This is a genomic window from Achromobacter pulmonis (assembly GCF_002885955.2).
Taxonomy (GTDB): Bacteria; Pseudomonadota; Gammaproteobacteria; order Burkholderiales; family Burkholderiaceae_B; genus Achromobacter; species Achromobacter pulmonis_A.
In genome coordinates, this window is the sequence record NZ_POQS01000007.1 from 82,189 (window position 1) to 134,493 (window position 52,305).

General features: G+C 66.5%; 61 protein-coding genes and 3 pseudogenes. 46 read left to right on the forward strand and 18 right to left on the reverse strand.

Features of this window, described 5'->3' with window-relative positions:
• On the reverse strand, window positions 1-211 hold a 211-nt coding region (locus C1I89_RS34920; protein WP_219929607.1), incomplete at its 3' end, for a hypothetical protein.
• A 142-nt stretch (window positions 212-353) separates the two neighbouring features.
• Between C1I89_RS34920 and rplC the strand changes: the two genes are divergently transcribed.
• The 10 genes from rplC to rpsQ are packed head-to-tail and all read left to right on the forward strand — an operon-like array spanning window position 354 to window position 5,117.
• The gene (rplC, locus tag C1I89_RS24470) at window positions 354-1,043 is read left to right on the forward strand and encodes a 50S ribosomal protein L3 (RefSeq protein ID WP_168202287.1); all 690 of its coding nucleotides are present in this window, start codon (window positions 354-356) and stop codon (window positions 1,041-1,043) included.
• Window positions 1,044-1,047: 4 nt separating this feature from the next.
• Window positions 1,048-1,668 carry a 50S ribosomal protein L4 gene (rplD, locus tag C1I89_RS24475; RefSeq protein WP_043541548.1) on the forward strand — a complete coding sequence of 207 codons (621 nt, stop codon included), beginning with the start codon at window positions 1,048-1,050 and terminating at the stop codon, window positions 1,666-1,668.
• A complete protein-coding gene (rplW, locus tag C1I89_RS24480; RefSeq protein ID WP_006216557.1) occupies window positions 1,665-1,961 on the forward strand; it encodes a 50S ribosomal protein L23 in 297 nt (98 codons plus the stop codon). Before rplD ends, rplW begins: the two co-directional genes overlap by 4 nt.
• Window positions 1,962-2,789: a 50S ribosomal protein L2 gene (gene rplB, locus C1I89_RS24485; protein ID WP_102775024.1), complete on the forward strand. Its 828-nt coding sequence runs from the start codon at window positions 1,962-1,964 to the stop codon at window positions 2,787-2,789.
• 12 nt (window positions 2,790-2,801) lie between these two features.
• Window positions 2,802-3,077 (forward strand): 30S ribosomal protein S19, encoded by a 276-nt coding sequence (gene rpsS / locus C1I89_RS24490; protein WP_006216555.1) that lies wholly within the window; start codon window positions 2,802-2,804, stop codon window positions 3,075-3,077.
• Between the two features lie 3 nt (window positions 3,078-3,080).
• Entirely contained in the window at window positions 3,081-3,410 is a 330-nt protein-coding gene (rplV, locus tag C1I89_RS24495; protein WP_102775025.1) for a 50S ribosomal protein L22, read from the forward strand.
• A gap of 9 nt (window positions 3,411-3,419) precedes the next feature.
• Window positions 3,420-4,211, forward strand: a complete 792-nt coding sequence (gene rpsC, locus C1I89_RS24500) for a 30S ribosomal protein S3 (protein ID WP_006389609.1) — start codon at window positions 3,420-3,422, stop codon at window positions 4,209-4,211.
• Window positions 4,212-4,213: 2 nt separating this feature from the next.
• A complete protein-coding gene (gene rplP / locus C1I89_RS24505) occupies window positions 4,214-4,630 on the forward strand; it encodes a 50S ribosomal protein L16 (RefSeq protein ID WP_029579982.1) in 417 nt (138 codons plus the stop codon).
• 11 nt (window positions 4,631-4,641) lie between these two features.
• A complete protein-coding gene (gene rpmC, locus C1I89_RS24510; protein WP_003806912.1) occupies window positions 4,642-4,833 on the forward strand; it encodes a 50S ribosomal protein L29 in 192 nt (63 codons plus the stop codon).
• Window positions 4,834-4,835: 2 nt separating this feature from the next.
• A complete protein-coding gene (gene rpsQ, locus C1I89_RS24515; protein ID WP_006216549.1) occupies window positions 4,836-5,117 on the forward strand; it encodes a 30S ribosomal protein S17 in 282 nt (93 codons plus the stop codon).
• A gap of 107 nt (window positions 5,118-5,224) precedes the next feature.
• Here the strand turns inward: rpsQ and C1I89_RS24520 are convergent, their stop codons facing one another.
• The 6 genes from C1I89_RS24520 to C1I89_RS24545 are packed head-to-tail and all read right to left on the reverse strand — an operon-like array spanning window position 5,225 to window position 10,879.
• Window positions 5,225-6,289, reverse strand: coding sequence for a branched-chain amino acid ABC transporter permease (locus tag C1I89_RS24520; protein ID WP_102775026.1), 1,065 nt, complete (start codon window positions 6,287-6,289; stop codon window positions 5,225-5,227).
• Window positions 6,290-6,297: 8 nt separating this feature from the next.
• Entirely contained in the window at window positions 6,298-7,308 is a 1,011-nt protein-coding gene (locus C1I89_RS24525; protein ID WP_102775027.1) for a branched-chain amino acid ABC transporter permease, read from the reverse strand.
• Window positions 7,305-8,054: an ABC transporter ATP-binding protein gene (locus C1I89_RS24530; protein WP_102775028.1), complete on the reverse strand. Its 750-nt coding sequence runs from the start codon at window positions 8,052-8,054 to the stop codon at window positions 7,305-7,307. The genes C1I89_RS24525 and C1I89_RS24530 overlap by 4 nt, the downstream gene beginning before the upstream one ends.
• A complete protein-coding gene (locus C1I89_RS24535; RefSeq protein WP_102775029.1) occupies window positions 8,051-8,821 on the reverse strand; it encodes an ABC transporter ATP-binding protein in 771 nt (256 codons plus the stop codon). The genes C1I89_RS24530 and C1I89_RS24535 overlap by 4 nt, the downstream gene beginning before the upstream one ends.
• Before the next feature lie 14 nt (window positions 8,822-8,835).
• Complete coding sequence (locus C1I89_RS24540; RefSeq protein WP_102775030.1) at window positions 8,836-10,008, reverse strand: substrate-binding domain-containing protein; 1,173 nt, start codon at window positions 10,006-10,008, stop codon at window positions 8,836-8,838.
• 16 nt (window positions 10,009-10,024) lie between these two features.
• The gene (locus C1I89_RS24545; RefSeq protein ID WP_102775031.1) at window positions 10,025-10,879 is read right to left on the reverse strand and encodes an alpha/beta fold hydrolase; all 855 of its coding nucleotides are present in this window, start codon (window positions 10,877-10,879) and stop codon (window positions 10,025-10,027) included.
• A gap of 173 nt (window positions 10,880-11,052) precedes the next feature.
• Here C1I89_RS24545 and C1I89_RS24550 point away from each other — a divergent pair, with 173 nt between their 5' ends.
• Window positions 11,053-12,012: a helix-turn-helix domain-containing protein gene (locus C1I89_RS24550; RefSeq protein ID WP_102775032.1), complete on the forward strand. Its 960-nt coding sequence runs from the start codon at window positions 11,053-11,055 to the stop codon at window positions 12,010-12,012.
• Here the strand turns inward: C1I89_RS24550 and C1I89_RS24555 are convergent.
• Window positions 12,009-13,193, reverse strand: coding sequence for a trans-sulfuration enzyme family protein (locus tag C1I89_RS24555; protein WP_102775033.1), 1,185 nt, complete (start codon window positions 13,191-13,193; stop codon window positions 12,009-12,011). The two genes, C1I89_RS24550 and C1I89_RS24555, sit on opposite strands and share 4 nt — an antisense overlap.
• A 62-nt stretch (window positions 13,194-13,255) precedes the next feature.
• Here C1I89_RS24555 and C1I89_RS24560 point away from each other — a divergent pair, with 62 nt between their 5' ends.
• The gene (locus C1I89_RS24560; RefSeq protein WP_102775364.1) at window positions 13,256-14,098 is read left to right on the forward strand and encodes a helix-turn-helix domain-containing protein; all 843 of its coding nucleotides are present in this window, start codon (window positions 13,256-13,258) and stop codon (window positions 14,096-14,098) included.
• A gap of 70 nt (window positions 14,099-14,168) precedes the next feature.
• Here C1I89_RS24560 and C1I89_RS24565 read toward each other — a convergent pair whose 3' ends face one another.
• Window positions 14,169-15,596, reverse strand: a complete 1,428-nt coding sequence (locus tag C1I89_RS24565) for an NAD-dependent succinate-semialdehyde dehydrogenase (RefSeq protein ID WP_102775034.1) — start codon at window positions 15,594-15,596, stop codon at window positions 14,169-14,171.
• Window positions 15,597-15,786: 190 nt separating this feature from the next.
• Here C1I89_RS24565 and C1I89_RS24570 point away from each other — a divergent pair, with 190 nt between their 5' ends.
• The 19 genes from C1I89_RS24570 to rplQ all read left to right on the forward strand — a co-directional run bounded on the left by C1I89_RS24570 (window position 15,787) and on the right by rplQ (window position 25,971).
• Window positions 15,787-16,566: an aspartyl/asparaginyl beta-hydroxylase domain-containing protein gene (locus C1I89_RS24570; RefSeq protein ID WP_246842539.1), complete on the forward strand. Its 780-nt coding sequence runs from the start codon at window positions 15,787-15,789 to the stop codon at window positions 16,564-16,566.
• Between the two features lie 365 nt (window positions 16,567-16,931).
• Window positions 16,932-17,300, forward strand: a complete 369-nt coding sequence (rplN, locus tag C1I89_RS24575; protein ID WP_006216531.1) for a 50S ribosomal protein L14 — start codon at window positions 16,932-16,934, stop codon at window positions 17,298-17,300.
• A gap of 11 nt (window positions 17,301-17,311) precedes the next feature.
• Window positions 17,312-17,632: a 50S ribosomal protein L24 gene (rplX, locus tag C1I89_RS24580; RefSeq protein ID WP_102775036.1), complete on the forward strand. Its 321-nt coding sequence runs from the start codon at window positions 17,312-17,314 to the stop codon at window positions 17,630-17,632.
• 12 nt (window positions 17,633-17,644) lie between these two features.
• Complete coding sequence (gene rplE, locus C1I89_RS24585; RefSeq protein WP_102775037.1) at window positions 17,645-18,184, forward strand: 50S ribosomal protein L5; 540 nt, start codon at window positions 17,645-17,647, stop codon at window positions 18,182-18,184.
• A 12-nt stretch (window positions 18,185-18,196) separates the two neighbouring features.
• A complete protein-coding gene (gene rpsN / locus C1I89_RS24590; RefSeq protein ID WP_006216527.1) occupies window positions 18,197-18,502 on the forward strand; it encodes a 30S ribosomal protein S14 in 306 nt (101 codons plus the stop codon).
• 10 nt (window positions 18,503-18,512) lie between these two features.
• Complete coding sequence (rpsH, locus tag C1I89_RS24595) at window positions 18,513-18,908, forward strand: 30S ribosomal protein S8 (RefSeq protein WP_102775038.1); 396 nt, start codon at window positions 18,513-18,515, stop codon at window positions 18,906-18,908.
• A gap of 10 nt (window positions 18,909-18,918) precedes the next feature.
• Complete coding sequence (rplF, locus tag C1I89_RS24600) at window positions 18,919-19,452, forward strand: 50S ribosomal protein L6 (protein WP_102775039.1); 534 nt, start codon at window positions 18,919-18,921, stop codon at window positions 19,450-19,452.
• A 21-nt stretch (window positions 19,453-19,473) separates the two neighbouring features.
• Window positions 19,474-19,839, forward strand: coding sequence for a 50S ribosomal protein L18 (rplR, locus tag C1I89_RS24605; protein WP_102775040.1), 366 nt, complete (start codon window positions 19,474-19,476; stop codon window positions 19,837-19,839).
• Window positions 19,840-19,854: 15 nt separating this feature from the next.
• On the forward strand, window positions 19,855-20,376 hold the full coding sequence (rpsE, locus tag C1I89_RS24610) for a 30S ribosomal protein S5 (protein WP_102775041.1): 522 nt from the start codon (window positions 19,855-19,857) through the stop codon (window positions 20,374-20,376).
• Between the two features lie 3 nt (window positions 20,377-20,379).
• On the forward strand, window positions 20,380-20,565 hold the full coding sequence (rpmD, locus tag C1I89_RS24615) for a 50S ribosomal protein L30 (RefSeq protein WP_006216520.1): 186 nt from the start codon (window positions 20,380-20,382) through the stop codon (window positions 20,563-20,565).
• A 9-nt stretch (window positions 20,566-20,574) separates the two neighbouring features.
• The gene (gene rplO, locus C1I89_RS24620; protein ID WP_069730502.1) at window positions 20,575-21,015 is read left to right on the forward strand and encodes a 50S ribosomal protein L15; all 441 of its coding nucleotides are present in this window, start codon (window positions 20,575-20,577) and stop codon (window positions 21,013-21,015) included.
• Between the two features lie 14 nt (window positions 21,016-21,029).
• The gene (secY, locus tag C1I89_RS24625; protein WP_102775042.1) at window positions 21,030-22,355 is read left to right on the forward strand and encodes a preprotein translocase subunit SecY; all 1,326 of its coding nucleotides are present in this window, start codon (window positions 21,030-21,032) and stop codon (window positions 22,353-22,355) included.
• Between the two features lie 8 nt (window positions 22,356-22,363).
• Window positions 22,364-22,582, forward strand: coding sequence for a translation initiation factor IF-1 (gene infA / locus C1I89_RS24630; RefSeq protein WP_003806927.1), 219 nt, complete (start codon window positions 22,364-22,366; stop codon window positions 22,580-22,582).
• A 34-nt stretch (window positions 22,583-22,616) separates the two neighbouring features.
• Complete coding sequence (gene rpmJ, locus C1I89_RS24635; protein ID WP_003806928.1) at window positions 22,617-22,730, forward strand: 50S ribosomal protein L36; 114 nt, start codon at window positions 22,617-22,619, stop codon at window positions 22,728-22,730.
• A 43-nt stretch (window positions 22,731-22,773) separates the two neighbouring features.
• Window positions 22,774-23,139 carry a 30S ribosomal protein S13 gene (rpsM, locus tag C1I89_RS24640; RefSeq protein ID WP_006389632.1) on the forward strand — a complete coding sequence of 122 codons (366 nt, stop codon included), beginning with the start codon at window positions 22,774-22,776 and terminating at the stop codon, window positions 23,137-23,139.
• Between the two features lie 15 nt (window positions 23,140-23,154).
• Window positions 23,155-23,556, forward strand: a complete 402-nt coding sequence (rpsK, locus tag C1I89_RS24645) for a 30S ribosomal protein S11 (protein WP_006216516.1) — start codon at window positions 23,155-23,157, stop codon at window positions 23,554-23,556.
• An 11-nt stretch (window positions 23,557-23,567) separates the two neighbouring features.
• On the forward strand, window positions 23,568-24,191 hold the full coding sequence (gene rpsD, locus C1I89_RS24650) for a 30S ribosomal protein S4 (RefSeq protein WP_102775043.1): 624 nt from the start codon (window positions 23,568-23,570) through the stop codon (window positions 24,189-24,191).
• 213 nt (window positions 24,192-24,404) lie between these two features.
• The gene (locus C1I89_RS24655) at window positions 24,405-25,391 is read left to right on the forward strand and encodes a DNA-directed RNA polymerase subunit alpha (RefSeq protein ID WP_006216514.1); all 987 of its coding nucleotides are present in this window, start codon (window positions 24,405-24,407) and stop codon (window positions 25,389-25,391) included.
• Window positions 25,392-25,578: 187 nt separating this feature from the next.
• On the forward strand, window positions 25,579-25,971 hold the full coding sequence (gene rplQ / locus C1I89_RS24660) for a 50S ribosomal protein L17 (RefSeq protein WP_006389635.1): 393 nt from the start codon (window positions 25,579-25,581) through the stop codon (window positions 25,969-25,971).
• Between the two features lie 65 nt (window positions 25,972-26,036).
• Here rplQ and C1I89_RS24665 read toward each other — a convergent pair whose 3' ends face one another.
• Window positions 26,037-26,474 carry an HIT family protein gene (locus C1I89_RS24665; RefSeq protein ID WP_102775044.1) on the reverse strand — a complete coding sequence of 146 codons (438 nt, stop codon included), beginning with the start codon at window positions 26,472-26,474 and terminating at the stop codon, window positions 26,037-26,039.
• A gap of 120 nt (window positions 26,475-26,594) precedes the next feature.
• Between C1I89_RS24665 and cutA the strand changes: the two genes are divergently transcribed.
• Both cutA and dsbD read left to right on the forward strand, forming a co-directional pair.
• Complete coding sequence (gene cutA / locus C1I89_RS24670) at window positions 26,595-26,942, forward strand: divalent-cation tolerance protein CutA (RefSeq protein ID WP_102775045.1); 348 nt, start codon at window positions 26,595-26,597, stop codon at window positions 26,940-26,942.
• Window positions 26,942-28,837: a protein-disulfide reductase DsbD gene (gene dsbD / locus C1I89_RS24675; RefSeq protein WP_102775046.1), complete on the forward strand. Its 1,896-nt coding sequence runs from the start codon at window positions 26,942-26,944 to the stop codon at window positions 28,835-28,837. The genes cutA and dsbD overlap by 1 nt, the downstream gene beginning before the upstream one ends.
• A 4-nt stretch (window positions 28,838-28,841) precedes the next feature.
• Here dsbD and C1I89_RS24680 read toward each other — a convergent pair whose 3' ends face one another.
• Entirely contained in the window at window positions 28,842-29,690 is an 849-nt protein-coding gene (locus C1I89_RS24680; protein WP_102775047.1) for an IclR family transcriptional regulator, read from the reverse strand.
• Window positions 29,691-29,843: 153 nt separating this feature from the next.
• On the opposite strand from C1I89_RS24680, the gene C1I89_RS24685 reads away from it, so the two are divergent.
• The 7 genes and pseudogenes from C1I89_RS24685 to C1I89_RS24715 all read left to right on the forward strand — a co-directional run bounded on the left by C1I89_RS24685 (window position 29,844) and on the right by C1I89_RS24715 (window position 38,042).
• Window positions 29,844-31,580: an FAD-dependent oxidoreductase gene (locus tag C1I89_RS24685; protein ID WP_102775048.1), complete on the forward strand. Its 1,737-nt coding sequence runs from the start codon at window positions 29,844-29,846 to the stop codon at window positions 31,578-31,580.
• Window positions 31,577-32,371, forward strand: coding sequence for an SDR family NAD(P)-dependent oxidoreductase (locus C1I89_RS24690; RefSeq protein ID WP_102775049.1), 795 nt, complete (start codon window positions 31,577-31,579; stop codon window positions 32,369-32,371). Before C1I89_RS24685 ends, C1I89_RS24690 begins: the two co-directional genes overlap by 4 nt.
• 61 nt (window positions 32,372-32,432) lie before the next feature.
• Window positions 32,433-33,620, forward strand: coding sequence for an ABC transporter substrate-binding protein (locus C1I89_RS24695; RefSeq protein ID WP_102775050.1), 1,188 nt, complete (start codon window positions 32,433-32,435; stop codon window positions 33,618-33,620).
• Window positions 33,621-33,633: 13 nt separating this feature from the next.
• Window positions 33,634-34,557: a branched-chain amino acid ABC transporter permease gene (locus C1I89_RS24700; protein WP_102775051.1), complete on the forward strand. Its 924-nt coding sequence runs from the start codon at window positions 33,634-33,636 to the stop codon at window positions 34,555-34,557.
• Window positions 34,554-36,301 (forward strand): annotated as a pseudogene (locus C1I89_RS24705) (branched-chain amino acid ABC transporter ATP-binding protein/permease). Before C1I89_RS24700 ends, C1I89_RS24705 begins: the two are co-directional and overlap by 4 nt.
• Before the next feature lie 35 nt (window positions 36,302-36,336).
• Window positions 36,337-37,047, forward strand: a complete 711-nt coding sequence (locus C1I89_RS24710) for an ABC transporter ATP-binding protein (RefSeq protein ID WP_102775365.1) — start codon at window positions 36,337-36,339, stop codon at window positions 37,045-37,047.
• A 134-nt stretch (window positions 37,048-37,181) separates the two neighbouring features.
• A complete protein-coding gene (locus C1I89_RS24715; RefSeq protein WP_102775366.1) occupies window positions 37,182-38,042 on the forward strand; it encodes a DMT family transporter in 861 nt (286 codons plus the stop codon).
• On the opposite strand, the gene hemB is transcribed toward C1I89_RS24715, so the two are convergent.
• Window positions 38,026-39,042 (reverse strand): porphobilinogen synthase, encoded by a 1,017-nt coding sequence (gene hemB / locus C1I89_RS24720; RefSeq protein ID WP_102775052.1) that lies wholly within the window; start codon window positions 39,040-39,042, stop codon window positions 38,026-38,028. The two genes, C1I89_RS24715 and hemB, sit on opposite strands and share 17 nt — an antisense overlap.
• Window positions 39,039-39,662: a ribosome biogenesis GTP-binding protein YihA/YsxC gene (yihA, locus tag C1I89_RS24725; RefSeq protein WP_102775053.1), complete on the reverse strand. Its 624-nt coding sequence runs from the start codon at window positions 39,660-39,662 to the stop codon at window positions 39,039-39,041. Before yihA ends, hemB begins: the two co-directional genes overlap by 4 nt.
• A gap of 170 nt (window positions 39,663-39,832) precedes the next feature.
• Here yihA and C1I89_RS24730 point away from each other — a divergent pair, with 170 nt between their 5' ends.
• The 3 genes from C1I89_RS24730 to ccsB all read left to right on the forward strand — a co-directional run bounded on the left by C1I89_RS24730 (window position 39,833) and on the right by ccsB (window position 44,085).
• Window positions 39,833-40,534 carry a c-type cytochrome gene (locus C1I89_RS24730; protein ID WP_102775367.1) on the forward strand — a complete coding sequence of 234 codons (702 nt, stop codon included), beginning with the start codon at window positions 39,833-39,835 and terminating at the stop codon, window positions 40,532-40,534.
• A 117-nt stretch (window positions 40,535-40,651) separates the two neighbouring features.
• On the forward strand, window positions 40,652-42,730 hold the full coding sequence (locus C1I89_RS24735; RefSeq protein ID WP_181391043.1) for a cytochrome c biogenesis protein ResB: 2,079 nt from the start codon (window positions 40,652-40,654) through the stop codon (window positions 42,728-42,730).
• Window positions 42,731-42,738: 8 nt separating this feature from the next.
• Window positions 42,739-44,085, forward strand: a complete 1,347-nt coding sequence (ccsB, locus tag C1I89_RS24740; RefSeq protein WP_168202286.1) for a c-type cytochrome biogenesis protein CcsB — start codon at window positions 42,739-42,741, stop codon at window positions 44,083-44,085.
• A gap of 111 nt (window positions 44,086-44,196) precedes the next feature.
• Here ccsB and lysA (C1I89_RS24745) read toward each other — a convergent pair whose 3' ends face one another.
• Both lysA (C1I89_RS24745) and lptM read right to left on the reverse strand, forming a co-directional pair.
• Complete coding sequence (gene lysA / locus C1I89_RS24745; RefSeq protein WP_102775054.1) at window positions 44,197-45,486, reverse strand: diaminopimelate decarboxylase; 1,290 nt, start codon at window positions 45,484-45,486, stop codon at window positions 44,197-44,199.
• A complete protein-coding gene (gene lptM, locus C1I89_RS35635) occupies window positions 45,483-45,746 on the reverse strand; it encodes an LPS translocon maturation chaperone LptM (RefSeq protein WP_308810286.1) in 264 nt (87 codons plus the stop codon). Before lptM ends, lysA (C1I89_RS24745) begins: the two co-directional genes overlap by 4 nt.
• On the opposite strand from lptM, the gene cyaY (C1I89_RS24755) reads away from it, so the two are divergent.
• The gene (gene cyaY, locus C1I89_RS24755) at window positions 45,697-46,026 is read left to right on the forward strand and encodes an iron donor protein CyaY (protein WP_043541608.1); all 330 of its coding nucleotides are present in this window, start codon (window positions 45,697-45,699) and stop codon (window positions 46,024-46,026) included. The two genes, lptM and cyaY (C1I89_RS24755), sit on opposite strands and share 50 nt — an antisense overlap.
• A 175-nt stretch (window positions 46,027-46,201) precedes the next feature.
• Here the strand turns inward: cyaY (C1I89_RS24755) and C1I89_RS24760 are convergent.
• Window positions 46,202-47,515, reverse strand: a pseudogene (locus C1I89_RS24760) (penicillin-binding transpeptidase domain-containing protein); the annotation flags it as partial.
• Between the two features lie 4 nt (window positions 47,516-47,519).
• Window positions 47,520-48,689 (reverse strand): annotated as a pseudogene (lysA, locus tag C1I89_RS24765) (diaminopimelate decarboxylase); the annotation flags it as partial.
• A 210-nt stretch (window positions 48,690-48,899) separates the two neighbouring features.
• On the opposite strand from lysA (C1I89_RS24765), the gene cyaY (C1I89_RS24775) reads away from it, so the two are divergent.
• On the forward strand, window positions 48,900-49,229 hold the full coding sequence (gene cyaY / locus C1I89_RS24775) for an iron donor protein CyaY (RefSeq protein ID WP_043541608.1): 330 nt from the start codon (window positions 48,900-48,902) through the stop codon (window positions 49,227-49,229).
• Between the two features lie 175 nt (window positions 49,230-49,404).
• On the opposite strand, the gene C1I89_RS24780 is transcribed toward cyaY (C1I89_RS24775), so the two are convergent.
• Window positions 49,405-51,852, reverse strand: coding sequence for a penicillin-binding protein 1A (locus tag C1I89_RS24780; protein WP_102775056.1), 2,448 nt, complete (start codon window positions 51,850-51,852; stop codon window positions 49,405-49,407).
• A gap of 114 nt (window positions 51,853-51,966) precedes the next feature.
• Between C1I89_RS24780 and C1I89_RS35425 the strand changes: the two genes are divergently transcribed.
• On the forward strand, window positions 51,967-52,305 hold a 339-nt coding region (locus C1I89_RS35425; protein WP_308810287.1), incomplete at its 3' end, for a shikimate kinase.

Below are 52,305 nucleotides of genomic sequence, written 5' to 3' on the forward strand. Positions count from 1 at the left end.
CCTGCCGGCCGGCGTCGACGTCGAAATCGCGCTGCAGTAAGACCGCAAGACCTTCGAGCCTGCTACCTTCGCCGGCAGGCCCGGAAAAAGAAAAGCCGCATTCCCCGGAATGCGGCTTTTTTGTTTGTGGCGCGCAACGGTCAATCGCGCTAAGTGCTTGTGCTGCCTGAAAAAAACGTGCTAATATGCGAAGCTTGCCATTTTGTGGCAAGAGCAGCTATGGAAAAAAGGCAGGCGGGTTCGATTTTCAGAGCCATCGTGCCTTTGACCAGGTTGAACATAGTCGTAGGGCAGAGGCCGTTACCCTTTGCCTGATTAGCCCCGACCAATCGCAGTCGGGAATGGAGAAAACGATGTCGAATTCGACACCCACGCCCGCCGCTCACCGGCTGGGGCTGGTGGGTCGCAAGGTCGGCATGACCCGCATTTTCACCGAGGATGGCGAATCCATTCCGGTGACCGTGCTGGACGTGTCGAACAACCGCGTGACCCAAGTTAAGTCGCTGGAAACCGACGGCTACGCCGCGATCCAGGTGGCTTATGGCACTCGTCGTGCCTCGCGCGTGGCTCAGCCGCAAACGGGCCACTACGCCAAGGCCGGCGCTGAAGCCGGCAGCATCCTGAAAGAATTCCGCCTTGATCCCGCCCGCGCCGCCGAATTCGCGGCTGGTGCCGTGATCGCCGTGGAATCGGTGTTCGAAGCCGGCCAACAGGTCGACGTCACGGGCACCACCATCGGTAAAGGCTTCGCCGGTACCATCAAGCGCCACAACTTCGGTTCGCAGCGCGCGTCGCACGGTAACTCCCGTTCGCACCGCGTCCCGGGCTCGATTGGTCAAGCTCAAGATCCGGGCCGTATCTTCCCGGGTAAGCGCATGGCCGGTCACCTGGGTGATGTCACCCGCACCGTTCAAAACCTCGACGTCGTTCGCGTTGACGCTGAGCGCGGCCTGCTGCTGGTCAAGGGCGCCGTCCCCGGCCACGCTGGCGCCGACATCGTCGTGCGTCCGGCCATCAAGGCCCCGGCCAAGAAGGGAGCGTAAGTAAATGGATCTCAAGCTCCTGAACGACCAAGGTCAGGCCGCCGCGACTTTCAGCGCGCCCGACACGATCTTCGGCCGCGACTTCAACGAAGCCCTGATTCATCAGATCGTGGTGGCCTTCCAGGCCAACGCCCGTTCCGGCAACCGCGCTCAGAAGGATCGTGCCGAAGTCAAGCACACCACCAAGAAGCCCTGGCGCCAGAAGGGTACCGGCCGCGCTCGCGCCGGTATGACCTCGTCGCCGCTGTGGCGTGGGGGTGGTCGGACTTTCCCGAACTCGCCCGAAGAGAACTTCAGCCAGAAGGTCAACAAGAAGATGTACCGCGCCGGGATCCGCTCGATCCTGTCGCAGCTGGCTCGCGAAGACCGCATCGCCGTCGTCGAATCGTTCGATCTGGAATCGCCCAAGACCAAGGCCGCCGCTGCAAAGCTGAAGAGCCTGGGCCTGGACTCGGTCCTGATCATCACCGACAGCGTCGATGAAAATGTTTACCTCGCCACCCGCAACCTGCCGCACGTTGCCGTTGTCGAGCCCCGTTATGCCGATCCGTTGTCGCTGGTCCACTACAAGAAAGTGCTGATCACCAAGCCGGCCATCGCTCAACTCGAGGAGATGCTGGGATGAACGCTGAACGCTTGATGCAAGTCATTCTGGCGCCGATCGTGACCGAAAAGGCCACCTTCGTTGCCGAGAAGAATCAGCAAGTCGCTTTCCGTGTCGTGGCTGACGCTACCAAGCCGGAAATCAAGGCTGCCGTCGAACTGCTCTTCAAGGTGCAGGTCGAGTCCGTGCAGGTCCTCAACCGTAAGGGCAAAGTCAAGCGCTTTGGCCGATTCGTTGGCCGCCGCCGCAATGAGCGCAAGGCCTACGTCTCGCTCAAGGACGGCCAGGAAATCGACTTTGCGGAGGTGAAGTAAATGGCCCTCGTAAAAGTTAAGCCGACTTCGGCTGGCCGCCGTGGCATGGTGAAGGTCGTCAGCCCGAACCTGCACAAGGGCGAGCCCTACGCGCCGCTGCTGGAAAAGAAGACCCGTGGCTCGGGCCGTAACAACAACGGCCACATCACGGTCCGCCATCGTGGCGGCGGTCACAAGCAACACTACCGTGTCGTCGACTTCCGTCGCGACAAGGATGGCATTCCGGCCAAGGTCGAGCGTCTGGAATACGACCCCAACCGTACGGCGCACATCGCTCTGCTGTGCTACGCCGACGGCGAACGTCGCTACATCATCGCTCCGCGCGGCCTGGAAGTGGGCGCCACGCTGGTCTCGGGCATCGAAGCCCCGATCCGCGCCGGCAACACCCTGCCGATCCGCAACATCCCGGTGGGTACGACCATTCACTGCGTCGAAATGATCCCTGGCAAGGGTGCCCAGATGGTCCGCTCGGCCGGCGCTTCCGCCGTCCTGCTGGCCCGTGAAGGCGTCTACGCTCAGGTCCGTCTGCGCTCGGGTGAAGTCCGCCGTGTGCACATCGAGTGCCGCGCCACCATCGGTGAAGTCGGTAACGAAGAACACAGCCTGCGCCAGATCGGCAAGGCCGGTGCAATGCGTTGGCGCGGTGTCCGCCCGACGGTCCGTGGCGTCGCCATGAACCCGGTGGATCACCCGCACGGTGGCGGTGAAGGCCGTACCGGTGAAGCACGCGAACCGGTCAGCCCGTGGGGCACTCCGGCGAAGGGTTACAAGACCCGTCGCAACAAGCGGACGAACAATATGATCGTCCAACGGCGCAAGCGCAAGTAAGAGGCGAACACTATGTCACGTTCGATCAAGAAAGGCCCGTTTGTCGATGCTCACCTGATCAAGAAGGTGGACACGGCCGTCGCGGGCAAAGACAAGAAGCCGATCAAGACCTGGTCGCGTCGCTCGACGATCCTGCCCGAGTTCATCGGTCTGACGATCGCTGTGCACAACGGCAAGCAACATGTTCCCGTGTACATCAACGAGAACATGGTCGGTCACAAGCTGGGCGAGTTCGCGCTGACCCGCACGTTCAAGGGTCACGCCGCGGACAAGAAGGCGAAGAGGTAAGCGATGGAAACTACTGCCATTATCCGTGGGGTTCACATCTCCGCTCAAAAGACGCGCCTGGTTGCGGATCTGATCCGCGGCAAGTCCGTCGCGCAAGCGTTGAACATCCTCACCTTCTCGCCGAAGAAGGCCGCCGCCATCCTGAAGAAGGCTGTCGAGTCCGCCATCGCCAACGCCGAGCACAACGACGGCGCCGATATCGACGAACTGAAGGTCACCACGATTTTCGTGGACAAGGCCCAGTCGATGAAGCGCTTCTCCGCTCGCGCCAAGGGCCGCGGCAACCGTATCGAGAAGCAGACCTGCCACATCACGGTCAAGGTCGGAGCTTAAGGAGTCACGATGGGTCAGAAAATTCACCCCACTGGGTTCCGTCTCGCGGTCACCCGTAATTGGTCCTCGCGTTGGTTCGCCGACGACAAGGCCTTCGGCTCGATGCTGGCCGAAGACATCCGCGTGCGCGAGTACCTGAAGAAGAAGCTCAAGAGCGCCTCCGTCGGTCGCGTGATCATCGAGCGTCCCGCCAAGAATGCCCGCATCACCGTCTACTCGGCTCGTCCGGGCGTGGTGATCGGCAAGCGCGGCGAAGACATCGAAAGCCTGAAGGCTGATCTGCAGCGCCTGATGGGCGTGCCCGTGCACGTCAACATCGAAGAAATCCGCAAGCCGGAAACCGATGCTCAACTGATCGCCGACTCGATCTCGCAACAGCTCGAGAAGCGCATCATGTTCCGCCGCGCCATGAAGCGCGCGATGCAGAACGCCATGCGTCTGGGTGCCCAAGGCATCAAGATCATGAGCTCGGGCCGTCTGAACGGTATCGAAATTGCCCGCACCGAGTGGTATCGCGAAGGCCGTGTGCCGCTGCACACGCTCAAGGCCAACATCGACTACGGCACCTCCGAAGCCCACACCACGTACGGCGTGATCGGCATCAAGGTCTGGGTCTACAAGGGCGACATGCTGGCCAACGGCGAACTGCCGCCGGAAACCGCCGCCCCGCGTGAAGAAGAACGTCGTCCGCGCCGCGCTCCGCGTGGTGATCGTCCGGACGGTGCTCGCACCGGTCGTCCGGGTGGTCGTGGCCGTGGTCCCCGCAAGGCGGACGCTGCTCCGGCGCCTGAAGGAGAATAACCATGCTGCAACCCTCTCGCAGAAAGTATCGCAAAGAGCAGAAGGGCCGCAACACCGGTCTGGCGACCCGCGGCACCAACGTGTCGTTCGGCGAATTCGGTCTGAAGGCCACCGGCCGCGGCCGTCTGACCGCCCGTCAGATCGAAGCCGCTCGTCGTGCCATCAATCGTCACATCAAGCGTGGCGGCCGTATCTGGATTCGTATCTTCCCGGATAAGCCCATCTCGCAGAAGCCTGCCGAAGTCCGTATGGGTAACGGTAAGGGCAACCCGGAGTACTGGGTCGCCGAAATCCAGCCCGGCAAGGTGCTCTACGAAATGGAAGGGGTTAGCGAAGAGCTCGCGCGTGAAGCTTTCCGCCTGGCCGCTGCCAAGCTGCCGATTTCGACCACGTTCGTCGCGCGTCATATCGGTGCTTAAGGAGTACTAAGATGAAAGCCAGCGAACTCCGTTCGAAAGACGCCGCCGAGCTCGGCAAAGAGCTCGAAAGCCTGCTGAAGGCACAATTCGGTCTGCGTATGCAGAAGGCCACGCAGCAGCTTGCCAACACCAGCCAGCTGCGCAACGTGCGCCGCGACATCGCGCGCGTGCGTACCTTGCTGACCGAGAAGGCAGGGAAATAAAGATGAGCGAAACTCAAAACACCCAAGTGGCCAAGCGCCAGCGTACGCTGGTCGGCAAGGTCGTCAGCAACAAGATGGACAAGACTGTCGTCGTGCTCGTCGAGCGCCGCGTCAAGCACCCCATCTTCGGCAAGATCATCATGCGTTCCGCGAAGTACAAGGCGCACGATGAATCGAACCAGTACAACGAAGGCGATACGGTTGAAATCGCTGAAGGCCGTCCCATCTCGCGCTCGAAGTCGTGGCGCGTGGTGCGTCTGGTTGAAGCCGCACGTATCATCTAAGTGAAAGCAGTTTGTCGGAACGGTTCGCCGTTCCGATAATGAAACGGCAAGGGATCAAACCCTTGCCGTTTTTTTTGCGCCGTGCGGAAGTGTGGCGGGGCTTGTTTTCAGCGGTGGGCCATCTCGCGCAGCCGGCCCGCGATGCCGGTGGGAAAGTAATACACCGACACCACGAACAGGATGCCCAGCCACAGCAGCCAGCGGTCGGGTTCGAACAGCAGGGCCAGCGGCGCGACGCCGGAGACCAGGCCGTGCACGTGGTGCAGGCCGTCCTGCAGATAGCTCTGGGCGAATACGAACAGGCTGGCGCCCACCACCGCGCCGTACATGGTGCCCATGCCGCCGATCACCAGCATCAGCAGGATATTGAGCATGATCTCGAACGACAGCGAGGCGTCGGGGCCGTTGTAGCGCAGCCAGAGCGCGTACATGGCGCCGGCCAGCGTGGCGAAGGCGGCCGCCAGGAGATTGGACAGGCTGCGGTACAGCACGGTGCGGTAGCCGATGGCTTCGGCGCGGAAGGGGTTCTCGCGGATCGCCTGCAGCACGCGGCCGAAGGGCGAGTTCACGATGCGCAGCAGCAGCAGGAACAGCACCAGGCAGACCGCGGCGATCAGGTAGTAGGTGATGATGCGGCCGTCCACGTTCACGCCGAACAGCGGCTCGGAGAACGGCCGGAAGGCCGGGCGCAGCATCTGCGGCACCTTGAAGCTCAGGCCGTCCTCGCCGCCGGTCAGGTGCGACAGCTGCGACACCAGGGTCTGGAACGCGGCGGCCACCGCCAGCGTGATCATGGCGTAGAAGATGGCGCGCACCCGCAGGCTGGCCAGGCCGATCAAGAGCGCGAAGGCCAGCGACACCGCCAGGCCGGCGGCCGTGCCGGCCAGTATCGCGGTCCAGCCGGGCTCCATGCGCACGCTGGCGATGGCCACGCCATAGGCGCCGATGCCGAAGAACATGGTGTGCGCGAAACTGACGATGCCGGTGTAGCCCAGCAGCAGGTCGTAGCTGGCCACCAGGATCACGAACACCAGGATCTTGGCGGCCACGGCCAGCGACTTCGGGCCGGGAAACAGAAAGGGCGCGGCCGCCAGCGCGGCCACGATCGCGATCAGCAGCAACGTCAGCACGGCGCTGCGGGGAGGGTCGCCGGAAAGCAGGCGTACGGACATGTCGGTTCCTAGCGGTTCGTGACCGGATACACGCCCTGCGGGCGCCACAGCAGGATGGCGACCATCAGCGCGATGTTCGAGAACAGGGCGGCCTTGGGCATCAGAAAGCCCGTGTAGTTGGCCATCAGGCCCACCAGCAGCGCGCCGATCAGGCAGCCCACGGTCGAGCCGAGGCCGCCGATCATGATGACGATGAAGATCAGCACGTTGACCTGCGCGCCCAGCTGCGGCACCACCGACTGCTGGTACATGCCCCACAGCACCCCGCCCAGCCCCGCCAGCATCGAGCCGGCGACGAACACGCCCACGAACAGGTGGCGGATGCGGTAGCCCAGGCTTTCCACCATCTCGCGGTCTTCCACCCCGGCGCGGATCAGCAGGCCGAGCTTGGTGCGGTTGAGCAGCCACAGCATGCCGCCCAGCACCAGCAGTCCGGCCACCAGCGCCACGATGCGGAACTTCTCGATGGCGGCGTCACCCAGCAGGAACGCGCCGCGCATGGCCTCGGGCAGCGGCAGCGAAATCGTCTGCGGGCCCCACAGCATCTTGATGATCTCTTCGCCGATGATCATGCCGCCCATCGTGATCAGGATCTGCTTGAGATGCTGCCCGTACACCGGGCGCACGATGACGCGTTCGAACGCCAGGCCGACGGCGCCGGCCACCAGCATGCCGACGATCATGGCCGGCAGCACCGCGGCCAGGTTCACCCACAGGCTGCCGGACTGGGTCCAGTCGGCCATGGCGCCCAGCACCGTGGCCGCCATGTACGCGCCGATGGCGATGAACAGGCCGTGGCCGAAGTTCAGCACGTCCATCAGCCCGAAGACCAGCGTCATGCCGGAGGCCACGATGAAGATGATCATGCCCATCGCCAGGCCGGCCAGGGTCAGCGTGACCCAGGTCGACAGCGAGCCCACCAGCGGCAGCGCGATCGCCGCCAGGGCCAGCACCAGCAGCGCCGGGCGCAGGTCCGCGCGCACGCGCGGCAAGGGGGTATCGAGTTCCAGCGTGCTCATTGGTGGCTTCCCAGCGACAGGCCCAGCAGGCGCGTCTGTAATGCGTCGTCCTCGGCCAGCTGCGCCATGCTGCCGGCATGGACCACGCGGCCGTTGTCCATCACGGCGACGTGATCGCCCACGAGGCGGGCGAAATTGAAGTTCTGCTCGACCAGCAGGATGGTGGTGGAGGCCTGCTTCAGTTCGATGAAGGCGTCGATCATGTTCCGCACGATGGCGGGCGCCAGGCCCTTGCTGGGCTCGTCGACCAGCAGCAGCCGGCGCGGCTCGATGATGGCGCGCGCCACCGCCAGCATCTGCTTCTGGCCGCCCGACAGCTTGCCGGCCGGGTGCAGCCAGAATTTCTTCAGCGCCGGGAAGAAACCGAAGATCCATTCCAGCCGGGCGCTGTCGAGCTGGCTGGCGTTGCGCGCCTGGCGCGCCGCCAGCAGGATGTTCTCCTTGACCGACAGGTCGGCGAAGATGCCCATGTTCTCGGGCACGTAGGCCATGCCCAGGCGCGCCATGTCGGGCGGCGAGGTGCGCGTGCCGGGCCCGCCCACCGGCGCGCCGTCGAAGCGCACCTGGCCTTGCGAGGCGCGCCACAGTCCCATGATCGTGCGCAGCGTGGTGGTCTTGCCCGCGCCGTTGCGTCCCAGCAGCATGGTCACGCCGGCGGCGGGCACCGCCAGGTCGACGCCGTGCAGGATGTGGTAGGCGCCGATGTGCGTGTGCACGTCCTTCAATTCCAGCAGTGCTTGCGTCATGCCGCCTTCTCCGTGGGGCTCACGCCCAGATAGGCCTGCTGCACGATGGGCGAGGCGATGACTTCGGCCGGCTCGCCGTCGGCCATCAGGCGGCCGTTGTGCAGCACCACGATGCGGTCGGCCAGTTCGCGCACCACGTCCATCTTGTGCTCCACCAGCAGGATGGTCTTGCTTGCGTCGTTCTTGATTTCGCGGATCAGCTCCAGCACCACCGGCACGTCGTCCACGCTCATGCCGGCCGTGGGCTCGTCGAACATGAACACCTGCGGATCGAGCGCGACCAGCATCGCGATCTCCAGCTTGCGCTGGTCGCCGTGCGGCAGGTCGGCGGCCGGCTGGTCGCGGCGCGCCGACAGGCGGGTGCGCGCCAGCAGCGCGTCGGCGCGTTCGATCAGGGCGCGGTCGTCGCTCCAGGTGCGCCAGAAACGGATCTGGCGCCAGCCCAAGCCTTGCTGGCGCGACTGCAGCGCCAGCCGCACGTTCTCGTGCACGCTCAGGCGCGGAAACAGCTGGGTCAGCTGGAACGCCCGGCCCAGGCCCGCGTGCATGCGCGCCGGCGCGCCCAGCGCGGTGAGGTCGCGTCCGTTCAGGCGCACCGTGCCGGCGCTGGCGCGCAGCTGGCCGGAGATCAGATTGAAGTAAGTGGTCTTGCCCGCGCCGTTGGGGCCGACGATGGCCGTCAGCGTGCCGGGCGCGTAACTGCAGCTGACTTCGTCGACGGCCACGTGCCCGCCGAAACGGATGGTGAGCGATTGGGTCTCCAGCATGGACGGATGCGGGCTCAGCGCTTGTTCTGGATGGGCACCGACATCTGGTCGGGCGTGATTTCCCTGACCAGGTCCTGCACCGCCCACGGCACCGAGGGATCGTTCTTGATGCGGAAGTGGTACATGGACTGCATGGCCTGGTGGTCCTCGGGGCGGAATGTCATCTTGCCCTTGGGCGTGTCGAAGCTCATGCCTTCCATGGCCTTGATCAGCGCGTCGGTGTCGGAGTCGCCCTTGGTCCTGGCCAGCGCCGTCGCGATCGCGATGCCCGAGGCCATGCCGCCGGCGGTGAAGAAGTCCGGCGGCTGCCCGTAGCGCTTCTGGTGTTCGGCCACCAGCCAGTCGTTGATCGGGTTCTTGGGTATGCCGTAGTAGTAATAGGTGGCGCCTTCCATGCCGACCAGCGATTTCAGCGGCGTCATGGCCGCCAGCGTGTTGCCGCCGGTGGCGATCTCGATGCCGAAGCGCTGCGGGTCGAGGTCGGCGATCTTGAACGGGTTGCCGGCGCCGGCCCACAGGATGAAGATGATCTTGCGCCCGGGCTGGTCCTTCAGCGCATCGAACAGGCGCTGCGCGCCGGCGGTGAAATCGGTGGCGTTGGCCGGCAGATATTCCTCGTGCACGATCTTGGCGTTCTTCAGGGCGCTCTTGAACGCCTTGACGCCGTCGCGGCCGAAGGCGTAGTCCTGCGCGAGCATGGCGATGGAGGTGCCGGCCTGGTCGAAGGCGACCGCGTTGGCGATGGCGTCCTGCGAGGAATTGCGGCCGGTGCGGAAGATGTACCGGTTCCACTTGTCGCCGGTGATGGAGTCCGCCACGGCGGGCTCGACCAGCAGGATCTTCTCGTACTCTTCGGCGATCGGCAGCATGGCCAGCGCCACGCCGGACGACGTGGGGCCCACGGCGATGTCGGCATTGTCGTCGGCATAGGCCGAGGCCAGCTGGGCGCGCGCCACGTCGGGCTTGCCCTGGTTGTCCTTCTCGATGACGCGGATCTTGCGCCCGGCCACCGTCATGCTGCCCTGGGTCGCGTACTCCAGGCCCAGCATCAGGCCGGCCTGGGTCTGCTTGGCGTAGGCCTCCAGCGGGCCGGTCTTGTCGTAGACGTGGGCCACGACGAAATCCTTCGCCGCGGCCGCGGAACTCATGCACAGGCCGGCGAGCGCGGCGAGCAGTAGGCGTTTCATAGGGGACTCCTGTTTATCAGTGACGTGCGGCGAGGAATTGGCGGACGGCTTCGATCTGCGGGGCGACGTTGAGCGCGGGGGCGTGGCCGCAATCGGGGAAATCGATGCGCTGCGCGCGCGGGCCGCGCCGCGTCATGGCCTCGGCCACTTCCGGCAGCAGCAGATCAGACTCGGCCCCGCGCAGCAGCAGCAGCGGCATGCGCAGCGAGTCATAGCCGCTCCAGCGGTCGTAGTCGTCGGGATGATGGCTGAACTGGCCGACGATGGCCGGGTCGTAGTGCGCGGTCACGCGCCCGTCCGGCAGGCGGCGCATCGAGGTCTCGGCCATGCGGCGCCATTGCTCGTCGCTCTGCCAGCCATAGGGCTTGTAGGCGGCGCGCAGCCAGGTCTCCAGTTCGGTGACCGTGTCGAAGGCCGGCGGATCGCCGGCGTAGTCCAGGATGCGCCGGATGGCGGGGCGCGGCAGTTCCGGCCCGATGTCGTTGACCACCAGGCGCGAGATGCGGTCGCGCAGGGTGGTGGCCGCGGCATGCATGCCGATGGCGCCGCCCATGGACGTGCCGACCCAGCGCACGCTGGCAAGCGCCAGCCCGTCGAGCAGGGCGCGCGCCAGCCGCGCGTAGAAGTCCAGCCGGTATTCGGCCACCGGGTCCGGGCTCCATTGCGACAGGCCGCGGCCGATCGTGTCCGGGCAGATGATGCGGTAGTCGGGCGCCAGCGCCTGCGCCAGCTCGTCGAAGTCGCGCCCGGTGCGCGCCAGGCCATGCCACATGACCAGCGGCGGCGCGTCGGGGGCGCCCCATTCGGTGTAATGCAGTTCGCGGCCTTCGCAGCGCAGATAGCGCGAGGCCGGCGCGGGCGCGGTCGCCATGAGTCTCCTCCCGGTGGGTCCAGGTCGTTCTGTGCGGTTGTTGTACGCTTATGCGGGTGAATATAGACTTGCGCCAGGCGCGCGCACAATGCGCCGCCCGCCCTGCTGCAGGCTGAGTCAAGAACTTGTAGACGCAAGATCAATTTGCGCTTCGCATCCCAGGAGACCGCGCCATGTCGGAGACGGAATTCGCCATTTCGGCCGGCGCCGGCGCGGACCGGCGCGATCAATGGCGCGCGGCGCTGGCCGACGCCTTCGGCCCCTTCGAGGTCCACGGCGGCAAGCCCGGCCATTTCGCCGGGCGCCTGCGCTACGCGCGCCGCGCCAGCCTGCAGTTCAACGACCTGCACTACCAGGGCCAGCAGCTCGAACGCACGGCCGGCAATGTCTCGCGGCTGGACCAGGAGTTCTATACCTTCGGCCTGCCGCTGGCCGGGCCGCTGGCGGTGCGCCAGCAGGGGCGGGAATTCCAGGTCGAGCCGGGCTGCGTGTACCTGATGAACCAGAGCCTGCCGTACCAGGCCACGGCGCTGGGCGCCGGCGGCTACCGCAGCCTGAGCATCTCGTTTCCGCGCAGCGCGCTGTCGCAGCGCGATTCGCGCGTCGGCGCCTTCCACAAACTGCGCATCGATGACGGCTCGCCGCGGGGCGCCATGCTGGCCAGCTACATGGAACACATGTTCAAGGGCATGGACGGCTGGTCCGACGCCGAGGTCGCCGAACTGGGCGAGCGCCTGATCGACCTGATCGTGCTGTTCCTGGTGCAGCCGGGGCAGGGCCATGCGTCGGAGTCGGACAGCAGCGTGACGGTGGCGCACCGCCAGCGCGTGCTGGCCTACATCCGGCAGCACCTGGCCGATCCCGAACTGTCGCCGGCGCGCGTGGCCGAAGGCTGCGGCATCTCCGTGGCCTACCTGCACCGCATCCTGCGCGCCGGCGGGCTGTCGGCGGAGTCCTTCATCTTCGACCAGCGGCTGGAACGCTGCCACGCGCTGCTGCTGGACCCGCGCCATCGCCATCGCGCGATTTCCGAACTCGCCTACCAGGTCGGGTTCTCGCATCCGGCGCATTTCAGCCGCCTGTTCAAGCGGCGCTTCGGCATGTCGGCGCGCGAACTGCGCGCCCGTTCCTAGGACGCGGCCGCCGCCAGCGCCGCGTCCAGGTCGCCGATGATGTCGGCGTGGCTCTCGAAGCCCACGCCGAGCCGGATCAGTCCCGGCGGCAACCCCGATTCCGCCAGCTGCTGCGGCGTCATCATGCCCGCCCACATGGCCGCCGGATGCACCACCAGGGTCGAGAACGAGCCGAAGCTGGCCGAGCGATGCGCCAGCGTGAGCGCGCCCACGACGCGCTCGGCCTGCGCCATGCGGCCCGGCACCTCGAAACTCAGCACGCCGCCGTATCCGCTCATCTGCGCGCGCGCCAGCGCGTGCTGCGGATGGCTTTCCAGGCCGGGATAGTGCACCGCCGACACCGCCGGGTGCGCGGCCAGGTGCCGGGCGACGGCCAGCGCGGTTTCGTTCTGGCGCGCCACGCGCATGGGCAGGGTGCGCAGGCCGCGCAGCACCAGCCAGGCGGCGAAGGGGTCCAGCGTCGCGCCCAGCAGATAGGCCTTTTCCCACACGGCCTTGATGCGCTGCTCGTCGCCCACCAGCACGCCGGCCGAGGCGTCGCCGTGGCCGCACAGGTACTTGGTGGCGCTGTGCATCACCAGGTCCATGCCTAGCGCCAGCGGCTGCTGGTTGATGGGCGAGGCGATGGTGTTGTCGACCAGCGTGGTGATGCCGCGGGCGCGCGCGATGTCCGACATGCGCGCCAGGTCCGTCAGGCGCAGCATCGGATTGGACGGGCTTTCCAGCACGAAGAGGCGGGTCTCGGGGCGCGCGGCGGCGGCGAAGCCGTCGGCGTCGGCCTGGTCCACGAAGCTCACGTCGATGCCGAGCTGCGGCGCGATGTTCTGCAGCAGGCCGGTGGTGCCGCCGTACAGCACGCGCTGCGCCACCACGTGGTCGCCGCGGCCGGCGAAGGCCAGCAGCGCCGCCGTGATGGCGCCCATGCCGGAGGCGGTGGCCAGCGCGCATTCGCCGCCTTCCAGCCCGGCCACGGCGGACTCGAACGCGCGCGTCGTGGGGTTGCCGTAACGTGTATAGAATCCCGGATGCAGGGGCCGCGTCGCCATGTCCAGGAACACGCCGGCCTCGTCCGTGGCGAAGCTGGCCGTCTGGTACAGCGGCGGGGCCACGGGATACGAGCTTTCCGGCAGCAGTACGGCCGCCTGCGCCAGGCGGGTATGGGGATCGGAATGGGAAGACATCGTCTATGACCTCATCGAATGATTTCAGGTCCTACGATCTTATGGATGGCGGCGAGGCTGTCTTGTCTGATCCTGCTGTCGCCGCCCACGGCCTCTACGGCGGCCTGCGCGACGGCGTGCGGGTGTGGCGGCAGGGCGCCTGCGGCGCCATGGCGACCGCGGCGCGCTTCGTGCGCCACCGCTTCCGGCCGCATACCCACGACACCTTCATGTTCGGCCTCATCGAAAGCGGGGCCAAGGAATTCCAGCGGGGGCGCGCCACCTATCTCGCCGCGCCGCAATCGGTATCGGTGGTCAATCCGGGCGACCTGCACACCGGCCGCCGGGCCGCGGGAGCAGAGCTGCGCTATCGCGCGCTGTACGTCCCGGCCGACGCCATGTCGCAGGCGCTGGGCGCGGCCGCGGCCGTGGGCTTCCAGTCGGGCGTGGTCCAGGACCCCGCGGTGTTCCGCGCCATGCTGCGCGCCCACGACGCCCTGGTCGAAGGCGATTCGCGCCTGGCCTGCGACGGCCTGATGCTGGCGGCCCTGGGCCTGCTCGCCTCGCGCCATGGCGGCGCGGCGGCCGCCGGCCCGGCGCGGGAGGCCCGGCCCGAGATCCGGCGGGCCCGCGCGCTCATCGAGGATTGCCACGCACAGGCCTTGTCGGTGGCCGAGATCGCGCGGGAGGTGGCGCTGAGCCCCTACCACCTGATGCGGCAGTTCCGCAGCCAGGTCGGCATGCCCATGCACGCCTACCAGCTGCAGGTGCGGGTCGAGCGCGCCAGGCGGCTGCTGGCCGCGGGCCAGGCGCCGGCCGACGTTGCCCTGAGCGTGGGCTTCGCGGACCAGGCCCATTTTTCCAAGCGCTTCAAGAGCCTGGTGGGGGCCTCGCCCGCCTCGTATCAGCGCGACCTGCGCCGCTGATGCGCCGGCGGCCCGGACGAAAAAACGGGCTCCCGCGGGAGCCCGTCAGTACATCCTGGCCGCGGAGCGGTCAGATGTGGGTGATGAACTTGGTCACCAGGTAGCCGTCGAACGTTTCCAGGCCGCCTTCGCTGCCGATGCCGCTGTCCTTGATGCCGCCGAAGGGCGTCTCGGCCAGGGCGCTGCCGAAATGGTTGATGTTGACCATGCCGGCTTCCAGGCCGTTGGAGACCTTGGTGGCCGTCTTCAGCGAGTTGGTGAACACGTAGGACGACAGGCCGAAGGGCAGGCTGTTGGCGCGGCGCAGCACTTCATCGGTGTCGGTGAAGCGGACCACGGGCGCGACCGGGCCGAAGGGCTCTTCGGTCATGAGCATGGAATCGTCGGGCAGCTCGGTCACGACCGTGGGGGCGAAGAAGAAGCCCTTGCGGTCCAGCGGGCCGCCGCCGACCACCACCTTGCCGCCGTGCTTCTTGGCGTCGTCGATGAAGGCGGTCATGGCGGGGACGCGGCGCTCGTGCGCCAGCGGGCCCATGTCGGTGCCGGTTTCAAGGCCGTCGCCGACCTTGATGTTCTTCAGCACTTCGGAGAAGCGCGCCAGGAACTGCTCGTAGGCGCCGTTCTGCACGTAGAAGCGGGTCGGCGATACGCAGACCTGGCCGGCGTTGCGGATCTTGAACTTGGCCAGCATGGTGGCGGCGCGGTCGATGTCGGCGTCGTCGAACACCAGCACCGGCGAGTGGCCGCCCAGTTCCATGGTGACGCGCTTCATGTGCGCGCCGGCCAGCGCGGCGAGCTGCTTGCCCACCGGCACCGAGCCGGTGAACGACACCTTGCGCACGATGGGCGAGCGGATCAGGTAGTCCGAGATCTTGGCGGGTTCGCCCCACACGATGTTCAGGCAGCCCTTGGGCAGGCCGGCGTCGTGGAACATGCGGGCGATCGCCATGACGGCGCTGGGGGAATCCTCGGGACCTTTCAGCACCACCGTGCAGCCGGCGCCGATGGCGGCGGCGATCTTGCGGATGGCCTGGTTGTACGGGAAGTTCCAGGGCGTGAACGCGGCGCAGACGCCGATGGGTTCGCGCACGACGATCTGGCGCACGTCGGGGTTGCGCGGCGGCACCACGCGGCCGTAGATGCGGCGGCATTCCTCGGCGTGCCAGTCGGCGTGCTCGGCGCAGGAGGTGACTTCGCCCACGGCCTCGGCCAGCGGCTTGCCCTGGTCCAGCGTCATGTTGCGGCCGATCTCGTTGGCGCGTTCGCGCGACAGCGTCGCGACCTTGCGCAGGATGGCCGAGCGGTCCATGGGCGAGGATTTCTTCCACGACTCGAACGCGCGCTGGGCGGCGGCTAGCGCCCGGTCCAGGTCCGCTTCGGTGGCGTGGGGCAACTGGCCGAGAACTTCCAGCGTGGCCGGGTTGATGACGTCCTGGGTGCGCCTGCCCTCTCCGGCGACGAATTCTCCGTCGATATACAGCGCCAACTGTTCATACATGCCTGTCTTCCCTTGCTAAATAGGAGTGGATAGCGATCACTGTCGCCCGCTCCAGTCTAAACCAGCTTGTGGATGGCGGGGAGGGCCAATGGCGGACGGGGCCGTGGAGCCAATCGGACCGCAAACCTTGCACGCGCGCCCGGGCATGGCCAAAATGGGGCATCTTTGGCCGCCTACCCGATTCCCTATTGTGCAACCCGTCGATGCGCGTCCGTCCGGCAAGCCCAGCCTCTATTCCCGGGTGTTCTTCCGTTTCATCGACTGGCTGCGCCAGCGCATCGCCCAGGCGTCGCTGGTGGGGGACCGGCCCATCTTCCGAAACGACCAGTTCCCCTGGCTGGCCGCGCTGGAGGCCCAGGCGCCGGCCATCCGCGATGAACTGAACGGGCTGCTGTCCGAACGCCAGCAGCTGCCGTCCTTCCACGAGCTGTCCCCCGACGTGGGCATGATCACGTCCGACGACCAATGGAAGACCTTCGTCTTCATGGGCTACGGCCTGCGTTCCGAGCGCAACCTGGCGCGCTGCCCGGCGACGGCGCGCGCCCTGCAGGGCATTCCGGGCCTGCGCACCGCCTTTTTCTCCATACTCGAGCCCGGCAAGCGGATTCCGCCGCATACCGGACCCTATAACGGCGTGCTGCGCCTGCACCTGGGACTGGTCGTGCCCGAGCCGGCCGAACGCTGCTGGATCGAGGTGGGCGGCGAGCGCTACCACTGGAAGGAAGGCGAGGCCGTGGTGTTCGACGACCTCTACCTGCACCAGGTGCACAACGACACCGAGGGCCTGCGCGCCGTGCTGTTCGTGGATTTCGAGCGGCCCTGCCGGGCGCCGGTGCGCTGGCTCAACCGCCTGGTGCTGGCGGCGGCGCCGTTCACCGACGAGATCCGCCGCGGCAAGGCCAACCACGACGCCTGGGAACGCAACTATTACGGCGGCAAGCGCGCCGGAAATAAAACGGGGGCGGATTGATTCGGGGCAGAAACGGCCTGCGGCCCGGAGTTGTCCACAGGCGTTGTCGTGTATTTGCTCTCTATGTCAACAAAGGGCTTGCGCTCAAAATATAAGCAGGCTAGAATTATCAGCTTTCCCAGATTGTCTGTTGGCTTAGAGGTCTAAGCCCAGGTGATTGGGGGAATTACCCGCAGGATTTCAACCCAGGGTCGTTGCGTTGCCACCAGTTGCTGGTCTTTGGAGCGGAAAAGCTCGAGGCGCCAGCCAACAAAAGCAGGGCGGCTGACCTGACGGGACCAAAACTGGCAGGAATTGCAGTGTTCCTAAGGGGGAGAGCCCCGGGGGAAAACCGTATTTCCAGTTAAGTTGGAACAGGAAAAATCATGATCCAAATGCAGACCACGCTGGATGTGGCCGATAACACTGGTGCGCGTCATGTCATGTGCATTAAGGTGCTCGGTGGCTCCAAGCGCCGTTATGCCGGTATCGGCGACATCATCAAGGTGAGCGTCAAAGATGCGGCTCCGCGCGGACGCGTCAAGAAAGGCGAAATTTACAATGCCGTGGTGGTTCGTACCGCCAAGGGCGTGCGCCGTAAGGACGGTTCGCTGATTCGTTTCGGTGGCAATGCCGCCGTGTTGCTCAACGCCAAGCTGGAGCCCATCGGCACCCGCATCTTCGGACCCGTGACGCGTGAACTGCGTACCGAGAAGTTCATGAAGATCGTGTCGCTGGCCCCGGAAGTGCTGTAAGGAGCCCTACGATGAACAACATTCGTAAAGGCGACGAAGTCATCGTCCTGACCGGTCGCGACAAGAAGCGTCGCGGTACCGTGCTGGCTCGCGTTGGCGCCGACCACGTGCTGGTCGAAGGCGTCAATGTCGTCAAGAAACACGTGAAAGCCAACCCGATGGCCAACAACCCGGGCGGAATCGTCGAAAAGACCATGCCGATCCACATCTCGAATGTGGCGCTCTTCAACCCCGCGACCGGTCGTGGCGACCGCGTCGGCGTGCAGGAAGTCGAAGGTCGCAAGGTCCGCGTGTTCCGTTCCAATGGTGCCGTTGTCGGCGCCAAGGCGTAAGGGGCGATAGACATGTCTCGTTTGCAAGATCTGTACAAGAGCAAGGTCGCTGCCGACCTGCAGGCCAAGTTTGGCTACAAGAGCGCGATGGAAGTGCCGCGCATCACCAAGATCACCCTGAACATGGGTGTCTCGGAAGCCGTCGCTGACAAGAAGGTCATCGAGCACGCCGTCTCGGACCTGACCAAGATCGCCGGCCAGAAGCCCGTCGTGACGAAGACCAAGAAGGCTATCGCCGGGTTCAAGATCCGCGAAAACTACCCGATCGGTTGCATGGTCACGCTGCGTGGTCAGCGTATGTACGAATTCCTGGATCGCCTGGTGGCGGTTGCGCTGCCCCGCGTGCGCGACTTCCGCGGCATCTCGGGTCGTGCTTTCGACGGCCGTGGCAACTACAACATCGGGGTGAAAGAGCAGATCATTTTCCCCGAAATCGAGTACGACAAGATCGACGCGCTGCGTGGGCTGAACATCAGCATCACCACCACCGCCAAGACCGACGAAGAAGCCAAGGCGCTGCTGACCGCCTTCAGCTTCCCGTTCCGTAACTAAGGGGCTGATGACGTGGCTAAACTTTCCCTCATCAATCGCGACATCAAGCGCGCCAAGCTGGCTGACAAGTTCGCCGCCAAGCGCGCTGAGTTGAAGGCGATCATCGACGACCAGTCGAAGACCGACGAAGAACGTTACCAAGCTCGGCTCAAGCTGCAACAGCTGCCGCGCAATGCCAACCCGACGCGTCAACGTAACCGTTGCGTGGTCACCGGTCGTCCGCGCGGCGTGTTCCGCAAGTTCGGCCTGACGCGCCACAAACTGCGTGAAATGGCGATGAAGGGTGAAATCCCCGGCATCACCAAGGCCAGCTGGTAGGAGAAACAATATGAGCATGAGCGATCCCATCGCCGATATGCTGACCCGCATTCGCAATGCGCAGCAAGTGGACAAAGTTACGGTGAGCATGCCCTCCTCGAAGCTGAAGGCGGCCATTGCCGCCGTGCTGAAGGACGAAGGCTACATCGACAGCTTTGAAGTCAAGGGCACCCAGGCCAAGCCTGAGCTCGAGATCACCCTGAAGTACTACGCCGGCCGTCCGGTCATCGAACGCATCGAGCGCGTTTCGCGCCCGGGCCTGCGTATCTACAAGGGCCGTACCAGCATTCCTCAGGTCATGAACGGCCTGGGCGTGGCCATCGTTTCGACCTCGCGCGGCGTCATGACCGACCGTAAGGCTCGCGCCAACGGCGTCGGCGGCGAAGTGCTTTGCTACGTGGCCTAAGGAGAGTCGAATGTCACGTATCGCTAAGTATCCGGTCGAACTGCCCAAGGGTGTTGAAGCCAACATCCAGCAGGATCAGATCATCGTCAAGGGCCCGCTGGGTTCCCTGACCCAAGCCCTGACCGGCGACGTCACGATCGCGTTGGACGAAGGCAAGCTCACGTTTGCCGCCGCCAACGAGACCCGTCACGCCAACGCCATGTCGGGCACCGTGCGCGCGCTGGTGGCCAATATGGTCAACGGCGTGAGCAAGGGATTCGAGCGCAGGCTGAACCTGGTTGGCGTGGGTTACCGCGCTTCGGTTCAAGGCGACGCCGTTAAGCTGCAGCTCGGTTTCTCGCACGACGTCGTGCATCAGTTGCCGGCCGGTATCAAGGCCGAATGCCCCACCCAGACGGAAATCGTCATCAAGGGCGCCAACAAGCAAGTCGTCGGTCAGGTGGCCGCTGAAATCCGCGCGTACCGCGAACCCGAACCCTACAAGGGCAAGGGCGTGCGTTACTCGGACGAACGCGTCGTCATCAAAGAAACCAAGAAGAAATAACGGCGCACGCAAGGACGAATCATGGACAAAAAAGTTTCCCGTTTGCGTCGTGCGGTTCCGACCCGCCGGAAGATCAGCGAGCTGCGCGTTCATCGCCTCTCGATTTTCCGCTCGAACCAGCACATCTACGCCAACATCATTTCGCCGGAAGGCGATCGCGTTCTGGTCAGCGCCTCGACGGTCGAAGCCGAAGTGCGCGCGCAACTGGCCGGCCAAACCGGTCAGGGCGGCAACAAGGCCGCTGCGTCGCTGGTCGGCAAGCGCGTGGCCGAAAAGGCCAAGGCTGCCGGTATCGAACTGGTTGCTTTCGATCGCTCGGGCTTTCGTTACCATGGCCGCGTGAAGGCGCTGGCCGATGCCGCGCGTGAAGCCGGCCTGAAGTTCTAAGCGAGGATCTGTCAAATGGCTAAAGTACAAGGCAAGAACGCCGCGGAAAAAGAGAACGATGACGGCCTCCGCGAAAAAATGATCGCGGTCAACCGCGTGAGCAAAGTCGTCAAGGGTGGTCGCACCATGAGCTTTGCCGCGCTGACCGTGGTCGGCGATGGCGACGGCCGCATCGGCATGGGCAAGGGCAAGGCGCGCGAAGTGCCGGTGTCCGTTCAGAAGGCTATGGAACAGGCCCGTCGCGGCATGTTCAAGGTGGCCCTGAAGAACGGCACGCTGCACCACTCCGTGGTCGGCAAGCATGGCGCCGCCACCGTGCTGATTTCGCCCGCTGCTGAAGGTACCGGCGTTATCGCCGGCGGCCCGATGCGCGCTATTTTCGAAGTGATGGGTGTGCGTAACGTGGTTGCCAAGAGCCTGGGCTCGAGCAACCCCTACAACATGGTTCGCGCCACGTTGAACGGCCTGCGCGCCTCCCTGACCCCGGCGGATGTTGCTGCCAAGCGCGGCAAGACCGTCGAAGAAATCCTGGGGTAAATCATGGCTCAGAAGCAGATCAAAGTGACCCTCGTGCGCTCGGTGATCGGTACCAAGCAATCGCACCGTGATACGGTTCGCGGTTTGGGCTTGGGCCGTATCAACAGCAGCCGCGTGCTGGTCGATACGCCCGAGGTGCGTGGGATGATCCGTAAGGTGGATTATCTCGTTTCCGTCTCGGAAGCCTAAGGAATCACCATGTCGGATATGCAACTCAATACGCTGAAGCCCGCCGAGGGCAGCAAGCACGCCAAGCGCCGCGTCGGCCGTGGCATCGGTTCGGGTCTGGGCAAGACCGCCGGCCGTGGCCACAAGGGTCAGAAGTCGCGCTCGGGCGGTTTCCATAAGGTTGGCTTCGAAGGCGGTCAAATGCCGCTGCAGCGTCGTCTGCCCAAGCGCGGTTTCACCCCGCTCGGCCAGCACCTGTACGCCGAAGTCCGTCTGTCGGACCTGCAAGCCGTGCCCGTCGACGAAATCGACGTGCAAGTGCTGAAGGCCGCTGGCGTGGTCGGTCAGGCGGTTCGCTACGCCAAGGTCATCAAGTCGGGTGAACTCTCGCGCAAGGTCGTGCTCAAGGGCATTACCGCGACGGCCGGCGCTCGCGCCGCCATCGAAGCCGCGGGCGGCTCGCTTGCCTGATCACGAGGTGACGAGTGGCTAACGCGCAGGCATTGGGCAAAACCGGAGGACGTTACGGCGATCTGAAGCGCCGTCTCGTTTTCCTGGTGCTCGCCCTGGTGGTTTACCGGTTGGGTACACACATCCCGGTACCGGGCATCAACCCGGATGCGCTGGCGGACCTGTTCCGCCAGAACCAGGGCGGGATCCTCGGCCTGTTCAACATGTTCTCGGGCGGGGCGCTTTCGCGCTTCTCGATTTTTGCCCTGGGGATCATGCCGTACATTTCGGCATCCATCATCATGCAGCTGATGTCTGTGGTGGTGCCGTCGCTGGAAGCCCTCAAGAAAGAGGGCGAATCCGGCCGTCGGAAGATCACCCAATACACCCGCTACGGCACCGTGGTGCTGGCGCTGGTGCAGGCTGTGGGCATTTCGGTTGCGCTGGAGTCCCAACCGGGGCTGGTGATCGATCCGGGCATGCTGTTCCGCTTCACGACCGTCGTGACCCTGGTCACCGGCACCATGTTCGTCATGTGGCTGGGTGAACAGATCACGGAACGCGGTCTGGGCAACGGGATTTCCATCCTGATCTTCGCAGGTATCGTTGCGGGTCTGCCCGCGGCGCTGGCTGCATTGCTGGACCTGGTCCGCACCAACTCGATGTCCGTGCTGTCGGCGCTGTTCATCGTGGCTCTGGTGGTGCTGGTTACCGCTTTTGTGGTGTTCGTCGAACGCGGACAGCGCAAGATCACGGTGAACTACGCCAAGCGTCAGGTCGGCAACAAGATCTACGGTGGCCAAAGCTCGCATTTGCCGCTGAAGCTGAACATGGCAGGGGTGATTCCGCCGATCTTCGCATCGTCGATCATTCTGTTCCCGGCCACGATCACGAGCTGGTTTTCCAGCAGCGAGAACATGCGCTGGCTTAGCGACCTGGCTGCGGCCCTGTCGCCTCGTCAACCGCTCTACATCACGCTGTATTCGGCCGCGATCATTTTCTTCTGCTTTTTCTACACGGCTCTGGTGTTCAACAGCCGCGAAACGGCGGACAACCTGAAGAAGAGTGGTGCGTTCGTTCCGGGCATCCGTCCGGGCGAACAAACGGCGCGCTACATCGACAAGATCCTGATGCGTTTGACGCTCGCAGGTGCCATCTACATCACGTTGGTGTGCCTGTTGCCGGAATTCTTGGTGATGCGCTGGAACGTTCCGTTCTACTTCGGTGGTACGTCTCTGTTGATTATTGTGGTGGTGACGATGGATTTCATGGCGCAGGTCCAGGCCTACATGATGTCTCACCAGTACGACTCGTTGCTCAAGAAGGCTAACTTCAAGGGCCCGGGTTTGCCGATGCGGTAAGCAAGAGAATGTCCAAGGACGACGTCATTCAGATGCAAGGCGAGGTTCTGGAGAACCTCCCGAACGCGACATTTCGCGTCAAGCTCGAAAACGGCCACGTGGTGTTGGGCCATATTTCCGGCAAGATGCGTATGCATTACATCCGGATCCTGCCGGGTGACAAGGTCACAGTGGAGCTCACGCCCTATGACCTGACGCGAGCCAGGATTGTTTTCCGCTCCAAGTGAGCGGAACCGGATTACGGAAAATTAGGAGTCAACCATGAAAGTAATGGCATCGGTTAAGCGGATCTGCCGCAACTGCAAAGTTATCAAACGTCACGGCGTGGTGCGCGTTATCTGCACCGACCCGCGTCACAAGCAGCGTCAAGGCTAACCCGGGTTAGCGACTACGCAACGGATTTATTCAAGGAACAGTCATGGCCCGTATTGCTGGCATTAACATTCCGCCGCATCAGCACGCCGAGATCGGCCTGACCGCCATTTTTGGCATCGGTCGCACGCGCGCTCGCAAGATTTGCGAAGCGGCAAACGTCCCGTTTGACAAAAAGGTCAAGGATCTGAGCGACGCTGAACTGGAACGCGTTCGCGAACACGTTGGCGTGTTCACGGTCGAAGGCGACCTGCGTCGTGAAGTGCAGCTCTCGATCAAGCGTTTGATCGACCTGGGAACCTACCGAGGCATGCGCCACAAGCGCGGCCTGCCCGTGCGCGGCCAGCGCACTCGCACCAACGCCCGCACCCGCAAGGGCCCGCGTCGTGCTGCTGCGTCCCTGAAGAAATAATCGAGGAACTGGATTATGGCGAAAGCTTCCACCAGCGGCGCTTCGCGCGTGCGCAAAAAGGTCAAGAAGAACGTCTCGGACGGCATCGCGCACGTTCACGCTTCGTTCAACAACACCATCATCACCATCACCGACCGTCAGGGCAACGCGCTGTCGTGGGCCACGTCGGGCGGTGCTGGCTTCAAGGGTTCGCGCAAGTCGACCCCGTTCGCTGCGCAGGTCGCCGCTGAAACGGCCGGCCGCGTCGCGCTGGAGTACGGCATCAAGACGCTGGAAGTGCGTATCAAGGGCCCCGGCCCCGGCCGCGAATCGTCGGTCCGCGCTCTGAACGCGCTGGGCATCAAGATTTCGAGCATCGCCGACATCACGCCCGTTCCGCACAACGGCTGCCGTCCGCCGAAGCGTCGTCGTATCTAAAGGGAATCCACATGGCACGTTATACTGGACCCAAATGCAAGCTCTCGCGCCGCGAGGGTACTGACCTGTTCCTGAAGAGCGCCCGTCGCTCGCTGGATTCCAAGTGCAAGCTGGATTCCAAGCCTGGCCAACACGGCCGCACTTCGGGCGCCCGCACTTCCGACTACGGCCTGCAGCTGCGCGAAAAGCAAAAGCTCAAGCGCATGTACGGCGTGCTGGAGAAGCAATTCCGCAAGTACTTCGCCGAAGCCGAGCGTCGTCGCGGCAACACCGGCGAAACGCTGATCCAGCTGCTCGAATCGCGCCTGGACAACGTCGTCTACCGCATGGGCTTTGGCTCGACCCGCGCCGAAGCTCGCCAGCTGGTGAGCCACCGCGCGATCGAACTGAACGGCCACACCGCCGACATCGCCTCGATGCTGGTCAAGGCCGGTGACGTCGTCTCGGTCCGCGAAAAGGCCAAGAAGCAAGGCCGCATCAAGGAATCGCTCGACCTGGCCGCCAGCATCGGCATGCCCCAGTGGGTCGAAGTCGACGCCAACAAGATGACCGGCACGTTCAAGTCGGCTCCCGATCGCGCTGACGTCGCTCGCGACATCAACGAATCGATGGTCGTCGAACTGTACTCGCGTTAATCAGGCCTGCCGGCGCTACCTTCGCAATGCGCCGGCGAACTGGTCCCGCGACCCGTTTGCAAGTCCCGCAGCAGCCCGCTTTCCGCTTTTCGGCGGAGCGGGCTTTGCGGTAAGTATCGGCCCGCGCTTCGCGCCGGCCCTGTTTCACGTTTCACCCTGTCCATCAGCCTTATCGGTGTAACGAGCCGAGGGTATTGAAAAGGAACACAGTAAATGTCCACTCAAGGTTTCCTGAAGCCGCGCTCCATTGAAGTCGAACCGGTCGGCACGCACCATGCCAAGATCGTGATGGAGCCGTTCGAGCGTGGCTACGGTCACACGCTGGGCAACGCCCTGCGCCGCATCCTGCTGTCTTCGATGACCGGCTACGCGCCGACCGAAGTGCAGATGACCGGCGTGGTGCACGAATATTCGACCATCCCGGGCGTTCGCGAAGACGTCGTCGACATCCTGCTGAACCTGAAGGGCGTGGTCTTCAAGCTGCACAACCGTGACGAAGTCACCCTGGTCCTGCGCAAGACCGGCGCCGGCACCGTGCTGGCCAGCGACATCGAGCTGCCGCACGACGTCGAGATCATCAACCCCGGCCACGCCATCTGCAACCTGACCGACGCCGGCAAGCTGGAAATGCAGATCAAGGTCGAAAAGGGCCGCGGCTACGTGCCGGGCAACGTGCGCGCGCTGTCGGAAGACCGCACCCACACCATCGGCCGCATCGTGCTGGACGCTTCGTTCAGCCCGGTCCGCCGCGTCAGCTACGCGGTCGAAAGCGCCCGTGTGGAACAGCGCACCGACCTGGACAAGCTGGTCCTGGACATCGAAACCAACGGCGTGATCTCGCCCGAGGAAGCGGTGCGCCAGTCGGCCCGCATCCTGATGGACCAGATCTCGGTCTTCGCCGCCCTGGAAGGCGCCGGCGACTCGTACGAAGCCCCGGTCCGCGGCACGCCGCAGATCGACCCGGTGCTGCTGCGCCCGGTCGACGACCTGGAGCTGACGGTGCGTTCGGCCAACTGCCTGAAGGCCGAAAACATCTACTACATCGGCGACCTGATCCAGCGCACCGAGAACGAGCTGCTCAAGACCCCGAACCTGGGCCGCAAGTCGCTCAACGAAATCAAGGAAGTGCTGGCCGCACGCGGCCTGACGCTGGGCATGAAGCTCGAAAACTGGCCCCCGCTGGGCCTGGAGCGCCCCTAAGTCCTGAAAGGGAGTCCGCCCTCGCAAGGGGCGGCCCCTGCAGGCGGGCCGGGGAAATCCCGGCCGGTTTGCGAAACCGTCGTAAAATGCACCGTTTTCTACCGGACCGCAGCCTGATCGCAGGTTGATAGAAGAGCCGGCAACCCGATGGCGGAAACGCCGTCTTTAGATTCAAAGGAAACTTATCATGCGTCACGGTAATGGCTTGCGTAAGCTCAACCGCACCAGCAGTCACCGTCTTGCCATGTTCCGCAACATGGCCGTTTCGTTGATCACCCACGAAGCCATCAAGACCACGCTGCCGAAGGCGAAAGAATTGCGCCGCGTCATCGAACCCCTGATCACGCTGGGTAAAGAACCCACCCTCGCGAACAAGCGTCTGGCTTTCGCCCGTCTGCGCGACCGCGATGCCGTGGTGAAGCTGTTCGCCGAAATCGGCCCGCGCTACGCGGCCCGCAACGGCGGCTACACCCGCGTGCTGAAGATGGGCTTCCGTCAAGGCGACAACGCTCCCATGGCTTTCATGGAGCTGGTCGACCGTCCGGAAGTCGATGAAGCCGCTGAGGACAGCGCCGAGTAAATCCGGCTGCTCGATAAGCGACAAGGGCGGGTCTTCGGACCCGCCCTTGTTTTTTGCGCGCCGCCTCAGGAGGCGTGCAGTTCGGCGCGCAGCTGCTCGGCGGTCGCGGCCAGCGCGTCCGGCGCGGCCTGCGGCGGCATCCGAAAGGTCAGGTCCTGCTGCTCGATGTACTGCGTGGACGTGACGTCCTGCGGATGGTGCATCGGGATGACGTGCGCGTGCGCATGCGCGACGTGGATGCCGGTGAAGGCGAAGCCCACGCGGTCCACGCCGTACAGGCGCTTCATGTGGCGGCCGAGCTTCTGCCCCAGGTTGAGGATGTTGCCCGCCAGGTCGGCCGGCATGTCCTCGTAATAGGGGTAATGCTGCTTGGGGATGATGAGCGTGTGCCCGGGGCGCACCGGCTGGATGTCGAGAAAGGCCAGCACGCGGTCGTCTTCGTGCACGATGTGGGCGGGGATCTCGCGGCGGGCGATGCGGCAGAACAGACAGTTGTCGGACATGCGTGCCTCGGTGGTAGCGGGTTGCATGGCGGCGCGGCGGGCGTGGGTAGCCGGGCGTTGGCCGCAATACCGATAAAATACCCTGAGTTACGCCCCATACGGGCTTTCCAAGGAGACATCATGTTGCGCGATGACGACGTTGTGCTGGTCATCAGCAATGCGCCCGACCTGCTCCTGGCCAAGCGGATCGCGCACGTCCTGGTCGAAGACGGCCTGGCCGCCTGCGTGAACCTTGGCGCGCCGGGCCTGTCCATCTACATGTGGAACGGAGAAGTCGAAGGGGCTGAAGAGATCCCCATCCACATCAAGACCACCTATGCGCGCCACCAGGCCGTTGTGCAGGCCCTGGCGCAGATGCATCCGTACGACGTGCCCGAAATCATCGTGCTGCCGGTCATCGGCGGCGCCGCGCCTTATCTGGACTGGGTGCGCGAGCAGACGGCCGTCACGCCGAACAAGAGAGACTGATGTTGCAACATGCCGGTATGGTCGGCGCGCCCCGGCGCGACTTTCGCGCGGTCCGCGCTTTCTTCGGGCGCTGCCTCGCCCTGTTGGCGACGGCGCTGCTGTTGCTGGGCTGGCAGGCCGCGGCGCGCGCCGAGGCCGAGTTCCTGGACCCTGAAAAAGCCTTCGTGTTCAGCGCCGCCATGGCCGCGCCCGACACGCTGGAGATGCGCTACCGGGTCGCGCCCGGCTACTACATGTACCGCGAGCGCTTCGGCATCACCATCAGCCCCATCGGCGCGGCCACCCTGGGCGAGGCCGTCTATCCGAAGGGCGAGGTCAAGTACGACCCGACCTTCGAGAAGGACATGGAGGTCTTCCATGAAGACGTGGTCATCCGCGTGCCCATCGCGGCCGGCGGGCAGCCGTTCACGCTGACCCTGACCGGCCAGGGCTGCGCCGACGCGGGCCTGTGCTATCCGCCCATGGACAGCAGCGTCAAGCTCACGCCGGTGGCCGGCGGCTATGCGCTGGCCGGGCCGGCGGGCGCGCCGGCCGCCGCTTCGTCCGCGGCGTCGGGCGGCCTGGGCGCGCTGGTCAACGCCGGCGATACCGGGCTGGCCGACGCGCTGGGCGGCCTGGGCTGGGCCAAGACCGCGGGCGTGTTCCTGGTGCTGGGCCTGCTGCTGGCGTTCACGCCCTGCGTGCTGCCCATGATTCCCATCCTGTCCTCCATCGTGGTGGGCGGCTCGGCCCAGGCCAGGCCCAGCCGCAAGCGCGGGCTGGCGCTGGCGGCCACCTACGTGCTGGGCATGTCGGTCGTGTACACCGCGCTGGGCGTGGCGGCGGGCCTGAGCGGCGCGGGCCTGGCGGCCTGGCTGCAGACCCCGTGGATACTGAGCCTCTTCGCGATCCTGCTGGCGGTGCTGGCGCTGGCCATGTTCGACGCGTTCACCTTCCAGATGCCTTCGGGCATCCAGGCGCGGCTGTCCGAGCGCGCCTCGCGCATTCCCGGCGGCCGCTACACCGGCGCGCTGCTGATGGGCGCCTTGTCGGCGCTCATCGTCGGGCCCTGCGTGGCCGCGCCGCTGGCCGGCGCGCTGCTGTATATCTCGCAGACCGGCGACGTGGTGCTGGGCGGATCGGCGCTGTTCGCGATGGCCTGGGGCATGGGCGTGCCGCTGCTGATCGTGGGCGCGTCCTCGGGCGCGCTGCTGCCCAAGGCCGGTCCGTGGATGGACGGCGTGAAACGGCTGTTCGGCATGCTGCTGCTGGCGACCGCGTGGTGGATGCTGATCCCGGTGGTGCCCACCTGGGTGCAGATGACGGGCTGGGCCTTCCTGGCGGCGGTTTCCGCCGTGATGCTGCGCGCCTTCGACGCCCTGCCCGCGGGCGCGGGCGCGGCGCGCATGTTCGGCAAGGGCGTGGGCCTGCTGCTGGCGCTGGCCGCGGCCGCGTGGCTGGTGGGCGCGGCCAGCGGCGGGCGCGACGTGCTGCAGCCGCTGTCGCACCTGGCGGCGCGCGCCGACGGGGCCGTCGCCACGGCGAACGCCGGCGGCGAAGTGCGCTTCACCCGCGTGCGCAACAACGCCGAACTGGATGCCGTGCTGGCGCAGAGCCGCCAGCCGGTCATGCTGGATTTCTACGCGGACTGGTGCGTGTCCTGCCGCGAAATGGAGCGCTTCACCTTCACCGATCCGGGCGTCGCGCAGCGCATGGCCGGCATGGTGCTGGTGCAGGCCGACGTCACGGCCAACAACGCCGACGACCGCGCCTTGCTCAAGCGCTTCCGCCTGTTCGGCCCGCCCGGCATCATGTTCTTCGAGCCCGGCGGCAAGGAGCTGCCCGAGGCCCGCGTCGTGGGCTTCCAGGACGCCAGGCGCTTCACCGAATCGCTGGACAAGGTGCTGATGCGCTAAGCGCCTAGCCCAGGCGCGAGGCGCGCGCGTCGCGGTTCTGCCAGCCCAGTTCGGCCGAGATGGCGTCGGCGCACTGCCTGATCTCGGCCACCAGCGGGCTGCTCCAGCGCGCGTCGAACACCCCGGCCGCGCCGATCGCGGTGATGACGAGCACCACGTTGCCGTTGGAATCGAACACCGGCGCGCTCAGCCCGTTGATGCCGGGTATCGGGTCGCCGACCGCGCGCGCCACGCCGCGCTGGCGCACTTCTTTCAAGGTCTGCTCGAACTTCTCGCTCCTGGCCCGCGACGGCACCGCGCCCAGGCGCAGGAAGTCCTCGTGCAGCAGGCTTTCTATCTTCTTGGGCGGCAGCAGCGCCGCGAACACCTTGCCGGTGGCGGTGTTGGTCAGCGACATCACGGTGCCGGTGCGCATGTTGACGTGGATCGGGTAGTTGGACTCGTGCAGGTGCACGATCACCGGACCCAGGTTGCCCAGCACCGCGATGGCGATGGTCTGGCCGGTTTTTTCGGCGAGCTCGCGCGTCATGGGCACGGCGATCTTGATGGGATCGAGCCGGTGCAGCGCGGCCAGCCCGAGCTGCAGCGCCAGCGGGCCCAGCTCGTATTCGCCGGTGCTGGCGTCCTGCCGGACCAGGCCCAGGTTGCCGTAGCTCACCAGGTAGGCGTGGGCGTTGGCGCCCGACATCCCTGCGGCCTTGGCCAGGGCGCCCAGCGGCAGCGAGGACGAGTGCTCCAGCAGCGCAAGCAGCAGCTTGCCGCCGACTTCGATGGATTGGATGCCGCGCCTGCGCGGCGATTTGACGGAGGGTTGGGCGGCGCTGCGCGCGCCGGCGGTGGTGTGGGCAGTCATTTTTCTTTATCGAACGTGATCGCCTATGTTAGTACTTTCGCAACTAGCGAATCCTATTGACAGTATCAAATCACTTATCTACAGTCGCTACAAGAACAAAGCCATCCCGGCCCCGAGGGCGGGACAAGGCCACCCAGTGGGTATGGAGACAACGTGGAAGATACTCGTCAATACGACTGCGACGTGCTGGTCGTCGGGTCGGGCGCGTCCGGTATGTCGGCGGCGATCACCGCGGCCACGGCGGGCCTGAAGGTCCTTATCGTTGAAAAAGAGCCGCGCTTCGGCGGCTCCACCGCGCGTTCGGGCGGCTGGCTCTGGATTCCGGGCACGTCCCTGGCCAAGGCGCAGGGCATGCACGAAACCCCCGACGAAGCGCGCGCCTACCTGCGCCACGAGGCCGGCGACAGCTACAACGCCGAGCGCGTGGACGCATTCCTGGAGCACGGGCCGCGGGCCGTGGACTTCTTCACCTCGCAGACCGAGGTGCAGTTCGACATGCCGCTGGTGTTTCCCGACTATCACGCCGAAGCGCCGGGCGGCAAACAGGGCGGCCGCTCGATGGTGGCGCGGCCCTACGACGGCCGCAGGCTCGGCGCCCACGTCCGCGACCTGGCGCCGGCGCTGCCCGAGCTGACCGTGTTCGGCATGATGCTGGGTTCGGGCAAGGAGATCGTGCACTTCATGCGCGCGACGCGCTCGCCGGCCTCGGCCTGGTACGTGGCCAGGCGCCTGTCCAGGCATTTCCTGGACGTGGCCAAACATGGGCGCGGCATGACGCTGACCAACGGCAACGCGCTCGCGGGCCGGCTGGCCGCCAGCGCGTTCAAGCTGGGCATTGCGTTGTGGCTGCGCGCCCCGGCCCGCTCGCTCATCATCGAAGACGGGGCCGTGCGCGGCGCGGTGGTGCAGCGCGACGGCGCCACGGTGCAGGTGCGCGCCGCGCGCGCGGTGGTGCTGGCCGCCGGCGGCTTTCCGTACGACATCGAGCGGCGCAAGCGGCTGTACGCGCATGCGCCCACGGGCACGGAGCATTATTCGCCGTCGCCCGCCGGCAATACCGGCGACGGCCTGCGCCTGGCCGAGAGCGCGGGCGCCTGCGTCAACACGGCGCTGCCCAACGCTGCCGCCTGGGTGCCGGTGTCCGTGGTCACGCGCAAGGACGGCAGCCCCGGCTACATGCCGCATTTCATCGACCGCGCCAAGCCGGGCGTCATCGCCGTGACGCGCCAGGGCAGGCGCTTCGTCAACGAGGGCAGCTCGTACCATGACTTCGTGCAGCAGATGGTGCGCGCCTGCCAGGGGCAGGACGAGATCTGCGCCTGGCTGATCTGCGACCACCGGACGCTGCGCAAGTACGGCCTGGGCAGCGTCGCGCCGTTTCCGCTGCCCATCAAGCGCTATCTGGAAACCGGCTACCTGACGCGGGCCGCGACGGTGGCCGAACTGGCGCAGAAGACCGGCATCGACGCCGGCAGCCTGCGCCAGACTGTCGAGGCCTTCAACCGCGAGGCCGCGCTGGGGCGCGATCCCGAATTCGGCAAGGGCAGCATGGCCTACAACCGCTACCAGGGCGATGCGCTGCACGGCCCCAATCCCTGCGTGGCGCCGCTAGTGAAAGCGCCGTTCTACGCGATCAAGGTCATGATCGGCGACATCGGAACCTTCGCCGGCCTGAAGGTCGACGGCGAGGGCCGCGCGCTGAACGCGCAGGGCGAGGTCATCGCCGGCCTGTACGCGGTGGGCAACGACGCGTGCAGCATCATGGGCGGCAATTATCCCGGCGCGGGCATCACGCTGGGGCCGGCCCTGACCTTCGGCTACATCGCCGGACAGAGCATCGCCGCCGCCGGCAAGGCCGCGGCGGCCACACCTGCGCAGGCCACGGCATGAGCGCGGCGCGGCAAGGCGGTTCGGCGAGCGCCGCGCCAGCAGGCCTGCTGCAAGGCAGGCTCGCGCTGGTCACCGGAGCGGGGCAGGGCAACGGACGCGCATTGGCGCTGGGCCTGGCGGCCGCGGGCGCGCGCGTGGTGGCGACCGACCTGCGGGCCGACAGCGCCGCGCAGACGGCCGAGGACATCGCCGCCGCCGGCGGCCAGGCCTGGAGCCATGCGCTGGACGTGACGGACCTGGAAGCCTGCGCGGCCGCTGCGGCGCGGGTCCGGCGCGAAGCGGGCCCGATCGACGTGCTGGTCAACAACGCCGGCATCCTGATCCGCGAGGGCATGGACAGCCCGCGCGCGGCCGAGAACTGGCGGCGCGTGCTGGACGTGAACCTGAACGGCAGCTTCAACATGATCCACGCCTTCCTGGAAGCGCTGCGCGCGACCCGCGGCGTCATCATCAATGTCGGCTCGATCGCGTCGTTCGCCGGCGTGGGCGCGACGCTGGGGTACTCGCCGTCCAAGGGCGGCGTGAAGATGATGACGCAGGCGATGGCGCGCGATCTCGCGCCCGACGGCATCCGCGTCAACGCCATCGCGCCCGGCGTCATCGAGACGCCGATGACGCAGTACACGCGTGACGATCCCGCCCGCCTGGCCGGCTTCATGCAGCGCATACCGCTGGGACGGCTGGGCCAGCCCGAGGACCTGGTCGGTCCCGTCGTGTTCCTGGCCTCGCCGATGGCGCAGTACGTGACGGGCGTGTCCCTGCCGGTGGACGGAGGCTATCTGGCGGTATAGCGGGGACGGGAACAAGCATCATCGAAGTGCGGCACATCCGAAAAAAACACAGGAGACAACGATGAAGGCAACAGGCATTTTCTCCACCTTGTCCAAGGCGGCCATGATGTGCGCGCTGGCCATCGGCGCGCAGGCCCAGGCCCAGGACATCAAGATCGGCTTCAACGGCGACCTGTCGGCCTCGCCCTCGGCGCAGAGCGGGCAGGCCGCGGTGCTGGGGCTGCGCACCGCCATCGACGACATCAACGCGGCCGGCGGCCTGCTGGGGCGCAAGGTGGTGCTGGTGGTGCGCGACGACCTGTCGCAGCCGCCCAAGTCGATCCAGAACATGACCGACCTGATCGACAACGAGAAAGTGGCGGCGATCGTCGGCCCCACCAACTCGGGCAATGCGCTGGCCTGGAAGCACATTCCGAACCAGAAGAAGATTCCGGTCATGGGCGCCATCGGGTCGGGCACCGACATCACCAAGCCGGTGCGCGCGGGCGCCGACAACTACATGTTCCGCGTCGGCATGGTGGACCGCGAGCAGGTCGAGGGCGTGATCGGCTACCTGAAGAAGAATCCCAAGGTCAAGAACGTGGGCTTCATGATCGAGACCACCGGCTATGGCCAGAGCGCGCTCAAGGACCTGGAGGCGGTCGGCGCGGCGCAGGGCATCAAGGCGGCGGCGGTGGAGAAGTTCGGCGTGGCCGACACCGACATGACTTCGCAGCTCAACAAGCTCAAGGCCGCGGGCGTGGACACCGTGGTGATCTGGGCGCAGAGCACGCCGATCGCGCACGTGTTCCGCAGCATGGAGAAGATCAACTGGTTCCCGCTGACGCTGACGTCCTGGGCGGCCGACAACATCGCGTTCTACGACACGGCCGGCAAGACGCTGTCGGAAAAGCCCTTCTTCCTGCGCACCATCACCGACAACCGCACGCCCGCGCAGCAGAAGCTGTATGACCGGGTTTCGGCCAAGATGACTTCGCCCACCGCCTTCGGCTTCCTGGCGCATGCCTACGACGGCATGAACCTGCTCGCCATGGCGATCAAGCAGGCCGGCACGACCGACGGCGACAAGGTGCGCCTGGCGCTGGAGAACCTGCAGGGCACTTACGAGGGCGCCATGAAGACCTACGAGAAGCCGTTCTCGGCCACCGTGCACGACGCGCTGCTGGTGGGCGACTACAAGTGGGCGCACTGGCAGGACGGCAAGCTGGTGCCGTATGCCGACGACGTGACGGCGATGGCCGCGAAGTAGCTGCGAGGCCCTCATGTTGGCGACATTGCTGCAGGCGCTCGTCAGCGGGCTGGCCGTGGGAGGCGCGTATGCGCTGGTGGCGCTGGGTTTCAGCATCACCTACACCACGACCCGCACGCTGAATTTCGGGCATGGAGAGTTCGTGTCGGTGGGCGCGTTCGTGGGCGTGGGCGCGCTGTTCCTGCTGGCCGGCAAGCCGGCCACCACGGCGGCGTTCACCGGGCTGGACCTGAGCGGCTGGCAGTACCTGCTGGCCGGGCTGGCCGCGGTGGCGGCGATGGGGCAGCTGGGCATGCTGCTGTACGTGTTCGGCGTCAAGCTGTTCGCCGCGCGCCCGGGAATGGCCTGGGTCATGAGCACGCTGGGCTTCGGCATCCTGCTGCAGAGCGCGGCCTTCGCGGTCTGGGGGCCGGCGCCGGTCACCGTGCCCGCGCCGTTCGGCGACGAGGTGATCCGCGTGTTCGGCGCCGGCGTGCGCAGCCAGGAACTGCTGCTGCTGGCGGTGGCCGTCATCGTCATGCTGCTGTTCGACCGCGTCATGAACCGCACCGTGCTGGGCAAGGCGATGCGGGCGGTGGCGGCGAACCCGGCGGTGGCCAACCTGATGGGCATCAACGTCAACGCGATCATGACCGGCGCCTTCTTCGCCAGTTCGGCGCTGGCCGGGCTGGCGGGTTTCCTGGTCGCGCCCATCACGTCGGCGTCGATCTTCATGGGCCTGGCCATCGGCCTGAAGGGGTTTTCCGGCGCCATGATAGGGGGGCTGTCCAACCCGCGCGGCTGCGTGCTGGGCGGTTTCGTGCTGGGCATCCTGGAGTCGTACGTGAACCTGTGGCAGTCGCAGTGGCGCGAGGTCGCGGTGTTCGCGCTGGTGATCCTGGTGCTCGCGGTCAGGCCCACCGGCCTGTTCGGCAAGCGGCTGGTGGAGAAGGTATGAAGCGGCACGGCCAAACCCTGATCGCGGTGGCGCTGGCGGCGGCGCTCGCGGCGTTCGCCGCGCTGGTGGACAACGATTACTACCTGCGCATCGTCTTCATGGCCTGCGTGTACTACCTGTGCGCGGCCGGCGTGAACGTGCTGGTGGGCTATGCCGGCCAGAAGTCGCTGGGCCAGGCGGGCCTGTTCGCCGCGGGCGCCTACACGGCCGCGCTGCTGACCTCGCGCTGGCAGCTCGATCCGTGGCTGGCGCTGGCGGCCGCGCCCGTGGTGGCCGGCGTCTTCGGCGTGCTGATCGCGCTGCCGTCGCTGCGCGTGAAAGGCCCATACCTGGCCATGGTGACGCTGGCGTTCGGCATCGTGGTGGAGAAGATCGTCACCGAGTGGGTCGACGTGTTCGGCGGACCGTCGGGCCTGTTCGGCATCATGCCGCTGACCTGGGGCGGCGAGGCGTTCACCAACCAGCAATGGGTGTGGTTCGCGCTGGCGCTGTGCGTGGTTACGCAGCTGCTGCTGCGCAACGTGCTGGACGGACGCTTCGGGCGCGCGCTGCTTTCGGTGCAGGCCGACGAGATCGCCTCGTCCTCGGTCGGGGTCAGGGTGTACCGCGCCAAGGTCATCGCCTTCGTGGTGGCGGCCGTGACCTGCGGCATCGCGGGGGCGCTGGTGGCCCAGCAGAACCAGTACATCAATTCCGACTTCATCACCTTCAACCTGTCCATCTTCATCCTGCTGCTGGTGCTGTTCGGCGGCGCCGGCTCGAAGGCCGGGCCGGCGGTCGGCGCGATCGCGCTGACCGTGATCGACGCGCTGCTGGCGCGCTGGCCGTCGGTGCAGCACTTCTTCTACGGCGCGCTGCTGCTGTTCGCGCTGTACTTCATGCCCGGCGGCGTCATGGGGCTGTTCGCGCCGCGCGCGCGGCGCGTGGCGGACGCGCAGCCGCGGCAGGAGGGAGAGCCGGCGCCCGCGCAGCGCACGCCCGCCGGGGGCCAGGACGAGCTGCTGCTGGTGGTCGAGAACCTGTGCAAGGCCTATGGCGGCGTGAAGCCGGCGCAGGATATTTCCTTCTGCCTGCGCCGCGGCCACGTGCATGCGCTGATCGGCCCCAACGGCGCGGGCAAGAGCACCCTCATCAACATGCTCAGCGGCGTGGTGCAGCCCGACGCGGGCGTGGTGCGCTTTCGCGGCGCCGACATCGCCGGCGAGCGCCCGCACGCCATCTGCGCGCTGGGCATCGGCCGCAGCTTCCAGAACCTGCGCCTGTTCGGCGAACTGTCGGTGCTGGACAACGTGCTGCTGGGCCGCCACAGCCGCATGAAGAACGGTTTCTGGGCGTCGCTGCTGGGCCTGCCCGGGGCGCGCGCCGAAGAGCGCCGCGCGCGCGAGCACGCCGGGCGGCTGGTGCGCATGGTGGGCCTGGCGCATCTGGCCGACACGCCCGCGGGCAGCCTGCCTTACGGCCTGCAGCGGCGCGTGGCGCTGGCGCGCGCGCTGGCCACCGAGCCGGCGCTGCTGCTGCTGGACGAACCGGCCGCGGGCCTGAATCCCCAGGAGACGGCGGAACTGGGCGAACTGCTGCTGCGCGTCGGCGCCTCCTGCGGCATCACCCTGCTGATGGTCGAGCACCACATGGACCTGGTGATGGCGATATCGGACCACGTGATCGTGCTGGACTACGGCATCAAGATCGCCGAAGGCGTGCCGGCGCAGNNATCGAGGCTTACCTCGGGACCGGCATGGCCTGAGCCCGGACTCACATTCATCGACAGGCCGCAAGACGATGCTGAAACTAGAATCCGTGCAGATTTCGTATGGCGCCATCCAGGCCGTGCGCGACGTATCGCTGGAGATACGCGCCGGCGAGATCGTGACCATCATCGGCGCCAACGGCGCGGGCAAGAGCACGCTGCTCAAGGGCGTGGCCGGGCTGGAGCCGCTGCAGGGCGGCCGGGTCACGTTCGACGGGCGCGACATCACGCCGGTGCCGGCGCATCGGCGCGTCGGCCTGGGCCTGGCGCTGTCGCCGGAAGGGCGGGGCGTGTTCGCCGACCAGACGGTCTACGACAACCTGGCGCTGGGCGCCTACCTGCGGCGCCGCGATCCGGCCGCGGTGGCCGAGGGCGTGGAGCGCGGCTACCGGCTGTTCCCGCGCCTGCGCGAACGCCGCGACCAGCTCGCCGGCACGCTGTCCGGCGGCGAGCAGCAGATGCTGGCGATGGCGCGCGCGCTGATGAGCGAGCCCCGCCTGCTGTGCCTGGACGAACCCTCGCTGGGGCTGGCGCCGCTGATCGTGCAGGACATCTTCGCCGCCATCCGCAAGCTGCGCGACGACGGCCTGACCATCGTGCTGGTCGAACAGATGGCCAACCAGGCGCTGGGCGTGGCCGACCGCGCCTATGTGCTGGAAACCGGGCGCATCACGTTGAGCGGCAGCGGCGCCGAGCTGCTGCGCGACCCCGGCGTGCGCGCGGCCTATCTTGGCGCGCATTGAGTCCGCGCGCCGGGCGCGATACCATGTCCGCTGCGCCGCGTGGGCGGCGCCCTCATCCCCTTCAGGCCGGCGCCGTGACGTCCCCTACAGTTGATGCAAGCCAGGACCGCACCGGTCTTATCTATCTTCAATTGATGTTCGTCATGGCCACGTGGGGCCTGAACATCGTCTCCATCAAATACCTGACGCAGCACATGGACGTGCAGGCGCTGGCGGCCGTGCGCATCGTGATCGCCTTCGCCGCCGTCACCTTCATCATCAAGGCGCGCCGCGGCCGCATTCCCAGGCTGGGCCGCGCCGAACTGGTCTGGGTCGCGCTGGCCGGATTCCTGGTGGTGTACGCGCACCAGGTGGCGCTGGTCTCGGGGCTGCGCCTGTCCTCGGCGGCCAACGGCACGCTCATCATGGCCACCAGCCCGCTGCTGTCGGCGCTGCTGGCCGCGCTGTTCTACCGCGAGCGGCTGACGCCGTCGCGCATCGCCGGCGCGCTGCTGGGGCTGCTGGGCGTGGGCATGGTGGTGGCCGGCAGCGGCGGGCGCTTCGGGCTGACCGGCTGGGGCGACGCCATCGTGTTCGTGGCGGTGCTGGTGTTCGTCTGCGGCGGGCTGGTGATCCAGCGCATGTCGCGCATGATGGACCCGCTGGGCATGCTCTGGTACATGTACCTCGCCGGCGGCCTCATGCTGGTCGCGCATGCGCTGCTGACGCCGGCCTCCTATGACGCGGGGATGTGGCTGATGTCGTGGTGGCCGTGGGTGGTGCTGCTGTACTCGGCGGTCATCGCCTCGGGGGTCAGCAACATCGTGTGGAACGCCGGCATCGCGCGGCTGGGCATCAGCCGCGCGGCGCTGTTCGTGAACTGGCTGCCGATCTTCGGGCTGCTGTTCGCGGCGCTGTTCCTGGACGAGGCCGTCACGCCCACGCACGTGGCCGGGCTGGCCTGCGTGCTGGGCGGAACTTGGCTGGGCCTGCGGCGCGTCAGCGCGCGTTCTTAAGCAGGCGCGCGGCTTCGATCGCGAAGTAGGTGAGGATGCCGTCGGCGCCGGCGCGCTTGAACGCCAGCAGCGCTTCCATCATGACCTTGTCGTGGTCGAGCCAGCCGTTGGCCGAGGCGGCCTTGATCATGGCGTATTCGCCGCTGACCTGATAGGCGAAGGTCGGCACCCGGAAGGCGTCCTTCACGCGCCGCAGCACGTCCAGGTAGGGCATGCCGGGCTTGACCATGACCATGTCGGCGCCTTCCTGCAGGTCGGCGGCCACTTCGCGCAGCGCTTCGTCCAGGTTGCCCGGGTCCATCTGGTAGGCCATTTTGTTGGACTTGCCCAGGTTGCTGGCCGAGCCCACCGCGTCGCGGAACGGGCCGTAGAAGGCGCTGGCGTACTTGGCCGAGTAGGCCATGATCTGCGTGTGGATGTGGCCGTTGGCTTCGAGCGCGCGGCGCACGGCGCCGATGCGGCCGTCCATCATGTCGCTGGGGGCGACCATGTCGACGCCGGCGTCGGCCTGGGCCAGCGCCTGCTTGACCAGGATCTCGACGGTAGGCTCGTTCAGCACGTAGCCGTTTTCGTCGATGACCCCGTCCTGGCCGTGGCTGGTGTACGGGTCCAGCGCCACGTCGCACAGCACGCCCAGCTCGGGGAAGCGGCGCTTGAGCTCGCGCACCACGGTCGGGATCAGGCCGTCGGGATTGATGGCTTCGATGCCGTCGGGCGTCTTGAGCGAGGGCTCGATGGCGGGAAACAGCGCCAGCACCGGAATGCCCAGCGCCACGCATTCCTCGGCCACCGGCAGCAGCGTGTCCAGCGAATAGCGGACCACGCCGGGCAGCGAAGGCACCGCCTGCTGCAGGCCCGAGCCTTCGGCCACGAACACGGGATAGATCAGATCGTTGACCGTCAGCGCGTTCTCGCGGACCAGGCGGCGCGTGAAATCGTCGCGGCGCAGGCGGCGCGGACGGGAGACCGGGAATTCGGGGGAGATGATCTGCGGGTTCATGGTACGACCTTCGGTGAAATCCAGTTTTCGATGTGCGCGCCGGCCTCTTCCAGCCCGATGCGCTCGGGCGCCGAGAAGGGAACGGTGTGCAGGGCGCCGATATCGGCCAGATCCTTGCGCACCGCGAACACGGTGCGCATGCGCTGGCCGTAGGGCAGCTTGTCGGCCTTGGTCAGCAGCGCCAGCACCGGGCGGCCGGTGGGGGCGATGAAATTGGCCAGGCGCCGGTCCAGTTCGGTGACGCCGCGGCGGATGTCGATCAGCAGCACGATGCCGACCAGCGATTCGCGGTCGCGCAGATAGCCGCCCAGGATGTCCGCCCATTTTTCCTTTTCGTCGCGGGCCACCGACGCATAGCCGTAGCCGGGCAGGTCGACGAGAAAGCCGATCTGGCCTTCGGGGTCCAGCGGGTCGGGCAGGCCGAACATATTGATCAGGCGCGTGCGGCCCGGCGTCTTGCTGGAGAACGCGAGACGGCGCTGGTTGCACAGCACGTTGATGGCCGTGGACTTGCCGGCGTTGGAGCGGCCGACGAAGCAGACCTCGGGGGCGCCGGCGGCCGGCAGCTGGTCGAGGCGAGCCGCGGAAGTGAAGAAGGAGGCGCGATGTAGGAGGGACACGGATGGCTTCGGATGCGGTTGGTTTCAAGCCCTATTGTATAATCCGGCGTTTGCAACAGTGGTCCCCGTGCGCGGAGCCGTCTTTTTTGGCTCGATACGGTATATCCGGGTGTGCGGGTAGGCGTGGGCGCCTTTTTGCGCCTTGATCGATGCGATTCGTCGAGGTCTTCATGAAGCGTGTGCTGTCCCGGATGTTGGTTGCGAGCGGGCTGTTGCTCGGCGCCTCCGCCTTATCTACTACGAGTTTCGCCGCCGAAGGCGCTGCGGGCCCGGCCAAACCAGATGCCGCCAAGGGCGGGCAGCTGTTCGAGCAGGGGGACGCCGCCAGAGGCATCATTTCCTGCGCGTCCTGTCATGGCGCGGCCGGCAACAGCACCATCCCGGCGAACCCCAACCTGGCCGCGCAGCCGCACGAATACCTCGCCAAGCAACTGGCCGACTTCCAGGTCAAGTCCGGCGCCAAGGTGCCCACGCGCAACGGCCCCGAGGGCAATCCCACCCCGATGACGGCCATGGCGCAGAACCTGACGCCGGCCGACATGCAGAACATCGCGCTCTACCTGGCGCAGCAGCCGCTCAAGGAGCCGGCCACCGCCGGTCATGAGAACCTGGTTGATCTGGGTCAAAGAATCTGGCGCGGCGGTTTGCCCGAACGCAACGTTCCGGCGTGCGCGGCGTGCCATTCTGCCAATGGTGCGGGCATGCCCGCCCAATACCCCCGTCTGTCGGGCCAGTTCCCGATGTATATCGAAGCGCAGCTGAAGCTGTTCCGCAGCGGCGATCGCAAGAACGACATCATGTTCGCCATTGCCGATCGCATGTCGGATGCCGATATCAAGGCGGTCTCGGACTACGCAGCCGGTCTGCGATAGGCGCTTGCCCGCAACGCGCGCGGCTGGTCCGCGCCCTGCAACCGAGCGTGACGGAACCTGAGTCCGCCGCGCGCTGTCTATGAGGGGGGTAGCCGATAGCGCGGCCCCCCTTTTTTCATGAATTCAGCCCGTACACATACCCGTCCCTCCCTGCGCACCCTGCCCGGCGATTTCTTCGAATTGCTGGGCTCGATGCGTTTTGCCGTCAGCCTGCTGATGTTCATCTGCGTGGCGAGCCTGGTGGGAACGGTGCTGCAGCAGAACCGCGCGTCCAGCAATTACATCGACCAGTTCGGCCCGTTCTGGTTCGAAGTGTTCGACAAGTTCTCGATCTGGCACGTCTACAACAGCTGGTGGTTCCTGCTGATCATGGCGTTCCTGGTCGTGTCGACCTCGGTCTGCCTGATCCGCAACGCGCCCAAGATGCTGCGCGATGCGCGTTCGTTTCGCGAGCACGTGCGCGTCGGCAGCCTGCGCGCCTTCCCCCACCGGGTGGAAACGGACGCCGCCACCGACGTGCCGCAGACCGCGGCCGGCCTGAAGAAGCTGCTGGGCGGGCTGGGATACGCGGTGCGCGAACGCCAGGACCAGGACGGCGTGCTGCTGGCGGCCAAGAAGGGCAGCGCCAACCGGCTGGGCTATGTGTTCGCGCACTCGGCGCTGGTCATCATCTGCATCGGCGGGCTGCTCGACAGCGAACTGCCGGTGCGGCTGCAGGTCATGTTCGGCGGCAAAAAGCCCATCGTCGAGAACATGCTGATCTCCGAGGTGCCCGAAAGCGGGCGCCTGTCGGTGAATAACCCGAGCTTTCGCGCCAGCGTGCTGGTGCCCGAGGGCAGCCAGGCCAGCACCGCGGTCGTGATGGTGGGCGACGGCGCCCTGGTGCAGCCCATGCCGTTCTCGCTCAGGCTCAAGAAGTTCGTGGTCGATTACTACTCGACCGGCATGCCCAGCCGCTTCGCGAGCGAGGTGGAGGTGACCGATCCCGACACCGGCAAGACCTTCGATTCCACCATCGAGGTCAATGAGCCGCTGCGTTTCAAGGGCATGACGGTCTACCAGTCCAGCTTCGACGACGGCGGCAGCACGGTGGTGCTGAAGGGCTACCCGCTGGTCGGTGCCGAGGCCACGCCTTTCGCGGTGGACGGCACCGTGGGCAAGAAATCCGAAGTAACCGCTCACACAGCGTCCGGCCCGCGCAGCATGGGCATCGAGATCACGGCCCTGCGGCCGATCAACGTCGAGGACCTGACCGGCGGCACGCCCAAGGGCGCGAACCAGAGCTTCGCCGAGCATGTGGCTTCGGTCTCGGGCAGCGCCGCCGGCAAGAAGAACGAAAACCTGCGCAACGTCGGTCCCAGCGTCGAATACAAGCTGATCGACGACGCCGGCCAGGCCCACGAATTCCAGAATTACATGCTGCCGGTCGAACTGGACGGCGCTTCGGTGTTCCTGGCCGGGGTGCGCAACAACGCCTCCGAGCCGTTCCGCTACCTGCGCATCCCCGCCGACGCCGACAGTTCCATCGGCGAATTCATGCGCCTGCGCGCCACGCTGGCCGATCCGGCCGCCCGCAAGGAGGCGGCGCGCCGCTTCGCCGAGCGCAACAGCCCGTCGGGCACGGATCGCCAGCCGCTGCAGACGGCCGCCGAACGCGCGCTGGACACCTTCGCCTCGGGCGGCCTGCAGGCCGTGGCGGCGTTCCTGCAGGCCAACACGCCGGCCCAGGACCTGGAGCGGGCCGCCGACGTGGTGATACGGCTGATCGGCGCCAGCATGAACGAGCTGCGCGCCGTCGAGCGCGAGCGCGCCGGCCTGCCGCCGGTGGCGGCTTCCGGCCCTGACGCCGAACAGGCCGCGGTCTGGTCGCGCCTGGCGGTGGCGGCGCTGTCGGACCTGACTGTTTATCCGGCGCCGGTGTTCCTGTCGCTGGCGGACTTCCAGCACGTGCAGGCCAGCGTGTTCCAGGTCAGCCGCACCCCCGGCAAGAACACGGTGTACCTGGGCAGCCTGCTGCTGGTGCTGGGCGTGTTCGCGATGTTCTATATTCGTGATCGCCGCATCTGGATCTGGATCAAGCCGCAAGACGGCGGCAGCAGCGTGCTGGCGGCCATGACGTCCCAGAAGCGTACACTGGACTTCAACCAGGAGTTCGAACGCTTCAAGCAGGCGCTGTTGCGCCACAAGAGGTCTTAAGGTTCCCTATGTCCACGACGACCACCACCCATTCCACGCCGCCGGACCTGCTCTGGCAGGACCAGCTGTCCGAAACCGGCGACAGCCGCGCGCGGCGCGGCCGGCCCGACTGGACCGACATCGTCTTCTTCCTGCTGCTGTCGGCGGGGGCGGCCTTCGCGCTGACCCGCTACAGCGGCGCGATGGACTACTACGAGAAGATCATCCTGTGCGGCACGGTGCCGGTGCTGGCCTGGATGGGCTGGCTGTGGCGTCCGCTGCGCCGGCTGATGGTGGCCTGTGCCATCGCCGCCGGGCTGGCCCTGATGCTGTACGGCAACGACCTGGCCCGCGCCGAGCAGGTGTTCTTCCTGAAATACCTGTTCTCTTCGCAATCCGCCATTCTGTGGATGTGCGCGCTGTTCGCGCTGGCCACGGTGTGCTACTGGATCGGGGTGTTCAGCCCTACCGCCGCCTGGCTCGGCACGGCCCTGACCTGGGGCGCGGTGTTCGCCGGCGTGACCGGCCTGCTGGTGCGCTGGCGCGAGGGTCACCTGATGGGCCCGGACCTGGGCCACATCCCGGTCAGCAACCTGTACGAAGTCTTCGTGCTGTTCGCGCTGATCACGGCGCTGTTCTACCTGTATTACGAACGCAAGTACGCCACGCGCGCGCTGGGCGGGTTCGTGCTGCTGGTGGTGACCTCGGCCGCCGTGTTCCTGCTGTGGTATTCGTTCACGCGCGACGCCGGGCAGATCCAGCCGCTGGTGCCGGCCTTGAAGAGCTGGTGGATGAAGCTGCACGTGCCGGCCAACTTCATCGGCTACGGCACGTTCTCGCTGGCCGCCATGGTGGGCTTCGCCTACCTGGTCAAGCAGCACGGGCAGACCACGTCCTGGGCCAAGCTGGCGCCGCTGTTCGTGCTGGGCGTGCTGCTGGCGGCCGAGCCCATGGTGTTCCGCACCGATGGCCTGTCGGCCACCTGGATGCTGTATTTCGGCGTGGGCGCGGTGATCGTGGGCGCCATCCTGCTGGGCCGCCGCCGCATCGCCGCGGTGCTGCCGTCGCTGGAGGTGCTGGACGACATCATGTATCGCGCCATCGCCATCGGCTTCGCGTTCTTCACCGTCGCCACCATCCTGGGCGCGCTGTGGGCGGCCGACGCCTGGGGCGCATACTGGCAGTGGGACCCCAAGGAGACCTGGGCGCTGATCGTCTGGCTCAACTACGCTGCCTGGCTGCACATGCGCCTGATCAAGGGCCTGCGCGGCACCATGGCGGCCTACTGGGCGCTGATGGGGCTGCTGATCACCGGGTTCGCGTTCCTGGGGGTGAACATGTTCCTGTCGGGGCTGCACTCGTACGGGGAGCTTTGACGGGTGCCGGCATTTGCGCCTGCCACGAAAATCGGCGGCTTGCGCCGCCTGATGGGTTCCGCGCGGTGAACGTTGGGGTTCTTGCTTAAGGACTCTGGCGCTGCACCCATCCTACAGCGTCGATTCTCCGCGTAGCAGGTCGTCCAGCGTTTCGCGCCGGCGCACCACGTAGTACTGGTCGCCGTCGACCATGACCTCGGCCGCGCGCGGGCGGGTGTTGTAGTTGCTGGCCATGGCCATGCTGTAGGCGCCGGCGGATTCCACGGCCAGCAGGTCGCCGGCCTCGATCGCGAGCTTGCGCTGCCTGGCCAGCCAGTCGGCGCTTTCGCAGACCGGGCCCACGATGTCGTAGAGGGTTGCTTCGCCGGCGCGCGGATGCACCGGGCGCACGCCGTGGAAGGCGTCGTACAGCGCCGGACGCAGCAGGTCGTTCATGGCGGCGTCGACGATGGCGAAATTGCGCGCCTCGGCATGCTTCAGGTATTGCACCGTCGTCAGCAGCACGCCGGCGTTGCCGACCAGCGAGCGGCCGGGCTCCAGCACCAGGTGCAGATGGCCCAGGCCGCGGGCCTGCAGGCGTTCGAAGACGGGGTCGAGCAGGGCGCGCGGCGAGGGCGGGGTTTCATCCGCGTAGCGGATGCCCAGCCCGCCGCCCAGGTCCAGGTGCCGGATCGCGATGCCGGCCTGCGCCAGCCGGTCGATCAGGTCCAGCAGCTTGTCCAGCGCGTCCAGGTAGGGGCCGATCTCGGTCAGCTGCGAGCCGATATGGCAGTCCACGCCCACGATTTCCAGCGCGGGCAGCGCCTGCGCGCTGCGATACACCGCCAGCGCCGATTCGATGGCGATGCCGAACTTGTTTTCTTTCAGGCCGGTGGAGATGTACGGGTGGGTCTGCGCGTCCACGTCGGGATTGACCCGCAGCGAAACCGGCGCGCGCGCGCCCATGTCCTGGGCGACCTGCGACAGCAGGCGCAGCTCGGCCTCGGATTCGACATTGAAGCACTTGACCCCGGCCGCCAGCGCGTCGCGCATCTCCCAGGCCTGCTTGCCCACGCCCGAAAACACGATGCGGGCCGGATCGGCGCCGACCGCCAGGGCGCGCTTGAGCTCGCCGCCCGAGACGATGTCGAAGCCCGCGCCCAGGCGCGCGAATTCCTTGAGCACGGCCAGGTTGGAATTGGCCTTCATGCCGTAGCAGACCAGCACCGGGCGCTGCCCGACGGCACTGTGGTAGGCCTGCCAGGCGGCCTTGAGCGCGGCGCGCGAATAAACGTACAACGGGGTGCCCAGCCGCTCGGCCAGGTGGTCCAGCGGCACGTCCTCGGCATAGAGGACGTTGTTGCGGAACTGGAAGTACGGATGGCCCGCCAGTTCCGGCTGCGCTGGAAACCGGGCGGTCATAGCACGGGGGGCGCCGGCGGGATTGGCACCGAGGGTTGCGGCTGGGAGTCGCGCGGCGGCTTGCCGTCGGGAGTCGGCATGTACAACGGCCCCTTGTACCCGCAGGCCGCCAGCATGCCGGTCGTCACGAGCGTGGCTACAATGCGAAGAGCCATGCGGCTGAATGCCAATTGGAACACTGGGAACTCCGTAATTCTTGCAGGCTCGATTATGACCGAAACCGAATTTCTTGCGTTGATCGACCAGGTGCTGGACAGCATCGAAAGCCAGGCCGATGACTGGGCGGCTTCGCTCGACGTCGATGTCGAAACCAGCCGCAGCGGCAATGTGCTGACCATGGTTTTCGAGGACAACACCCACGTCGTGGTGAACAGCCAGGCCGCCATGCAGGAGCTGTGGGTCGCCGCGCGCAGCGGCGGCTTCCACTACCGTTACGACGGCCTGCACTGGAACGATACCCGAGGCGGGCCGCAATTGCCGGATGCTTTGTCGCAAATCTGTTCCGCGGCTGCCGGCGTGCCGGTGACGATACGGCTGTAGGCGGGTAATCCCTGCGCGGCGGGGGCGGCTGGCGCCGCCCGATGGGTTCCGCGCGTTCGACGGTCGAGTTTTTGCGTAGACGGTCTCGCGCTGCACCCATCCTACGGGCACAGATCTTGTGGTCCATCCTTTAAAAAAAAACCGGCCCCTCGGGCCGGTTTTTGCATTTGCGCGATCAGAACTGGATCTGTTGCGACCAGGGGGCGGGCTTCTGGGAGCCGACGCCCGGCGCGACCTTGATGCGGGTGTCCTCGTTGGTGCTGCCGTTCAGGCCGTTGAGGAACTCGCCCAGCGTGTCGGCCTCGGGCAGGCCCAGGCGCGCGACGGCCTGGCCCGGCGGGAATTCGGAGAAATAGAACTCGCCGTTTTCCACCAGCAGGCCATCGGGGCGGGGGCGCGGCTTCTCTTCGGGCACGCCCTTGAGCACGTCCTGCATGTAGTCGACCCAGATCGGCATGGCCACGCCGCCGCCGGTTTCGCGCGAGCCCAGCGACTTGGGCTGGTCGAAGCCCAGCCACGCGGTGGCGACCAGCGAGGGGGTGTAGCCCGAGAACCAGGCGTCCACGGATTCGTTGGTGGTGCCGGTCTTGCCGGCGATGTCGCTGCGCTTGAGCAGCGCGCGGGCGCGGGCGGCGGTGCCGTAGGTGGCCACGCCGCGCAGGATGTCGTCCATGACCCAGGCGGTGCGCGGGTCGATGGCGCGGGCCTGCTCGTCGCCAGCCACGACCGGCTTGGCCTGCATGATGACCTTGCCGCTGCTGTCGGTGACGCGGTCGATCAGGTAGGGCGTGACGCGGTAGCCGCCGTTGGCGAACACCGAGAACGCGCCGGCCAGCTGCAGCGGCGTGACCGAGCCCGCGCCCAGGGCCAGGGGCAGCACGGCCGGCTGGCGGGCCTTGTCGAAGCCGAAGCGGGTCAGGTAGTCCTGCGCGTATTGCGGGCCGATGGCCTGCAGGATACGGATCGACACCATGTTCTTGGATTTGTACAGGCCCTGGCGCAGGGTCAGCATGGGCTCGTACTGGTTGCCGTAGTTCTTCGGGTTCCAGGCCTTGGAGCCGGTCTGCTCGGCGGTCAGCATGAAGGGCTGGTCGGAGATCTGCGTGCCCGGGGTCAGGCCGCGCTCCAGCGAGGCGGCGTAGATGAACGGCTTGATGTTCGAGCCGGGCTGGCGCCAGGCCTGGGTCACGCGGTTGAAGTTCCCGCGATAGAAATCGAAGCCGCCCACCATGGCGCGGATGGCGCCGTCCTGCGGCGCCAGCGCCACGAAGGCCGCCTGCACCGAAGGCAGGTTGATGATTTCCCAGTTGTCGCCGAACTTGCGGATATAAACCACCGAGCCGCGCTTGATACGCTGCTCGGGCTTGGCCTTGTCGTTGAGCGCGCGCGCCACCACGCCCAGCACCTTCTTGTCGGTGACCGTGATGATCTCGCGCGAGCTGCGCGCCAGTTTCACTTCGGTGGGGCTGGCCGACAGCACCACCGCGGTCANCCATGGCCATGCTGTAGGCGCCGGCGGATTCCACGGCCAGCAGGTCGCCGGCCTCGATCGCGAGCTTGCGCTGCCTGGCCAGCCAGTCGGCGCTTTCGCAGACCGGGCCCACGATGTCGTAGAGGGTTGCTTCGCCGGCGCGCGGATGCACCGGGCGCACGCCGTGGAAGGCGTCGTACAGCGCCGGACGCAGCAGGTCGTTCATGGCGGCGTCGACGATGGCGAAATTGCGCGCCTCGGCATGCTTCAGGTATTGCACCGTCGTCAGCAGCACGCCGGCGTTGCCGACCAGCGAGCGGCCGGGCTCCAGCACCAGGTGCAGATGGCCCAGGCCGCGGGCCTGCAGGCGTTCGAAGACGGGGTCGAGCAGGGCGCGCGGCGAGGGCGGGGTTTCATCCGCGTAGCGGATGCCCAGCCCGCCGCCCAGGTCCAGGTGCCGGATCGCGATGCCGGCCTGCGCCAGCCGGTCGATCAGGTCCAGCAGCTTGTCCAGCGCGTCCAGGTAGGGGCCGATCTCGGTCAGCTGCGAGCCGATATGGCAGTCCACGCCCACGATTTCCAGCGCGGGCAGCGCCTGCGCGCTGCGATACACCGCCAGCGCCGATTCGATGGCGATGCCGAACTTGTTTTCTTTCAGGCCGGTGGAGATGTACGGGTGGGTCTGCGCGTCCACGTCGGGATTGACCCGCAGCGAAACCGGCGCGCGCGCGCCCATGTCCTGGGCGACCTGCGACAGCAGGCGCAGCTCGGCCTCGGATTCGACATTGAAGCACTTGACCCCGGCCGCCAGCGCGTCGCGCATCTCCCAGGCCTGCTTGCCCACGCCCGAAAACACGATGCGGGCCGGATCGGCGCCGACCGCCAGGGCGCGCTTGAGCTCGCCGCCCGAGACGATGTCGAAGCCCGCGCCCAGGCGCGCGAATTCCTTGAGCACGGCCAGGTTGGAATTGGCCTTCATGCCGTAGCAGACCAGCACCGGGCGCTGCCCGACGGCACTGTGGTAGGCCTGCCAGGCGGCCTTGAGCGCGGCGCGCGAATAAACGTACAACGGGGTGCCCAGCCGCTCGGCCAGGTGGTCCAGCGGCACGTCCTCGGCATAGAGGACGTTGTTGCGGAACTGGAAGTACGGATGGCCCGCCAGTTCCGGCTGCGCTGGAAACCGGGCGGTCATAGCACGGGGGGCGCCGGCGGGATTGGCACCGAGGGTTGCGGCTGGGAGTCGCGCGGCGGCTTGCCGTCGGGAGTCGGCATGTACAACGGCCCCTTGTACCCGCAGGCCGCCAGCATGCCGGTCGTCACGAGCGTGGCTACAATGCGAAGAGCCATGCGGCTGAATGCCAATTGGAACACTGGGAACTCCGTAATTCTTGCAGGCTCGATTATGACCGAAACCGAATTTCTTGCGTTGATCGACCAGGTGCTGGACAGCATCGAAAGCCAGGCCGATGACTGGGCGGCTTCGCTCGACGTCGATGTCGAAACCAGCCGCAGCGGCAATGTGCTGACCATGGTTTTCGAGGACAACACCCACGTCGTGGTGAACAGCCAGGCCGCCATGCAGGAGCTGTGGGTCGCCGCGCGCAGCGGCGGCTTCCACTACCGTTACGACGGCCTGCACTGGAACGATACCCGAGGCGGGCCGCAATTGCCGGATGCTTTGTCGCAAATCTGTTCCGCGGCTGCCGGCGTGCCGGTGACGATACGGCTGTAGGCGGGTAATCCCTGCGCGGCGGGGGCGGCTGGCGCCGCCCGATGGGTTCCGCGCGTTCGACGGTCGAGTTTTTGCGTAGACGGTCTCGCGCTGCACCCATCCTACGGGCACAGATCTTGTGGTCCATCCTTTAAAAAAAAACCGGCCCCTCGGGCCGGTTTTTGCATTTGCGCGATCAGAACTGGATCTGTTGCGACCAGGGGGCGGGCTTCTGGGAGCCGACGCCCGGCGCGACCTTGATGCGGGTGTCCTCGTTGGTGCTGCCGTTCAGGCCGTTGAGGAACTCGCCCAGCGTGTCGGCCTCGGGCAGGCCCAGGCGCGCGACGGCCTGGCCCGGCGGGAATTCGGAGAAATAGAACTCGCCGTTTTCCACCAGCAGGCCATCGGGGCGGGGGCGCGGCTTCTCTTCGGGCACGCCCTTGAGCACGTCCTGCATGTAGTCGACCCAGATCGGCATGGCCACGCCGCCGCCGGTTTCGCGCGAGCCCAGCGACTTGGGCTGGTCGAAGCCCAGCCACGCGGTGGCGACCAGCGAGGGGGTGTAGCCCGAGAACCAGGCGTCCACGGATTCGTTGGTGGTGCCGGTCTTGCCGGCGATGTCGCTGCGCTTGAGCAGCGCGCGGGCGCGGGCGGCGGTGCCGTAGGTGGCCACGCCGCGCAGGATGTCGTCCATGACCCAGGCGGTGCGCGGGTCGATGGCGCGGGCCTGCTCGTCGCCAGCCACGACCGGCTTGGCCTGCATGATGACCTTGCCGCTGCTGTCGGTGACGCGGTCGATCAGGTAGGGCGTGACGCGGTAGCCGCCGTTGGCGAACACCGAGAACGCGCCGGCCAGCTGCAGCGGCGTGACCGAGCCCGCGCCCAGGGCCAGGGGCAGCACGGCCGGCTGGCGGGCCTTGTCGAAGCCGAAGCGGGTCAGGTAGTCCTGCGCGTATTGCGGGCCGATGGCCTGCAGGATACGGATCGACACCATGTTCTTGGATTTGTACAGGCCCTGGCGCAGGGTCAGCATGGGCTCGTACTGGTTGCCGTAGTTCTTCGGGTTCCAGGCCTTGGAGCCGGTCTGCTCGGCGGTCAGCATGAAGGGCTGGTCGGAGATCTGCGTGCCCGGGGTCAGGCCGCGCTCCAGCGAGGCGGCGTAGATGAACGGCTTGATGTTCGAGCCGGGCTGGCGCCAGGCCTGGGTCACGCGGTTGAAGTTCCCGCGATAGAAATCGAAGCCGCCCACCATGGCGCGGATGGCGCCGTCCTGCGGCGCCAGCGCCACGAAGGCCGCCTGCACCGAAGGCAGGTTGATGATTTCCCAGTTGTCGCCGAACTTGCGGATATAAACCACCGAGCCGCGCTTGATACGCTGCTCGGGCTTGGCCTTGTCGTTGAGCGCGCGCGCCACCACGCCCAGCACCTTCTTGTCGGTGACCGTGATGATCTCGCGCGAGCTGCGCGCCAGTTTCACTTCGGTGGGGCTGGCCGACAGCACCACCGCGGTCAGCAGGTCGCCGCTGTCGCTGAACTTGTCGAACACGCCGTCCAGGAAATCGTCCAGCGCCTGCGGGTTGTTTTCGACGCCGGCCGGCAGTTCGAGCTGCTCTTCGGGACCGGGGTAGGGTGCGCGGCGGGTGTATTGCAGCACGCCTTCGCGCACGGCGCGGTAGGCGGCTTCCTGGTCCTTGGAGTGCACCGTGGTGTAGATATTGATGCCGCGCGAATAGACGTTGTCCTGGTACACGTTGTACAGCAGCTGGCGCGCCAGCTCGGCCACGTATTCGCCGTGGATGGAATAGCCGCCGGCCGGCGTGCCTTCGGCCGACTTCATGACGATGGGCTGGGCCAGGGCCTGCTTGTATTCAGGCTCGGTGAGGTAGCCCAGCGAATGCATGCGGCTCAGCACGTAGCGCTGGCGCAGTTCGGCGCGGGGGCGGTTGGCGATCGGGTTGAAGCGCGAGGGCGCCTTGGGGATGCCGGCCAGCATGGCGGCCTCGGCCGGGGTCACCTCGGACAGGGGCTTGCCGAAATAGGTGCGCGAGGCGGCGGCGAAGCCGTAGGCGCGGTGGCCCAGGTAGATCTGGTTCATGTAGAGCTCCAGGATCTGGTCCTTGCTGAGCTCGGATTCGATCTTGAAGGTCAGCAGCAGCTCGTAGAACTTGCGCGAGTAGGTCTTTTCCGACGTCAGGTAGAAGTTGCGCGCCACCTGCATGGTGATGGTGCTGGCGCCCTGCGTCTTCGACATGTTGATCAGGTTGGTCAGGCCCGCGCGCACCACGCCGGCCCAGTCGATGCCGCCGTGCTGGTAGAAGCGGTCGTCCTCGGCGGCCAGCACCGCGGATTTCATGACGTCGGGAATCTCGTTGAAGCGCAGCACGTTGCGGCGCTCTTCGCCGAATTCGCCGATCAGCACCTTGTCCGCCGTGTAGACGCGCAGCGGCACCCGCGGGCGATAGTCCGTCATGGCGTGCAGGTCGGGCAGGTTGGGCCAGGCCAGCGCCAGCGCCATTCCCGCCAGCAGCACGCCGCACAGGAACAGGCCGGCACAGAAGATGCCGGTCTTGACGAAGAATCGCAGTATCGGGGAGCCGCTCTTGGAGGGCTTGTCTTTCTTGGAGGAATTCTGGGGCTTGCTCATCGCGGCGATTTTACGGGTATCTCCGGTCGGGGCTTAGCGCGGGGGACCGGTTTCTGTAACAAGATTGTGCAGTGTGGTGCGCGGGCAACTTGCGGGCAATGTGATAATGCCGGCATGAACGTTTCCGCTATCTCATGTCCGGAGGCTGCCCCGGACCCGGCGTCCCCCGGCGAGACGCCCGAAAATCCGCCTTGTGCCGCGGAGTGCGCAGGCGCGACCGCGTCGCTGCCGCACGATCTGCCCGTCTTCCTGGTGGGCATGATGGGCGCGGGCAAGACCACCATCGGCCGTGGCCTGGCGCGTGCGCTGGGGCGCGAGTTTGTGGATCTGGATCATGAGCTCGAGGCGCGTTGCGGCGTGCGGGTGCCGGTAATCTTCGAAATCGAAGGCGAAGCCGGTTTCCGTCGCCGGGAAGCTGCCGCCTTGGAAGAGTGTACCCAACGGCGCAACATT

Bases quoted from the DNA above. Each gene is read 5' to 3' on its own strand.
- rplC (WP_168202287.1), top strand. From the start codon at position 354: ATGTCGAATTCGACACCCACGCCCGCCGCTCACCGGCTGGGGCTGGTG.
- rplD (WP_043541548.1), top strand. From the start codon at position 1,048: ATGGATCTCAAGCTCCTGAACGACCAAGGTCAGGCCGCCGCGACTTTC.
- rplW (WP_006216557.1), top strand. From the start codon at position 1,665: ATGAACGCTGAACGCTTGATGCAAGTCATTCTGGCGCCGATCGTGACC.
- rplB (WP_102775024.1), top strand. From the start codon at position 1,962: ATGGCCCTCGTAAAAGTTAAGCCGACTTCGGCTGGCCGCCGTGGCATG.
- rpsS (WP_006216555.1), top strand. From the start codon at position 2,802: ATGTCACGTTCGATCAAGAAAGGCCCGTTTGTCGATGCTCACCTGATC.
- rplV (WP_102775025.1), top strand. From the start codon at position 3,081: ATGGAAACTACTGCCATTATCCGTGGGGTTCACATCTCCGCTCAAAAG.
- rpsC (WP_006389609.1), top strand. From the start codon at position 3,420: ATGGGTCAGAAAATTCACCCCACTGGGTTCCGTCTCGCGGTCACCCGT.
- rplP (WP_029579982.1), top strand. From the start codon at position 4,214: ATGCTGCAACCCTCTCGCAGAAAGTATCGCAAAGAGCAGAAGGGCCGC.
- rpmC (WP_003806912.1), top strand. From the start codon at position 4,642: ATGAAAGCCAGCGAACTCCGTTCGAAAGACGCCGCCGAGCTCGGCAAA.
- rpsQ (WP_006216549.1), top strand. From the start codon at position 4,836: ATGAGCGAAACTCAAAACACCCAAGTGGCCAAGCGCCAGCGTACGCTG.
- C1I89_RS24520 (WP_102775026.1), bottom strand. From the start codon at position 6,289: ATGTCCGTACGCCTGCTTTCCGGCGACCCTCCCCGCAGCGCCGTGCTG.
- C1I89_RS24525 (WP_102775027.1), bottom strand. From the start codon at position 7,308: ATGAGCACGCTGGAACTCGATACCCCCTTGCCGCGCGTGCGCGCGGAC.
- C1I89_RS24530 (WP_102775028.1), bottom strand. From the start codon at position 8,054: ATGACGCAAGCACTGCTGGAATTGAAGGACGTGCACACGCACATCGGC.
- C1I89_RS24535 (WP_102775029.1), bottom strand. From the start codon at position 8,821: ATGCTGGAGACCCAATCGCTCACCATCCGTTTCGGCGGGCACGTGGCC.
- C1I89_RS24540 (WP_102775030.1), bottom strand. From the start codon at position 10,008: ATGAAACGCCTACTGCTCGCCGCGCTCGCCGGCCTGTGCATGAGTTCC.
- C1I89_RS24545 (WP_102775031.1), bottom strand. From the start codon at position 10,879: ATGGCGACCGCGCCCGCGCCGGCCTCGCGCTATCTGCGCTGCGAAGGC.
- C1I89_RS24550 (WP_102775032.1), top strand. From the start codon at position 11,053: ATGTCGGAGACGGAATTCGCCATTTCGGCCGGCGCCGGCGCGGACCGG.
- C1I89_RS24555 (WP_102775033.1), bottom strand. From the start codon at position 13,193: ATGTCTTCCCATTCCGATCCCCATACCCGCCTGGCGCAGGCGGCCGTA.
- C1I89_RS24565 (WP_102775034.1), bottom strand. From the start codon at position 15,596: ATGTATGAACAGTTGGCGCTGTATATCGACGGAGAATTCGTCGCCGGA.
- rplN (WP_006216531.1), top strand. From the start codon at position 16,932: ATGATCCAAATGCAGACCACGCTGGATGTGGCCGATAACACTGGTGCG.
- rplX (WP_102775036.1), top strand. From the start codon at position 17,312: ATGAACAACATTCGTAAAGGCGACGAAGTCATCGTCCTGACCGGTCGC.
- rplE (WP_102775037.1), top strand. From the start codon at position 17,645: ATGTCTCGTTTGCAAGATCTGTACAAGAGCAAGGTCGCTGCCGACCTG.
- rpsH (WP_102775038.1), top strand. From the start codon at position 18,513: ATGAGCATGAGCGATCCCATCGCCGATATGCTGACCCGCATTCGCAAT.
- rplF (WP_102775039.1), top strand. From the start codon at position 18,919: ATGTCACGTATCGCTAAGTATCCGGTCGAACTGCCCAAGGGTGTTGAA.
- rplR (WP_102775040.1), top strand. From the start codon at position 19,474: ATGGACAAAAAAGTTTCCCGTTTGCGTCGTGCGGTTCCGACCCGCCGG.
- rpsE (WP_102775041.1), top strand. From the start codon at position 19,855: ATGGCTAAAGTACAAGGCAAGAACGCCGCGGAAAAAGAGAACGATGAC.
- rpmD (WP_006216520.1), top strand. From the start codon at position 20,380: ATGGCTCAGAAGCAGATCAAAGTGACCCTCGTGCGCTCGGTGATCGGT.
- rplO (WP_069730502.1), top strand. From the start codon at position 20,575: ATGTCGGATATGCAACTCAATACGCTGAAGCCCGCCGAGGGCAGCAAG.
- infA (WP_003806927.1), top strand. From the start codon at position 22,364: ATGTCCAAGGACGACGTCATTCAGATGCAAGGCGAGGTTCTGGAGAAC.
- rpmJ (WP_003806928.1), top strand. From the start codon at position 22,617: ATGAAAGTAATGGCATCGGTTAAGCGGATCTGCCGCAACTGCAAAGTT.
- rpsM (WP_006389632.1), top strand. From the start codon at position 22,774: ATGGCCCGTATTGCTGGCATTAACATTCCGCCGCATCAGCACGCCGAG.
- rpsK (WP_006216516.1), top strand. From the start codon at position 23,155: ATGGCGAAAGCTTCCACCAGCGGCGCTTCGCGCGTGCGCAAAAAGGTC.
- rpsD (WP_102775043.1), top strand. From the start codon at position 23,568: ATGGCACGTTATACTGGACCCAAATGCAAGCTCTCGCGCCGCGAGGGT.
- C1I89_RS24655 (WP_006216514.1), top strand. From the start codon at position 24,405: ATGTCCACTCAAGGTTTCCTGAAGCCGCGCTCCATTGAAGTCGAACCG.
- rplQ (WP_006389635.1), top strand. From the start codon at position 25,579: ATGCGTCACGGTAATGGCTTGCGTAAGCTCAACCGCACCAGCAGTCAC.
- C1I89_RS24665 (WP_102775044.1), bottom strand. From the start codon at position 26,474: ATGTCCGACAACTGTCTGTTCTGCCGCATCGCCCGCCGCGAGATCCCC.
- cutA (WP_102775045.1), top strand. From the start codon at position 26,595: ATGTTGCGCGATGACGACGTTGTGCTGGTCATCAGCAATGCGCCCGAC.
- dsbD (WP_102775046.1), top strand. From the start codon at position 26,942: ATGTTGCAACATGCCGGTATGGTCGGCGCGCCCCGGCGCGACTTTCGC.
- C1I89_RS24680 (WP_102775047.1), bottom strand. From the start codon at position 29,690: ATGACTGCCCACACCACCGCCGGCGCGCGCAGCGCCGCCCAACCCTCC.
- C1I89_RS24690 (WP_102775049.1), top strand. From the start codon at position 31,577: ATGAGCGCGGCGCGGCAAGGCGGTTCGGCGAGCGCCGCGCCAGCAGGC.
- C1I89_RS24695 (WP_102775050.1), top strand. From the start codon at position 32,433: ATGAAGGCAACAGGCATTTTCTCCACCTTGTCCAAGGCGGCCATGATG.
- C1I89_RS24700 (WP_102775051.1), top strand. From the start codon at position 33,634: ATGTTGGCGACATTGCTGCAGGCGCTCGTCAGCGGGCTGGCCGTGGGA.
- C1I89_RS24710 (WP_102775365.1), top strand. From the start codon at position 36,337: ATGCTGAAACTAGAATCCGTGCAGATTTCGTATGGCGCCATCCAGGCC.
- C1I89_RS24715 (WP_102775366.1), top strand. From the start codon at position 37,182: ATGTTCGTCATGGCCACGTGGGGCCTGAACATCGTCTCCATCAAATAC.
- hemB (WP_102775052.1), bottom strand. From the start codon at position 39,042: ATGAACCCGCAGATCATCTCCCCCGAATTCCCGGTCTCCCGTCCGCGC.
- C1I89_RS24730 (WP_102775367.1), top strand. From the start codon at position 39,833: ATGAAGCGTGTGCTGTCCCGGATGTTGGTTGCGAGCGGGCTGTTGCTC.
- C1I89_RS24735 (WP_181391043.1), top strand. From the start codon at position 40,652: ATGAATTCAGCCCGTACACATACCCGTCCCTCCCTGCGCACCCTGCCC.
- ccsB (WP_168202286.1), top strand. From the start codon at position 42,739: ATGTCCACGACGACCACCACCCATTCCACGCCGCCGGACCTGCTCTGG.
- lysA (WP_102775054.1), bottom strand. From the start codon at position 45,486: ATGACCGCCCGGTTTCCAGCGCAGCCGGAACTGGCGGGCCATCCGTAC.
- cyaY (WP_043541608.1), top strand. From the start codon at position 45,697: ATGACCGAAACCGAATTTCTTGCGTTGATCGACCAGGTGCTGGACAGC.
- lptM (WP_308810286.1), bottom strand. From the start codon at position 45,746: ATGCTGTCCAGCACCTGGTCGATCAACGCAAGAAATTCGGTTTCGGTC.
- cyaY (WP_043541608.1), top strand. From the start codon at position 48,900: ATGACCGAAACCGAATTTCTTGCGTTGATCGACCAGGTGCTGGACAGC.
- C1I89_RS24780 (WP_102775056.1), bottom strand. From the start codon at position 51,852: ATGAGCAAGCCCCAGAATTCCTCCAAGAAAGACAAGCCCTCCAAGAGC.